This window comes from Citrobacter meridianamericanus (assembly GCF_041320245.1).
Taxonomy (GTDB): Bacteria; Pseudomonadota; Gammaproteobacteria; order Enterobacterales; family Enterobacteriaceae; genus Citrobacter; species Citrobacter meridianamericanus.
This window is the reverse complement of record NZ_CP101039.1, coordinates 1-55,923: the sequence shown is the minus strand read 5'-3', so window position 1 is coordinate 55,923 and position 55,923 is coordinate 1. Positions and strand designations below refer to the sequence as shown.

Here is a 55,923-nt window from a genome sequence, read left to right as displayed (position 1 = left end):
TTATTCTTTAAATCTCTATGATGTTTAAAGACCTTCCGGAGGTTTTGCGTGCAATATGCCTACATCAGGGTAAGCTCGGCCGATCAGAATACGGCCCGTCAGGAAGAGGCATTGTCAAAGGCGGGTTTTCAGCCTGATAAAATTTGTGTTGAGCATGCCAGCGCGAAGGACACAAACCGCCCGGGGTTACAGGAACTCCTGGGGCAATTACGCCCTGGTGATACGCTTCTGGTTCATTCCATCGATCGCCTTTGCCGGAATATGTCGGATATGTGCGCTGTCACCACCCGGCTTCGTGACCAGGGCGTTACCCTTATTTTTCTGAAAGAGCAGCTGACGTTCAGCGCCGGCACAAACAATCCGATGCAGGAACTGCAGCTGCACATGATGTCGGCATTCAGCCAGTTTGAACGAGCCTTACTGAAGGAAAGGCAGGCCGACGGCATCGCCGCGAAAAAAGCACGGGGTGAAAAAACAGGGCGCCCCGGCGCCGATATCAAAAAGATCCAGGAAATTGACGCACTCAGAAGCAGAGGGGTCAGGCTCAGGATCGCCTGCGACCATGCGGGCCTTGGCGTTTCCACATATTATAAGCTTCGTCACCAGATGAACAACCAGTAGCCGGGAGATAGTCATCCACCACAGCAGGAGGCAATGATGCAACTGACGCTCCAGATAGTCATCACCGATGAATCAGGCTCCAGTCGAACGGAGGAACTGATGACAATCCAGAAATCAGGGGAGACCCGGAACGACATCGGATTATCGGTGTCAGAATCCAAGCTGTTGCTGAATACGGTCCAGCAGTCGGTGGTCCAGCTGCAGGCAGACGAATATACTCAACACCATATCCGGTGCCCTCACTGCCTTGCTGCGCGCAGAATCAAAGGCAAACAGAAAATACGGTACCGGACGCTGTTTGGCGTTATTCCGGTATCCGGGCTTCGGGTGTACCGGTGCCGTTGTGAAGAGAGTGATACAAAGACAGTCAGTTTGCTCAGCGACTGGGCCGGCGATTATTCTCACCCGGCACTGAAATATATTGAAACCCGCTGGGCCTCGATGATCTCCTATGAAATGACGACTCGTCTGCTGAAAGATATTCTGCCGGTGGGCCACAGCCTGAATGCCTCAACGGTGAGGAATCATTTATGCCAGGTGGCGCAGCGTCTTGACGCTGAGGCTGAAGCTCATTCAGGTTTTCTTTCCGGCTGCCCCCGCGACTGGGGGAACCTGCCCAGGCCAGGAAAACCGCTTGTGGTGGGTATAGATGGTGGTTATGTTCGCGATCGGGATGACAAAAAGCGTAATTTTGAAATTATTGCCGGGAAGTCTTTTTCCGTTGGTGCGCCTGCTGACACCCGCCGCTTCGGTTTTGTTCAGAAGGATGACTGTCATCCGGAACGCAGGCTCATGACCCACCTTTCAGCGCAGGGAATGCAGGCCAACCAGCAGATATTTTTTCTGTCCGACGGCGCGGATAATCTCAGGGACCTCCAGTTCGGTATGTACCCTGAGTCAACGCATGTGCTGGACTGGTTTCATATCACCATGAGGCTGACGGTGCTCATGCAATATGCCCGGGGACTGCTGGTATCAGATCCAGAGGCGGGGAGTAAAGTTCTGGCACTGCTGGAAAGCATTAAACGATATCTCTGGCATGGCAATGTTGTCGCTGCGCTGGAACATATTGATAATTGCGTTATGTATTGCGATGACCCTGAACTCAGCTATCCTAGCCTGAAATCCCTGCAAAAACATCTGGATGAAATGTATACCTACATCCGGAATAATAAGATGATGATCCCAAACTACGGCGAAATGCGTCGGTACGGAGAGCCGGTATCAACCGCGTTTGTGGAATCCACGATCAATGAAGTGATCGCCAGACGAATGGCCAAAAAGCAGCAGATGCAGTGGAGCAGAAAAGGGGCTCATTATTTGTTACAGACCCGGACCGCCGTTTTGAATAACGAACTGCAGGATAAATTTGTCTGCTGGTATCCGGGTTTTCAAAGTGACGGGAAGGGACCAGCGATGGCAGCATAGCTCACGCTGCCCCAATATTTTTTATGCTCTCCTTAACAAACCAGGCAAGCTCACCGATGCCGAGTTCGCCATCATGAAGCGCCACCCTGTGGAGGGCGCAAAGATGCTGCGCGCAGGCGGGGCCGAGCCCGGGGTGGTGGACATTGCCCTGCACCATCACGAGAAGATCGACGGAACCGGCTACCCGGATCGCTTGGCCGGTGACGCCATTTCACTCCTGGCCCGCATGGGCGCAATCTGCGACGTCTATGATGCCGTGACGTCGGAGCGAGCCTACAAAAAGCCGTGGGACCCGTCCGCGGCGATGCGGCAGATGGCCAAGTGGGAGGGCCATTTCGACAAACGCATCTTCCACGCCTTCGTCAAGGCCGTGGGCATCTACCCCGTCGGCTCCTTGGTTCGCCTGTCCTCTCAGCGTCTGGCCGTTGTCGTTGAGCCGGGAATGGAATCACTGCTGACTCCCAAGGTTCGCGTGTTCTTCTCGCTACGCTCGAGAGAGCCGATCCCGATGCAGACCATCGACCTGGCGGCCACGAGTTGCAAGGACAGTATCACTGGCCCCGAAGACCCGACGCTCTGGAACTTCAAGAACCTCGACGACTTGTGGATGGAATAGCCCCCACAAAACGACGGCCCCGTGAGGGAGCCGTTGAACATCGTCGAGCGATGCCCGTCCAGGGAGGGATGGCCGAGCTCGATTCTCCAGAAGGTAGCTGGTGACACGAGTGTTGAGCCCACCCAACTAAATAACTGATCCCAATAGTGCTACACCTTCGCTGTGCCATAGCCATTCCCCGGGAAAGGAGACACGGTATCCATGAAGTGTTTCACTCGGGCCAGCAGGTTTGCCATCCCTCTGCATTGATGATTGCGCGTGATGGTTTCATGTAACTTGTGCCATAGCCGTTCTATGTGATTAACCCAAGGGCTGTAAACTGGCTGGAACACCAGGCAGAACTTGGGATTCTTCTTCAACCATCGCTCGGTCTGTTTGCTTTTGTGAATGATGTAGTTATCGAGGATCAACGTGATGGTTTTGGCTCGTCGGTAGTGGTGGCGCAGCTTTTCCAGCATGGCAATAAACAGCGATGAGTTTTTCTTGATCCCGCTGACGTAAAGTACCCTTCCGTTGCCTGCGTGGAGAACGCCTGCCAGATAATGCTTGGCATTCTGCCCCGGTGTGACAACCCGCTTTTGCTGCGCTCTGAACATCCAGTCGGCTCCTAATTTGGGATTGAGGTCTATATCGACTTCATCCTCATAAAACACCGGATTATCGGCATCACAGCGGGCCAGCGCGGCGTCGATATTCGCCATTTTTTCCTGATAGGCTGGGTCTTTTATCCGCAAGGTCGGCACGGGCCTGCGCCAGACAATGCCCATACGAGGTAACCATCGGCGGAGCGTGGAGGCTGCCACATTGAGCCCTGTTAACCGATTGATTTTTATAGCCAATAGTTCAGTACACCAACGGCTGCGCTGATAACCAAAATCTTGCGGAGAAAACTGCATGAGCAGCACCAGTAAGGTGACAATCTTGGCGATAGGTAAGACTGGGGCACGGCCAGCCGGTAAGGCTTCTAGCGCATCTATGCCTTCATCTCGATACCACCGAAGCCAACGACCGATGGTCGAGCGCGCAGCGCCGGTAAGGTGATGAACATCGGTGATCGTGCGTCCTTCATGTAACAGCAAGATGGCCATCAAGCGACGAGCATGTCCTTTATCACGGGTGGCATGGATGATTTTGTGAATGCGGCGCCGTTGTGGTCGTGGCAGAGGTGGTAGGATAGGCATCAACTCAGTCCTTTGGGTGTGGCTTGTTTTGTTTAGCGACTAATCAGATCGCACAAACTGGACTGAGTTCCCTTCCTCCGGTGATCTACTATTCGGAACAGCTATTTAGGGTGACGGAAATTTCTGGGGTTCCGGCTTACATCCCCAGCGAGCGGGTCAAGTCAGGCCTTGCTGTTGCGAAGGCACGTGGTAAGAGGCTTGGTCGTCAGGCCGGAGTGCGACCAAAATCAGACCGACTTTTGCCTAAGGTGGTTGCGATGAGGGCCGAGGGACGCAGCTATCGCTGGATCGCACGCGAGCTCGGTATCAGCAAGAATACCGTCGCTGACATCGTGCAACGACACAGAGCTAACGCTTAGGGTGTCATTTCGCCCTCAGCCGGAACCGACCCCATATACCTTCACCTTGTGTTGCGGCTTTGGTGATTAATGATTGATTACAAATGTATTACATATGTAATCAGGATAACCTATCCGGCATCCCGGCAGGCTACCAACATAAACTGGTGTGGCATGGAGGTATCCTGTGCTGACTCTGCCTGCCAGCCACACCGGTTAAACAGCTTTACCACGCCCCCGACATTACCGGTCAGGCGCGTCAGCAGCGGATTTATCTGTCGCCCATCGTCGTCAAACGCCGCGTCGAGGTTAGTCCGCGAGAGATAAATGCCGTTCACGCCGGCGTTCAGCGCAACGGCATACCGACCTGACCATTCCCGATCGCTCAACAGGCGGTAATTCCAGCTCATGTCTTTCGCGGTTTCCAGGGCATACGTCAGCCGGAACAGGTCGTTTTGCTCAGACAGTTCGCCGGTGCAGGAGCGCCAGAGATAATTCAGCTTGCTGGCCAGCTTCGCGCTGACGCCCAGCTGGCGTCCCTGTTTCAGAAGCCACTCGATATCGGGCGCCACATCACGCGAAAAACGTCGTTGCTTCAGCGCGGTCGCCAGCCAGCGGGTAAGAAAGAGATTTTCCTGTGCCGGTGACAGCACATCTCCGTTCTGTCTGGCCAGCGCAAGCGCCACCAGGGCGCACCATGCCAGATGACCCGATTTTATAGTTAATGTCACAAAGATACTCTCAGCCTGATTAAGACTTCAGCCGCACATAGGGCAGATTATGAGACATGCCTATATTATTGCCTCTGACCAATTCGAATGTATCTTGTTTGCTTTGTAACATCGCTGACAAGTTACGATATCCATAATTCCTGGCATCAAAATCAGGATTTCGTTTATTCATGATATCTCCGAGTTGTCCGAGATGAACCCATTCTTGTTCAGCAAAACTTTCAATAATTTCAGTCAGCATGCTGTAACTTTCTTCTTCTGTTCGAATCCCGGCCTGTTCAGGTTGAGCAGCACTATCTCTTTCTTCACGATAAACTTCAGTGGTAATAAATTTATTACATGCGCTCCTGAATGCCTGAGGTGTTTTCTTTTCACCAAAACCGATAACCTCAAGACCTGCTTCTCTGATTCGAATGGCCAAACCAGTAAAGTCACTGTCACTGGAAACGAGACAAAAGCCATCAAATGCCTGAGTATACAACAGATCCATTGCATCAATAATAAGCATACTGTCAGTGGCATTTTTACCAGTTGTATATGCGAACTGCTGTATCGGTTTTATAGCATTTTTCTGAAGAAGATGTTTCCAGCATGAGCTCTGTGGGTTGGTAAAATCGCCGTAAATCCTTTTGACGGTTGCATCTCCCATGAGGGAAATTTCATTAAGGATGGACTCAAGGACTGATGCCTGAGCATTATCCGCATCAATCAGTACGGCAAATTGTTTACTTTCCTTTTCCATGGGCTACGAACCTTTTGCATTGTACAAAGAGATAAACTAAGCAATTTATAAAATCCATATATTATTCAGTATGTTTGATTATTTCTACTGAATATTGTTCGTTTAATCCTCACATGGTGTACATCAACGTCACGAGTCATCGTCCTCCCCTATAGCAGGTGTTGGATTCAGAATAGAGAATGCCGAGCAGCGCGCAGGCATTCCTGGATGCGCCAGCGGCGCATGAAGGCGCCAGCTGGAGCTGAATGTGGCTCTTCTGGTTAGTGGCGCCGTAGCCCGGCGCAGCCGGCTGATTTATAGAGGATCGCTATCAACCCCCCCTTCCCTGCAAAGCCTTAATCCGCTAATCGCGATGTAGAAGCATCTGTGCGCCGTCGGAGTGGTCACGACAAGGCGTAGCCGCAGTCGGGGCGTATCTCCGCGTTAGCGGGCCGTCAGGGCCGCTTACGGGCGTGTTACTCAAAACTTTCAGCGACACTACTCACAGCAACTCAAAAGCTAGTTACAACATCCATCATTAAAAGCGATGTTGTTCCGGGCCTTTGGCCCGGGCGGCTTCGCTTTTCAGTGGTGGGGAGGGGCTGCGAGGATTCAGGCAGGCACTGCTCCTGTTTTTGAGTGAGTATTTTGAATGTTGTAACTATATGCGCTGTGCCGGGGCCCGTCGCGTAGCGACGGGAGCTACTTAAGGTAGTTGCCGAACCGGCGCGGACATAGTCCGCTGCAAGGGCGGGCATTCTCAGGAGCCTGTCCACAGGTCAGGCGACGAACAGGTTATATATTTATCTGAATGAAATAAAAGATATTTAAAAGAAGTACAGAGCAGGTTTTTAAAGGAAACCACGCACTTTGAAATCAGGTCGGCTGGCGCTCTGTAAGCATGACGGTTGTAACCTTATGGAAAGGTCCCTTGCAGTTATTTGTGGGTAACTGAATTCAGTGACCGGAAATGATGCTGGCGAGGCAATTTCTGGCCATTCTGATGGCGGAATGGGGTGAATGTCAGGAAGGACGGGCGTCATTTCGTGCAGAAAACCGTCAGTCTGGAGCTGCAGACGTGCGAAACCCTCCGGCGCCAGCCGGATTTTTCAGTCAGGTAGGTTATATGGGGACGGTGGCCAGCCGCGTGTAGTTGTTGCCACGCGACATCAGCATGCGCTCTTTCACGCGGCGCTCCAGCTCCCGCTTCATGGCATCAAGACCGCCGGTGAATCGCCCGCTGGCGTATTCCCGCGTCAGCTGTTGCTTCACCAGGGTCACAATGTCCTTACGGGTTCTGTCCGAGTCACGACGTGCACGGGCACGTTTCAGGCCGTGCTGTTTACGTTCGGACTGGTAGCTGCGAAAGCGTTCGCGCACAAACCGCCAGGACTTCGCTATAAGTTCGTCCATATCCAGCGGCTTCAGACTCTGCTTTTTACGCTGCTGATTTTCCCATTCAACGCGGCTGCGGCGTGCAGCCACAACAGCCACGTCAGAGACATCGAGCGCCGAGAACAGTGCCGGCGTGAAGGTGATATCTGTCGGTATATTGCAGCCTATCTGCGGGTCATACTCGGTCTGGTAGGTAATCAGCCCCAGCTCCGCCATAAACTTCAGTGCCCGTGTGGCACGGGTGATGGACAGATTGCCACTTTTTGACTCGGTGGCCAGACCGCACTCAATGGCCAGGTTAGTAATGGAGCGCTGTACACGGTTGGCCAGCGGGTCGTAGTGGAAGCACAACCCCTGGAGCAGCGCATCGATGGCACGACGGCGCAGCAGAGGCGGCATCCGGTGACGTTTACCCAGCGAGCGGACAAACGCCACATGGACGGAAAAATCAAAACGGGACGTGAAGCCTTCGGCTTTCGCCATCAGCTTACGACAGAACGGCAGGGTCTTTTTCCCTTCTCGCGGCGTGAATACCGGATTCGGGTTTTTGACCTGACGGTAATGAGAGAACAGGGCCTGAGCGTCAGCCACACCTTCCTGCGCTTATGTTGCACGGAAGGAGCACTGAGCACAGAAGGTATTGCAGTTTTCTGAGCATGCACATATACTCCCCGTACAGAGCAACAGCTTCTGTACGGTTTTAGTGGGCCCCGGTAATCTTCTTCGAGTCGCCAAACATGAAGGAAGGTTATCGGGGTTTTGTTCTTTCTGGTTCCGGGTAGACACCTCAGCAGAACCAGTTATCTGCCACCTTACGGCGTGGCTCACCAAAAATTCTTCAGACGATCAGCAATCTATCACCAGAAACACATATACTCAAGAATGTTAGTCCGTGACTTTGTTTCGACACTCTGAAACCGCATCATGAATCAGCTTCTCAATCATTTCTGACTGTGTCACACCTTTAGTCGCACACAACAATTCAAGCTCTGCTTTAAGAGACTTTTCCACATAAACACGCATTTCTTTATGGGTCTCTTTCAGCTTCGCGACATGCGCTTTCTGCCTTTGAACAGGAGACATCGGATTACCTTTACGGTACTGACGTTTCTCTTTCGATGAGGAAGTTTCTGCATTTCCAGTCTGCGACATCTCTGCCTCCTCAGCTTTCAGGCGGTGATCGTTTCGCAGAGGATACTACAGATTCGTGAAATCAGCGACTTAACTTTACGCGAAAGTGTGAGCCATGTTGGCGCATGACTCACCTGAATGGATGTAGATTGCAGATCACATTACGATGCTGATTAGTATGAAGAATGCCACTCCGTTCCCCCATCCCAGCGCGACTGCCAGTGCTGAAGGTAGGCTTGCGCCACTTCCGGCACGTCCTTAATCACCAGCACATTCTCGCTATTCCTCGATGCAGCAGAGCGAGTGTAGTTAAAGCTACCAGCCTCAACTGTATGATTATCAACAATAATGACTTTGTCATGCATGATGGCGTAGCGACCGTTGGTGCGCAGCGGAATTCCCGCGTTCACCACGACGTTCATCGCCGCCTGGCTGGCTTTGCTCCGGTTGCCCTTTTCATCGAGCACTATCTTCACATCCACACCACGGCGTTTTGCCCTGACAAGCGCACTAACCACCTCCGGAGACGTAAATGAGTAGCCCATCAGCCGAATTTCCTGCTGTGCTGACTCAATCGTCTTAAGGACCAGCGGCAACGCGCTGCCTTCAGGTGAAAAGCCGACCTGAACGGAGGGTGCCGCTGCTGCGGGCTGAATACAGCTCAGCGAAAGACATACCAGACCGGACACGGCCAGCTGGCGAAAGGTGAACTTACGCATTAAATAACCTCAGAAATACTGTTCGGATGTGTTAACCAGAAACGCCGGAGACGGGGAAAACTTGCTTTTACCCTTCTCCGGGGTTGGACAACTGAGCACGGCGAAGGCGTCAGTCTCTTTTAGCGGTATCAGGTGGCGGATGCCTGATTATTTTTTGGTATCGCCGGTAGCATGACTGATGGCCTGCTGCAGGGCCTCCGCGCTGGTGTATCCAGGGATAACCGTCACGTTATCAGCGCTGGCGCCGGCTGACGGGAGAACCACCAGGGCTGGAGTACCGCTGAAGCCCAGCTGCTGCGCAAGTGTGTTTATGCCATCCAGGGTTCCCTGAACATCTGGGGCTGTTTTCGCATCGAACTTCACGGCTTTTGCGGCCGCGCTGATATCAGCATCGGTCAGCTTGCCCTCGTTGTGGCCAGTGGCGTAAATCGCGTTGTGATAGTTGAGGTAAGCATCGGCACCCTTCTGCTTCCAGACCTGGAGCCCGGTTTTCGCCGCGCTGAGCGACGCCGGCCAGCGCTGGCCAAATATCGGGAATTCCTTGAACACAAAGCGCACGTCCGGGTTCGCTTTTATCACCTTCTCCAGCTCCGGCGCCAGGCGGGCACAGTAGATGCACTGGTAATCGAAAAACTCGACGACAGTGACTTTTGCGTCGGCCGGCCCATATGACGGCGTGCCTTTATCGTTCAGCAGCGCTGCCTGATTCTGAACCACGGCGGCCGTCATCGCCTGCTGCTGCTTCTCCTGCTGTTGAGCCTGCAGCTTCTGGCTGACCTCAACCAGCACTTCCGGATGAGCCAGCAGGTAGTCTTTCGCGATTTCACCAATGCGGGCTTCCTGCTCCGGGGTAAAGGCAGCGGCAGGTTTCTCTGCTGCCCCCGCCACGCCGGAGACCAGAAGGCCTGCGGCAAGCATGACTGAAAGGGTTTTATTCATGTTCATCCTGTGTTTTTCTCTTCTCGGTTGTTATCAGTTCGTTCCGTGCACGGGTGGCGACGCTTCTGACCGCCCTGCGCTGTCGTTTAGCATGCTCCTGAGCCCTGCGCTCCACGGCATACGCCGCCTCCTCCGCACTCACCGCTGCGACCGGTTCACCGGCAAGGTTTTTACGCCACGCGCCCACCGTCATGGCGCCCAGATACGCATCCGAGCGGGTGACGGCGGCAAGGCAGCGTTTCAGCGTCTTCACGGAAACCTCCAGCCCGCGCCGGCGAATGTCATTCACCATCGCCTCCCGGATGTTGACCGCCAGGAGCTGCGGCTGGCCGTCCGTCACCAGGGCCGGCCAGCAACACTCCAGGAGCGCGAGCGCGTCCGCAAGCGGCATGACCTTCCGGTACACCGGTTCCGGGGCAGGTTTGCGCCTGGCCGCCTGCATGGCCTCCCGCTCCTGCGCCTGACGTTCTTCCCACAGCCGGGCTTTCTCTGCTTTTCTGGCGGCCTTCTCGTCCGCCTGCGCCTTTTTCGCGCTCTCATCCACCGCCTGTTTCCTGACCTTCCAGGCTGGGGTCGTGTTCACCACCACGGTCTTTTTACGCGTGACCCGGCCCGGTCCCACACCGTCCGGTTCACTGTTGTTTACGGCACGCTGACCTTCTGGCTCCGCTTTGCGGCGCAGCGTCAGCGTGGGACGCCCCTGCTCTTTCATCCTGCCTCCGGATAAATCTGTTTCACGTGTATTCCTCAGACTGACCTTATTCTGACACGGCAGATATCACATCACCATCAGTCCGATGACGGCCAGGTGCACCGCGTAGAACAGCGGGAAAAATTCGCGCGACCAGAACCTCGGCACGCGGCAACAGGTCCGGCTCAGCACCGTCAGGGTTATGCCGGGTATTACCAGACCCGCGATGGCAAAGGTGGGGCTGTCCGCAGCATTCAGCGCGAGTATCGCCAGCGCCAGGCAGCACGCAAGCCCCGTGCGCGTGGTGCGCCGGGCCGTCATACAGACGCCGCAGGCCAGCATCAGCATGACTACCCCCGCCAGCCCGTAGCTTCCCGCCGAAAACGGCAGCCAGGCCAGAACCAGCATCAGGGACAGCGGCCACGCGCGCGGCCCGTGCTGCTGCATCAGCGCCAGCGCCTGTCCGCTGACCACAAAGGCAAACAGGATATTGCCCAGGTCCGGGCGAAGCCCGGCCAGTATCCAGCCACCCTGCGCCACACCCGCCCATATCCAGAGCCGGTTCAGGGCGCGCTGCTGAATCAGCGGATGGCGGGCGAGGTTCATGGCCCAGACCAGGCCAAAGAGCGGAAACGCTCCCCGACCGGCAAGACGCAGCAAGTCATTATCCAGTCCGCACAGCATGCTGATGTGGTCGGCCACCATCAGCAGCAGCGCCACGGTCTTGATAAGGTCGGTCTGCCCCGGCGTCCACACGAGCAGACGCTGCAACCAGCAGTCGGCCACCACCACAAGAGGGAACAGCGGATGGTTATCAGCGCGCATATCAGTCGCCTCCCAGGGTCTTTTCACGCTCAAGGTCGCGCACCGTTTCGCGCTCCATCTGCTGCAGGCGGTCCCGCTGCACGTTCTCGCGCACCACCTGAGACACCGCCTCATCCCGGCGGCGTTCTTCCGGCGCATCCGGCAGCGTGAGGGGAGCTGCCGGCGTTTCTTTTATCCGCTCCATATCCCGCACCACATCCCGGACGGCGACGTCAGCCCCTCCGGCCGGCCTGTCGCCGCTGCGGGCCATCTCGCGGACCGCCTCTTCGGCACGCTTATCCAGCTCCCGCTGCACCTCAGCCTCCCGGGCCTGCTGTGCCAGCACCTCCGGCGGCACCGTTTCTGCGGGCTGCGTACCGGTGCCATCGGGCAGGCCGTCGGCCCAGACCCGACCGCCGGTAATGGCGCCGGGGTTCCACGGTCGCACCTCGCCTTCGAGCCGCACCACCACGCCGCTCTGCGGATTCTCCCGCGCGAGCCGCACGCCCTCTTCCATATCCCGCGCCAGCAGCGACGCGCCGTTGCGGCTGACCTGCAGGCCCGCAAACGCCGCGTCCCCGCTGCCCATCACCCGACCTTCACTGCCGAGCCCCTTAAGCTGCCCCTCTCCGGACGTCAGGGCGCTCAGCCAGACGCCTGCCTGCCTGCCGTTGCGGTCGAAGGCCGGGAGCGCCACGTGCGGCTGCGGGTATTTACGCCCCGGCGAGATAAATTTCGCCATTGAGCCCTCAGGCTGCAGCCCGGCCTGGCGCAGCGCGGCGCGACCGGCAGGCACCTCACCCAGCGCTTTTGCCGTCGCCGTCAGGCGGGCGGCATTCGCGACGGCGCGGTCGCCGCGCGGCGCCAGAATGTCATGCGCCGTACTTTTCGCCTGCGATTTTTCCATCGCGGCCACCCACTTGTCCCGGTTGTCGGTATAGACCTGCGCGTGCTGCTTCATGCGGCTCAGCGCCACGTAGGCTGACTCGAAGCTCACCATCCGCTTACGTCCGCCGTCCGTGCCCTGCAGGGAGATGGAGAAGGGTTCGCTCGCACCCTGTGAGCCTTCAACGGTGACGGCATAGGCCAGGTCGATGTGCTGCTCTGCCTGCTCGGCTGACGGCGTGAGCGTACGGGTCTGTTTCCCGTCCGACAGCGTGACGCTGTCACCTTTTATCTCACTGACCGACCAGACGCTGTTGGCCACGAAGCCCCGCTCGTTGTCGCTTTTCGAAAAGCGCATCCGGTCGCCTTCCGACACGGTGATGGTGTCCTGACGGTAGAGCGTGACGCCCTCTGTCGCCGCCTGCGCGGGCGACAGGCTGCGGGTGTTGCCCTGCGCATCCTTCAGCGTCACCAGGTGCGCCTCCCCGTCCAGCGCCTCAATGCTGTAATAGGTGCTGTCCAGCAGAACCAGGCTGTCGCGGGATGCCTCCCACGTTGCCATGCGCCTCAGCTCCCCGTCGCGGATATTGGCAGGCGTAAGCACCGGCAGCGTGACCTCTTTTTCGCCCACCTCGCCGGCATCCTGACGGGCGTCATGAATCATGGCGTTCACCTGGCGGCGGTCGGCGTTCAGGGCGGTGATAACGATGGTCTGCGCCTGCGCCTCCGGCGTGCGCCCCGTGTAGTCCTTCACGATGGCCTCCAGCAGCGTCGCGGGCTCCCCGCCGGGCAGCAGGTCACTGGCCGCCATGGCTTTCGCGATGGCCTCCTCCCGTTCGCGGCTGAACTCCATGACCGAGCTGTCCGGCTGCCAGGCATCCGCCCTGCGCGGCACCTGTGCCGGCGCCACGCGCTCAATGGTCGTCAGGGCGCTGCCGATATCGCGGCTAATCAGGCTGTAGACGGCAGGTTTAAGCTCCGGCGTCTGGCGGACAATCTCCTGCATCACCGCCACGTCAATGGCGCTGCGCTTCTGCAGCAGGCGGAAGGGCTGGCCCGGGGCAATGGACTGCAGCTGGTCGGTATCACCGCTGGAGACCGCGCGTCCCCCGCCCCCGGCAATCAGGCTGTACGCCTTCGCCATGTCGGCGTTGCCGACCATCGAGCTTTCATCCACGAGAAACAGGACGTTGCTGAAGTCCGGTCGTTCGCCGCCGCGCAGCTGCTGCTGCGTGTCGTGAATAAAGGCCGCCAGCGTCTGCGTTTCGGGCACGCCCGCATCGCGCATCTCGCTCACCGCCCGGTGGGTGGGGGCCACGCCGATAACGCGCGGCTGCTCCCGCTCCGGCAGCGTGCCGATGGCCGACATGACGGCCCTAAACTGGGTGGTCTTACCCACGCCCGCGTAGCCCTGCACCAGGGTAAAGCGGTCGGGGGATTCAAGTATCATGCGCGTGGCGTTTTGCTGCCCGTCGGTCAGGCCCGCCAGCTGCGCGTCCGGAACCTTATCCATCAGCGGGGTGACGGCCTCCTTTCCCTCAAGGACGTGGCGGATAATGCTTTTTTCAGCGTTGTACGACTGGCGTGAGACCAGCAGCTGCAGGCCGTTTCCCGGCGATACCGGCACCGACAGCAGGGCGCCGCTGCGTATCTGCCGGTCCGCCTCCTTTTCGATGGCCTGCAGGCTGAGGCTGTCCTGCTCAAATTCTTTCGCGGCGGCCATCAGCTGCGGCTTCGTGAACGCCAGGCCGTTCCCCTCCAGCACCGGAATGGCCAGATGGATAGCCTGCTGCTCCGGCGTGTGCAGCCCGGCCTTCTGGTGCGCCAGGGCATCATCGAGCCTGTCATGCCCCGCCGCATCCTTAATCTGTTCGGACACGACGCTCCAGGCAGACTGACGCGACAGCTTCTCCGTCGTTTTCTGCGCCGTCTGCGCGGAATAGAGCTGCACCGCCCGGCCGCTGAGCGCCAGTTTGTTCAGCGTGGTGTTATCCAGCTCGCGCTGCGACAGCGAGGCAAAGACCGTGGCGCTGTCGCTCACCGAGCGGCCCGGCGACTCCACCCAGCCCTGACCCACCTTCGCGGCGGTAAACGGGCTGTCGCCGGCGGGCAGGACCACGTCCGCCTTACGCCCCGGCAGGCTGACGACGAGCCCCGCCTCCCCGAGCGCCTTAACGGTCACCGTATCGCCTCCCTTGAGCCGCGTCCCCTGCGCCTGACCCAGCACTGCCAGACGGTCGCCTTCGGCCACCTGCAGCGTGCCGGTGCGGTACAGCGACCAGCTGCTGTTGAGTTCAGACAGGCGGGTCACCCGCGTCTCACCCTGGGCGTTACGCAGCGTCAGGCTGTTGTTGCGGCCCGTCACGCGGTCAATGACAAAGCGTTCCCGGCTGCGTGCTTCGGCATTCCAGCGCTCCATGACCATCCCCTCCCGGTAGTGGTCGCGCACCTGCTGATGGCGGCTGTCGAGCCAGACCGGCTCCAGCGTGGTGATACTGACCTCCCGCTCGCCCAGCACCTTTTCCGCCTTAAGCGCCTCGCGGACAGCGCCTGCGAGCACCGCCTGCTCGCGCGGACCGGTGACCTGCGCCACGCTGTGTTCACCTGCGCGGACGCTTCGGGCAAAGTCAGCGGCCAGGCGGTCATACCGCTGCCGCCGGTCAGGCTCGCTGATAACCGAGACCTGCGTCTTCTCACCGCCCTGCCACGCGAGCGTGCTCACTCCCGCCTCCTTCATGACGGTCAGGGCGCTGCCGGTCCCGGTGCGCTGGCCGCTGTCGGCAATCAGCAGCTGGACGTTATGGCGCAGCGCGCCGTCGAGCAGCGTGAGCGTTTCTTTCAGGGTCAGCTTCTCCCCCTGGTCCACAATCAGCGTGCTGCCGGGCGTAAAGGTCATGCCCTCCGTCAGCCCCCGCCTGTCGGTGATATGCTCGCCGCTGAGGCGCTCATCCTGCATAAGGGCGCTGCGCGAACGCCTGTCGGCGGCGATAATCTTCACGTCACGCCCCTGTTCGCGCGCCATCATCGTCAGCTCCGCCACGCGCTCACGCTGACCGGCCGCCCCGCCCTGACCCGAAATGATCGCCACGGGCGGACGGTCCTGGGCCAGAACGCTCACGGCATCACTGTATGACCGGCTGCGGGGCACGCTTTTATCCGGAAAAATGTCAGCCTGCCCCGTCCGCTGTAAATCGCGGGTCATCGCCGACACCGACAGCTCGTCCAGCACGTGGATGTTCGAGGTAAACAGCCCCTTCTCTTTATCCAGCGGGATGAGCTGCTCATTGTTTATCGCCGCATCGATGCCGTCACGCGCCATCTCCACCATGCCCGACCGCGCGGGCAGCTGCCCGAGGGTGGTGGCCAGCAGTTCGGAATACGTGAACCGCGCCCGCCGGTCGCTCAGCATCGCGATGGCCTGCCCGACGCTGCTGTTAATATCAATTGCTTCAGGCGTCGTTGCGGGAATATTCCCCTGTACAACCCGCTGGTCTGCCGCCTCGCGGTAGGCTTTAATGTCAAACCCCGTCTCTTTCAGGGTCTGCATCCACTCGGCCATGCGCTGTTCGGGGTCAACCTTCTGCTTCGACTGGCGGGTATCGAGCGCCGCCACGTCGCGGGACTTCAGGGACGCGTCATCCCCGACCGCCTCGCTGATGGTCCTGCTGCGGCTGGAATACGGCTCCGTCGGTACGCCCTTCAGCTCCCACATGCCGTGTTTGCCGACCGTCTCAGTCTCATAGCCCATCGCCGCGACGTCATCCTTCAGCGCGGCACGATACAGGCGGCCAAAGGCAATCTGGTTGGCGTAGATATTCTCAATAAACCCGGTTTTACCCACTTTGTCGCTGCTGAGCGTTCGCCACTCATCGCCATGCTGAGTGGCATTGGCCACCACCGCGTGGGTGTGCAGCTGCGGCTCCTGGTCGCGGCTGGTATCGTGGTTAAACAGCGCCATCACCAGGTTGCCGGTCAGCTGCGTCTCGCTCCTGCCCTCCGTCATAACCCGCGTGGAGGCCATTGCCTCTATCTGCTTAATGGCGGTCTCCACCGCGCGGTTGTGTGCCTCAATAAGACGCTTGTCGCCTCCCAGCATGGCCATCACGGAGACACTTTTGGGCGCAGAGAAGGTGAAGTCGTAGCCCGGACGGTGTTTGTTCGCCCCGTCCTGAGTCCGGCTGAGGTCGCTGCCGTCCGGCAGGCGTCCCTCCAGAACCTTCGTAAAGACCTTCTGGTCCACCCCGCCGCTGAGCCCCAGCGCTTCAGCCCCTTTTCCGGCCCAGCGCTCGCCCATACTGCCGATAACGTAGTAGTTGTCCTTGTCGGTGTAATAATTGCCCGCACTGCCGGCGGATTTTACCGATCCGATGCTCATCATCAGATGTATCCTCCCGGCTCAAGATCCTTTTCAGGCGCCCGGTGAACGTTGATGTTCACTTCTTCACGACGCTGCCTCTCCTGAGGAGACAGTTCGTCCTGCTCCGCCTGCCACGCCTCCCATGCCGCCATATCCACTACTTCACCGCTTTCATCGATGCCGGGCGGCAGCTGCTCTGCCTCTTCCGCCTTTGTCTTCAGCTCAGGCTCCACACCGCCGGCGCCTGCCGCACCTGCTACGGATGCCGCGTCTGCAGCGCGGGGCGCGGGCGTCAGTTGCTGTGGCTGCTGTGGCTGCTGTGGCTGCTGTGGCTGCTGTGGCTGCTGTGGCTGCTGTGGCTGCTGTGGCTGCTGTGGCTGACCAGCATTCTCCGCACCGCCCTCTGGCGCGACAACATCGGCATCCGGTTCAAAGAGCATGGCGATGCTGCGGGATTCATGTTCACGTGCAGCCAGCGCGGCATTCAGGCGTTCCTCCGCTTTCCCGTCGATGGTGCGCGGAATGAATTCCGGTGCCACCTTTGGACGCTGCTGATACTTCAGCGCCATTTTCACGGCAGGATAAGGTCCGGGAAGCGTGACGTAGCAGGAGAGATCCGGCAACGTCTGGACGTCGGAGTAACTCACCAGGGTGACGCGCTCCATGTCCTTGCCGACCGAGGTACCGTCGCGTACCGGGTCCACGCCGTAGGAGTACTGCTCGGATGCCTTAAGGATTTCTTTTTCACCGATTTCGCCGGCGGCGAACTCGGCGATATTGCGCGACGGCGAGCGGAAGAAGGCACGGGTGTTCAGCACGTCGAACAGCGTTTCCGCCGGCTTCTGCCCGTAAATATCTTCCAGCTGGGCGTAGGACTGAATGCCAATGACGTAGCAGCCGCCAAACTTACGCGCCTCCGGCAGGATCTCAACCAGATCCGGCAGCTTGTGCAGGGTAGGCAGCTCGTCGGCGAAGATCCACACGCGGCGGTTACGGTTTTCCCCCATCGCCAGCAGCCCGCGAATGGCGATGGACAACCACATGGAGATAACCGGCTTGAGGGAAGCGTGGGTGTCAGCATTGGAGGAGATAAACAGCCAGCCGTTTTTACCATCCTCACGAACGCCGCGCATCCAGTCGCGTATGGTGAATGACTCGCCGTTATTTTCGATGCCCTGCAGGTAGCGGATAGCCTTGACGTAGTTGGTCAGCACGGCGCGGATGGAGATGGCCGTTTTCTCGATTTTCTCTTCCACCAGGTTCGCCGCCGGGGAGTTTTTCAGGTACGAGCGCAGCTTCTCAATCTTGATGGAAAGCAGCGTGTCTACCAGCTTGCTGTAGCTGCGGTCCTTGTCGTTGCGCATCAGATAAGCGGCTTCGGCAAAGATGGTACGTCCCGACCCCTGCCAGAAGGGGTCTTCCTTCGTGCCCATAGGAATAAGCGTGTTGGACACGTTGTCGAAGTCAGGCTGCGTCAGGCACTCCCGCCACAGGTCCCATGCAGCGCAGCGCGCATCCAGCGGGTTAAGGATTTTATCTGTAGCCGGATCATAGTAGCTTTTGACGAACTCACAGGAGCGGTCATACACGATGACCATATCGCCACGCTGGCGGGCGTAGTTCATCAGACGGCGGATAACTTCTGATTTACCGGCCCCGACGGTACCGTGCAGACAGAAGTTCTGGATCTCCGAGTCCTTAATAAGCGGCAGCTCACCGATTTTGATGTCGGATGCGAGACCGTCGCGCCTGAGCATTTTCGCCACCGCTTTCGGGTCGTCAGTCAGCTGGCGCCCTCCCGTTATCTCGTCCTCACTCTGCTGTTTACCCTGATGGCCCAGAATCCAGGTGGTGACAAAGAAGGTAATAACGCACACCACGACCGCGATGATGGCGGCAAGAATAAAGGCCGTCCAGACCTGGTCTGCGCACCACTGGATATATTTGTCCTGCAGTATTTGCTGCGCGTTGTACTTCAGCTCATGGCCGTAATAACGGATGGTATAGACAGGCTGGGATTTAAAAATATCGCGCATGGGGGCCAGCGTCTGACACCAGTAATAAACCATGCCGTTCACGAACGTCTGCCAGGTCAGTTTAACCGACAGCGTAATCGCGACAATGATGCCGAAGAGAATGACGAGGCAGTACACGATGATATTGGCGATCTGACTGAACATACGGATGCGCATGCTCGCGATCTGACCGCCCTGGGTCATATCCTTTGCATTAAAACTCATGATGTATGGGTCCGGTATAAATGGGTTTTAGACGGTTATGATAAGGCTACATTCAGGAACGGCTACTTACTGGCCTGGCAAATAAGAGGTCACTTACGAAAAAAGAATATCCACAGGAGTATTAACAGAACTGAAAATGGAACAGCAAATAAAGCATTCGGATAATCACTTTCGATATTCACTACTAATGCAAATACCGACATATTAATTCCTTTATTCACCGGCCCTGCCGGCAACCCTTCCCGGCAGCACAAAGGATTTGCGCCACCGCTCAGCGTTTTTCTTATATCAACAGAGAATGAGGAGAACAGATGCTATTCGGACTGAGTGATCCAGAGAAAAGGGCGGAAGAAACCGTCCCTGGTATTAATTAAAAAATGTTCGCGATAGATTTAGCCAGCTGATCTTCAAGCACAGGCTGGGCTTCGGGGAATTTCAGATTAACTTTGTTCGCATTTGATACCACACGGGTCTGATATTTATGCTGGTTCCCCTGCTCGGTGCTGGTCTGAATTTTGGCGCCAGAGGTTCCCTGGCGAAGGGCGGCGACGTTGTCCGTGGTCACGGTCGCTTTGGTACGCTCGGCAATCTGGACATCCGTGATCATGGTGTAGTTGATGTCTTCGACCATCGCATCAGCGGCCATGCCAACAAGGCCGGCAGCAAGTCCTACGCCCAGAGTGGCTCCGGCAGAGCTGGAATTATAGGCGGTAATACCGGCACCGAGCGCGGCCCCTGCCGCTGCACCTTCGTAGCCACGGCTGAGCCAGCTTTGTGACTCACGAAGGTCCATTTTGTCGGCCTTAAGTACGTTCGCCTGAATCCAGTAGTAGGCTTTATCCGGCGAGGTCACGACCTGGTAGCCTTTGGCTTTAACAGCTTCGGTAATTTTAGACTGGAGACCGCTCATGTCTTTATCAGACGTGTTTTTGATCTGCAGGAAAACGGTACGCTCGCTTGATGGTTCAAGCCAGACCGTTTCGCTCATCTGCGTTTTGACCTCGAGGTTACGTTTCTTAATTGCTGTGCTCATCGCACCACACCCTGAAAGGGCCAGCGTGGAACTGACCAGAGCCACCATCATCATCTTTTTCATTAACGTTATTTCCTTTGTTTATTATAGAAACCTCTATAGACACTAACTATCAAGGGTAATTAGACATCCCGTACAAATTCCCTGCTATATCTGTTGCTCCGCACATTTCTAATCCTGACGCAGGATTTATCTCTTCAAAGCCTTCATTTTCTATGAAAGATGGAGTACTAGCAGCACCTTTAGCTATAAATTGTTTCTTTAACGGTTCATCTCCAACTGTTACACCACCTATTACACAGACCCTGTAGACCGAGAGCCCGAAAAATATAAATAAGGCCAACACAGGGAAGCAGAGCGCGGGGACAGAAAGAACCATGTACATTACTGGTGATACATCTTTCTGACTATACAAATACTTCTGCTTGCGAACTCGATAATTAATCCATGCAAATATACCCTGCCACATAATCAACAACGCAAGTATCAGAAGCATGACGGATGTTGCCCACCCTGCAAGCGAGCAGGCGATATATTGTATAAGCAGAACCCACATAATTCGCATCAGCTCTTTCATATCCGATAATCTCCCTAATCATTTCTTGTGATTATTCTCCAGTTTCTTTGCTTTTTCCAGAAGTTCTTCAGGACTGTCAGCTCCCGGAATAGCGTTTTGTGATGCTTTCTCGTTATTGTACTTAGCACCCTGATTATTCGCTTCTGACTGGTGATGGCGCTCCAGTGCTGAATACTGATTATCGACGGACGCTGAAGCTCCCTTTATTTCACTTTGTGTTCCTGAGATATTATTTCGCGTCTCAGTCATCATACCGTCTACCGAGCCTTTCACATTCCCTTTAATACCTGCGTCTGACGTTGCACTCTCAATGGAAGCCTTATGCGCCGCATGGTCAGATAACACCTCCTGACGCCCGCCCCCCGCAGACACATTGTCCATACTTTGACCCAGCCCATCTTTCGCATCCGAATACGCATTATCCACCGAAGGCTGAATCTGACTTTGTACAAATGACCAGGCCAGTTCTCTTCGTTTCGCTGCAACCTCTGGTGAACCGGTATCCGTCAGCAAAGAATCGGCATCATGCGGTGCCTGCTTGCGAACGTATTGGGCAAACTGCTGGTTGAGATCTTCGTTAACCTGCCCGCTCATGGTTTCGGTTCGGGATGCCATTTCAGCATATTCCTTGCTGCGTGCCTGGCTGGTCGAGTACTGTTCAAGGCTTTGTTTTGCAGAACTCAGTGATGCAGACAACTGGTCCGCACGTGATGCGGCGTTGTTATCAGTATGACTGCCTGATTCATTTATCTTGCGGCTGGTAAAGTAATCGCTGGCCTCCTTGAAGTCTTTGGTGGATTTTGCATCAATATCATGACGCGCATCCTGGCTCGCTCGCGTGCTGCTGCTTGCCTGATGTAAGTCATTATCAGACCAATCAATCCCTGTTTTTCCTCCAGCCCTGAAACTAACACCACCACCTGTACCGAAAGCCTTAATCCCTATACCACCATGTGCACTTGCATCGCCATAAAGACCAGCGGAAGCACGAGAACTACGTGAAGCCAGTTCCTGAGTCGCCTGATCATTACTGATGTTATGCGCTTTCGCATAACTCTCGACCGCAGTGCGCATCTTGCTGGCCATCATGGAGTCCTGAGCGCTCATCGTGCTGTCAGCGCCTTGCGTCATCGAGTCGCTGCTACCCCGGTTGGTGCCAAACTGGCTGAGGGTCTGCCATGTGCTTGACATGCTGTTACTAAAGCTCTGCATCGCGCTCTGGGACTGCGTCTGGGCCTCGCGTGCCATCTCCTGCTGCGCTGAGGCCAGTTGACGGGCAAAATTAATACTCACGGGCAGCTTACTCGCGGCCTGGGTGGAGTCAGTCACGGTACTGCCATCACGCATCTGTGTGGACGTTGCTCCGTTGGCAAGTTGGTGACTCATCTGGCCGAACATGGTCGAACTGTTGGTATTCCAGCTGTTGCCGCTCACGTTCTCGGTCTGCATGTTGGCGTAGGAATAGTTCCCGTCGATTGACCCTGCCGCCGCCGTTGCCGCCGGACTGATGGCCGAGGACGCCAGGTGGCTGTAGAGATTCGAGAAGCTGGAGCCCAGACCTTTCAGCATCCCCCATGCCAGTGGCGGGATAAGCATCGACAGATAGCCCGCCGTGGTGGCCAGATCCGAGTATTTAAGTTGCACCTGCGACAGCTCAGAGAGCACCACCGGCGAGCCGTTGGCTTTCGCATAGAAGGTCATGCAGCTGTTGAGGATGGCGTAAAGCAGCGGCCAGCTCTGCACCCACATGATAGCCAGCACGTACCCCTTCAGCACATTAAGGGTGACGGCGTTAAACATCCCGCCCAGCACCATCAGGGGGAATATCCCGATAATCAGACCGACTATCAGCGTCTGGGACATGGGCAACGAGCGCAGGGCCACCTGCCCGACCGTTGCGTGAGCGAGCCGCTGCTTCTCCATTGAGGACGTGGTGGCGATGTTGAGCAGGCTTGAGGTATCGCCGTTGCGGGCCGCATAGCCCATGATACCGTCGCGCAGGGCATTCATCGTCACGTTCTGGCGGATAATTTGCGAGGCGCTCTGCCCGGAGTTATAAAAATAGTTATAGCTTTCGCCGAGCATCTGGCTCAGGAGCAGGTCGGGATTCGGACGTCCGCCAAACAGCCAGCGTGCGTAGTAGCTCCAGCTTTTCCCTCCTGTCTGGGTATCAAGGCCCAGCTTCTGTTTGAGGATCACTGCGGCTTCTTCGCAGGATAAAAACGCCTTTATCTCCGTTTGTCCGTTATCACCGCTGGTCGTAAACTTCTTATAATTCTGCACCTGACGCAGCGGACTGGGTTTAGAGAAGATAATGGTGTAGGGGTCGGTGCTGTTCATCAGTTCGTCCAGGGTGTACTTCCCGTTGAGGAAGATGTCACCCATCACGCAGTTCTGCACATAGTCCGCAAAAAGCGTGGTGATTTCAGGATTTTTTGACAAAAAGTCGGTGCTGCGCGAGACCAGATTCGCGCCGAACAGCATCCCGGTCTTGCTGTAGGTCACGCTGTCCGGCTGAGAAAAGACCATCTCATAGCCCTGCACCAGCGCGTGCCCGATGGTGGTCGTCAGCGACGCCGGCAACGCCAGCCCGACGGGCACGTTGTCCACCTGATACACCTTCGTCAGATCGCTGTTGTCAATAATCTGTACCGGCGTGCGCACGCTCACCAGAAGGGACATCAGGACGATGGTACCTATCCAGCCCAGCATATCCATCACGTTGTGACGGCGTATCCAGGTGATGGCCACGACGAGCACAGACAGGGCGGTCACGATCCGGCGGATAATGACCCAGTTGTCCGTGTTCATAAAGGCCACAATGGCGTTCAGCGTCTGGCTCAGCCAGTCGCCGCCCGCGATAACGTAAATCGCCTGCATCAGCGCGCTCCCCCGAAGTGATAGTTGTTCTGATAGCGCTGCAACATCCGCGCCGAAACCTGCTGGCGCATGTAGCTCATCTGGCGGTCAACAACCAGCAGCGCATCCTGCTGTACCTGCACCTGGGCCTGGAAGGAGGCTATCTGTCGCGTGGCCTCGTTGAGGTTGTTATTGATGCTGTCGATAACGGCCTGGTCATAGTTGCCCGTTGCCATCAGGGCGCGCGCCTGCTGCACCATCTCCTGGATGTACTGGAGCAGAATGTCGTAGCCGATGTAGTCCGTCAGCTGGTAGACGAGGCTGTCCGAGACGCCCAGCATCATCGGGTCCACCAGGTACTTGAACACCGGGATGGTGGTGCCGGAGATAAAGCCCTTCTCCTTCTCGGTCAGCTTTGTGTCGGTTGCAGCCTTGTTCTGGATGCTGGAGAGAATGTCCTTGATCTGATTTTTCAGCGCGTTCTTTTCGGTTATGGTGACGGTCGCGTCGGCCACCACCTTCAGGCACTTCTCGCTGTCGTTGCAGTGGTAAATTTTCGCCGTGCCGCCCTCCATCACGGCCTTAATAATGTCACGATCCGTGGTGCGGGCAGGCAGCGGCGTGATGTTACCCTTCTCGTCAAAAATCAGGGTGCCGGTGAGCGTCATGATGAACTCCCTGAGTTCTTTATTCCCGCTGAACATGCCGTTCTTGCCGAGCGCATTCCAGATGATATTGATGTTTTTAGTGATGCGCTCTTTATCAGCGGTACCGGCCTTGTCGCGTACCTTGTCGAGGCTACCGCCCACGGTGCAGCCCTGCCGGGATGCCGCCCAGTCTGCAAACATGTTGCTCTCGCCGGCAATGTCCTGGCAGACCTTCTGCTGGGAGACCTGGGTGCGCGGAAACAGACCGCCGACAATCCCCTGCGCCGCCTGGCAGGAGCTGAGGTTCATGCTGTTAATGTCGCTGGCCATCTTCTGCAGGAAGTCTTTAGCAGTCTTGATTTCTGGTACCGTGGTCTGCAGCGCCAGATCGAAGAAGTATCCGGCCGCATTGGACATAATCTGCTTGGCGAAACGCTGCAGCTGATCGCTGTTAATAAAGCTGAAGGAGCCCAGATAGGCATCGATGCCGCCGCAGCCGGCGTTGATGTCGGGCAGCGTCATGGAGATAAGCTGGACGGTTTTCACCTGCGTGCGCGCGTAGAGTGAGCCGCCCGTGGCATAGCCCGCGGCCTGCCCCTGCCAGACCTGTGGCTGGCTGGTGTTGGACGCAAAGCCCAGCTTATTAAAGAAGGTGTTCATGTCACTGTTCACGTCGGCACTCACGCTCGCTGAACACGCAAGAAGGAGGCCACACAGTATGGAGAGAGGTTTACGGACGAACATCGGCACCCTCCCGGCTCGCCTGCAGGGCGAGTTTTCCCATTTTTCGTTTTAGTATGAACATTTGCCCTTTCGTATAAAGCGAGTTCAGGATTGCATAAACGCCACCTGCAACGGCAAGCCCGCCGCTCAGCGCGATAAATATCAGTGGAATGACGTACATCAACACGTTCCACAAATCTTTCAGCTGCAGGTGACCGTCCCTGAGCCAGTCGCCGACGCAGGCATTGAAAATGTATGTCATAAAGACGCGCGACAGCACGCCGGCAATGAGCAATATGCCCGCCCACTCAGCATAAACGCCGAACCGTGCGTCATCTTTCCGTGCCCTGAGCGCGATTAACTCTGGCGTCGTAGCTCTCTGAAGCATTCTGGAAGTCATCATGTCGTGTTCCTCTGCATTGTTCTGATCAGCCATTGTTACCCACTCCGCGCATCTGAAGGACCGTATCCATGCGGGCCATAAAGCCCTGTTCGTCGGTCGCGCCCTGCAGCAGGGGCAGGGCTTCAAGGGTGTTTACGTTGACGAGAAAGGTGGTTGGCGTGGCCACGGGCAGGTTGGGGAAAAAGGTTTTCATTACCTCCGGCGGCGCGGGCAGCGCATCGGGAAAGGACGCATCCCCCTGACCGTCGATGGTGTAGGCCATCACCCCAAACCCCACCCGTGCCGACAGCGACTTCAGGACCGGATCAAACTGGTGGCAGTACGGGCAGTGTCCCTGCATAAACAGCACGACCTTCCAGTCGGCCAGATTGACCTGGCGCCCGTTGCTTAGGCGGTACCAGACCGGCTGCTTCGCCGGAAGTGGCTTAGCTTCAGGGTCTTCCGGTGATGTTGGCAGAGATCCCGACGCTCGCGCCCCCTGTGGATGCCATAACGATTTGATCTCGTCCATTGTGGAAGCCTGTGTGGCCAGACTGAGGGTCATGAGCGCCACGGTAAACACGGTATGTCTAAGGTTCATGTCGGCATCCTCCGGCATCACGGGCCTTTTCGGCCTCACGGGCGGCATCTATCCAGCGGTTGATGATGCGGTATCCCCCCCAGAGCGCCATCGAGACGCCGATTATCTGCGCCAGAAGAATGGCCATCTCCGGCTCGCGCCGGACCAGGCGGGAAACAATGTGAAACCATATCCCGAGGCTCAGCACCCATAATCCGGGCACGTCGAACTCAGGCAGGCGAAAACGGAATTTGCGCATGCGAACTCTCCCTGTATTAAAAGTTGGGGGCAAAATCTGTGGAAACGTTGAGGAACTGCTTCGCCAGGTCATCCTGGCTGATAAAGCCATACGAGACGGGTTTGACCGTCCCGCTTTTAGGGTCGGCCAGCATCAGCGCCGGGAAGTAACGAATACCCAGCCGGCTGGCCTGTCCACCGTCCATTCGGGTATCCGGCAGGAGTGGATTCACGATACCGTCCACGGAGACCGGAATGACGCTGAGGTGATACGTCTCGCGGAAGTTTTTAATGACCTGAACCAGCTGGCCGTCGATCGGGTCCTGTCCGCGGTAGAAGAACATCACGCCATAGTGCTGAGCCAGCGTTTCAATGGCGCGGCGCTGGTCGGCAAAGTCCGCCGCCAGCTGGTTGCGCACGGTACCGTTGTAGTGGCTGTGCTGCAGGTTGTAGTCCAGTTCGGGGTGCTCGAGCATGGCTTTTTTGGCGCTCATCGAGAACAGCCCGGCCTGCTGCGTCCAGTAGTTCTGCAGGCGGAAGTAGCGGGTAAAGTTCTCCACGCCCGGATACAGAATGGCCTCGTACATGGCCCGCTTCGTGGCCTGCTGGAGCGTGGCAAGCTTCTCCATGATGTCCGGCGAGGCCTGCTGAGGCTGTGTTGAAGAGGATTTGTCGTCCTCCGGCGTTCTGTGCGATTCGTTGTACCACTGCCAGCCGGCATCTTTTCCTGTGGCGGAAAAAACGCTGCCAAGAAGCAGCAGCGCTAACGCTGTCATTCTCATTTTCACTGGAACCTTCCTTATCCCGAAGCAGGTCGGTTATCGCTTGAAAAGCGGGTTTAACAGCCACGCCAGCAGAACTCCCGCCACGAAAAGCGCAACCATCAGCGCCATAAAAAACACATCGATGCGCGATGTTTCATCAACGATATTCCCGCACCAGTAAAGCACCGGTGAGGCGACAATCAGGCTGATGATAAGGCGTCCAGTAAATCCTTTAATTTTCATGATGGAGAGTCCTGAGTGAGTGATGAGTGGCTTACTGTTTGTTCTTCAGCTGCGCGGCGATTTCCTCTCGGACGCGCTTCGTCAGGGTGTCGTTATCCGGGATTTTCTTGTTCTTTTGCAGATCGTCGAAAAAGTTCGAGAAGTCGAGCGCTTCAAAATTAATTTGCTGCAGCTCGGTCTGGGTGATGCCGCGACAGTCCGGGCTGCTGGCCTTGCCAAAGCCGATGTGAAGCTGACCGTTACGTCCCTGCTGCTGCACAATCTGAGCCAGCTTAGAGTCAAACTGACAGTAGCTGCGCTTCTTCTCGAGACAGACGCCGAGCACTTTTTTTGAACAGAACTCACCGATACTGACCGTGAGCTTATTCTCTTTAGCCTTGCCCAGCGCTTTCTCCTCGCTGCTGCACCTGGCAAGCCCGACGTCCTGGCCCCAGCCGCCGTCTTTACAGCAGTTGCTGAATCCTGCCGCAAACTTCTTGCAGAACTTCGCGCTGCCGGTAAAGGCGCGTACGTTAACGCTGTTAATGGCGGCCACGTCCTTACCTGCAGCGGCCAGCGCGGCGAGTGCCGAAACGACAGGTGCAAAATCGTTATTTTTACCGTTCTGCGCCCGCTCACAGTCACCATCAAGACAGAAGGTGTCGCCGCCGCATATCATCACCTGACCGGAAGTACGTGTTTCACAGGAGTACGTCGCGTATTCATGCAGGCAGCCGCTGCCGTCTTCTGCCGTGAAGGCGCAGGTGCGTGAGGCAAGCGTACAGGCCGGATTGTTCATGTAGGTTTTGCAGGTGCCATTGTCAGCAGCCTGGGTCATATACGTGTCTTTGTACTTCCAGCAAGCCTGCGTGACCGGGTATGACACGCCGTCAACCACCACCGTTTTTGTGCTCCCCGGCTCAATACATTCCGTCTTTTTGAGCGTACCTTCGCTCTTGCTGAACGGGCAGGATTCGTTCCAGACCACGTCTGGTACCCATTTTTTGGCGGGAATTTCAATCTGGAGCGTAACGGTGAAGCTGTAGCGCATATTGCTGTGCTTCCAGATTGAATCTGTAGTGGGATTGTTTCTCCTGGTACGAATGGAAAACACCATCCCTGCGCCTTTCTTCAGCTGCATGCCGCTACTCAGCGCCAGGCTACCGGTATCGTTATCCATGGAAATCAACCCGAAAGGCGTGGTTACTCGCATAAACCAGTTAGGATTACTGAACGCCAGACGTTTATTCCAGGAATAGGTAGCTGTTGCAGCAACAACCTTCCCTGTCACCGGCGCAGTCCATATTCCTGTGTATCCTGCTTCGGAGGAAGCAAACGAAATATTCTGAGACTGGATAACAATCTGTTTTGTTTCAGATGTATCTTCATAGTGGCCGGTAATGCTGGCCGTGCGCGTACAGGCCTGCTCAACCAGCAGGTCGCGCTCACAGGTATAGTTGGTGAACTCACTGCGGCTGATATTCTGCGCTTCGCACTGCGTCTGCCCCGTTTTGCCGATGATGGTATCAGCGCGGGACTGGACATCCTGGCTGGCCTTAATAAACGGCGCGTCGGGCGAAATGGGCTCCTTCGGGTTGTTAACAAACGAGTCGGTGACGGCTTTTGTAGCCTCATTAGTAGTCCAGCCCGTGGTACCGTCCGCTTTCAGCGCACCATCACCGGTCGCCGTCACACCGCCATAGTACTTTTTCTCACCGGGTGAGGCGGTATAGTTGGGGATAGACGCTGAGGGGTTAAAGTTTTTCAGGCTGCTCTCACCCTGCCCCTGTACCTGACGGGCAAAATCAGCCCCCGCCCTGTACTGCGCGTCAGCATCGGCAAATGCATTCACGCTTGCCATCGTGGTGGCAATGGCCAGCACCGGCATCAGTATTGCTCTTTTCATCGGGCCTCTCCTTTATTAAGCAGCTGTTGCGCCTCATCCCTGCACTCGCCCTTCTCCACCACCTTTTCCAGCGCCAGCTTCAGATGAAGATTGCCGCGAATCACGTCGTGGCCCGCCTCGCAGTACACCACCAGGGACGGCACGCTGGTGATCCCGTACTCACGAAAGCGGGTCGGGTCGATGGCGACGCCGCTGGCTGAGCCGTCCTGAACAAGCGCCATCACGGCGGTTGCCGTCCTTTTCATGTCGTTGTTGACCATACCCCGCAGGGTGGCGGGAATATCGTAGCGGCGGGCCTCGGTCAGCATGCGCTTAAGCCCCGCCTGCGGGATGGCAAAGGAGACGAAATACAGGGCACCGTGCGTGGGTTTATCCTGCTGGTCCTCGCGCTGGCGCTGTTTCAGCTCCCCGATAAAGCGGGCGTCGTCTGCTGAAAGAGGGTTCTGGCGCACCTGCTGCTCCAGCATCTGGCGCAGCGGCGCGTTGTCCTGCCCCCTCAGCTGCTGGCTGAAAGACTCCTGCTGACGAATAAACTCGCTGTTCGCCTCATCAGCGCCTGACGCCAGCGCAGTGCAACAGTATGCTGACAGCAGCAGCGCTGCCGTCAGACCGGACAGAGTTTTCATGGAAGTTTCCTTTTTCTCAGAGGAAGACGCAGTTGCGCTTGCGCCAGAGCAGATAGCCGTAGTTTTTCTTCGTGTTCGGCGGGTTACGCCCCGTTTCCCAGCGCATGACCGTTCGGCCGAAGGGATGGCACTGCGCCGCATCCGGGAACATGTTCACCATCTGATAGCGCCAGCGCTCTTTCGGGATAATGGGAGACGGGTATTCGAAGCAGACCGCGCGGTCCGCCCCCACGCTCTCCAGTATCTGGCCCTGTCGGTGAAGCTTGAACGCCATGCGCTCACTGACCAGAACGGAAGACTGCAAGGGGCTGGACTCATTGCTCACCCAGCCGTTAAAGGGATACATCGAGCCCTGCGAGCCAGCGCACCAGAACAGCGGGTCGAGAGGCTTATTTACCGCACTGGCTATCGCGTCGGCCGCACATGCGCCCTGCGCGATGGGGTTGGCAAAAATGACCGCCTCCGGATTCAGAATGGAGGTCAGGGCGCTGTCCCCCCATGTTGGGTCGATTTCAGACAGGTATCCGATATCCAGGTCCCCGCCCTGCAGGCACCCGAGAGAGGTGATGATATTGAGCCAGTACGTCAGCGGATATTTGTACCAGTGTACATGGTAGAACGCGCCATTGACCTGTTTGTCATCTTTTTTGGCGGTGCCCATCCCCATTTTCCCGAGATTAACGGTAAATCCGCCGAGGTTCACCATGCAGCCTGGAGAACGCGCCACATCGGTCATGGCCATCGGCTCCCAGTACCCTATTGCCAGGCCGACGCGCTGAAATACCGGGGGTGGCATGGGACAAAACTGTATCGGGCTACCGGGATTGGACGTGTCCGGTAAATCCCCGCCCGTGACTTTTGTGCTGCCGAGCGACAGGGGAAACATGCAGCGCCAGCAGATATCGGTGATCGGATTGACGAAGCGCCCTTCGCAGGCGGCGTCCGCCGCCGCCATGTGGCTGTTACCCCACAGAAGCAGTCCGAACAGAGAGACGGTCAGCATTTTCACCGGACACCTCCTGCGTCATGCTGCGCCATATCGGGCGGAATGATTTCCACCTGCAGGCGCTTTCCGCTGGGTGCCGCCGTTACCCGTGCCGGTACCTGGCTTATGCCGAACCGGGTGGTCAGCACCCCGTTCTGGTCGAAGAAAATGCGGCTGTCGAGCTTCTCCGACGTCTGCGGAATATTGCCCTGCACCAGAATGATGCGGGTGATCAGGGTGTCAGGCTTCTGTCGCTGTACCCACGCGAGCTGATCCGCATCGTCGCCGTTGATAAACAGCAGCGTTTCGTTAAACGGCACCACATCAAGCGGATTAAAGACCTGCCCCGCCTGAGCAAACACGTTGCCCCTGTCGTCGGCAAGCGCCTTGTCCACCCGCACGCTCGGGTCAAACCAGCGCCGCTCGTAGCGCACCGCGCGGGTTATTCCCTCAACGGCAGGCGGGCGCTGGCTGTTGCGCACCACGCGCGCCTTAAACTCCGCCATCTTTTTGTCCATCTCGCCGGACTGCGCCAGCGTCTGCAGCCGGCTTTCGATAACGGTCAGCATATCCGGCTCCGCCACCGGCCAGAGATCGCCCCACGTCCCGAGGTCAGCGGCCGTCACGCTGCCGGTCAGCAGCGTCAGGCCCAGGGCAAGGGCGCGCATCACGCCCCCTCCTTCATCCGGCGGGCCACGTCAGTCTGGATTTCACGCGTGATATCCGGCGCCCCCTGCACCACGGCAGGTGCGACAAGGATGAGGGCACGATGGCGGATCTGCCAGTCCCGGAGGCTGGCCTCCAGTGACGCGTTAAAGCGGTCTGAGAGTGCTTTTGTCTGCGCCTCGTCCAGCGAACGGCGACCGGCGCTGTCAAAGAAGGCATCCACCGTGGATTTCATGTTGAAGGCCACAACCACAGGACGGTTAAGCTGGCAGACCAGCCAGCTGACGCCTGCGCTCGCAGCCAGCGTGCCGGCAATCAGCGCGGCGTTAATGAGTACGTGTTTTTTCATAAGATGGTCTTCCCTTCATGCTCGTGAAGCCAGCGCTCCAGCGCGGCCATTTCCGGCCCGGATTTTTTCCACGCCAGCTCCCAGACGGCTTCGTGAATACTCAGCCCCTCCCGGCGTCGCTGCTGCAGAAACTCAAAGTCCGGACCGTCCGAGGAGTACATTGCCCGGCTGAGCGGATCGACGAACAGGCGGTGCCAGGACGTCAGGTGCTCAACCGACAGCATAAAGCTGCTGAACCAGTTGTCCTTCGCGCTGCCAAAACCCTTAATCATGTCGCGCTGCAGCTGCGAATACTGGTCCGGGTACAGCTGGTTGTACTTGGCGAACTCTTTAGCCGACTGCTTGAGGATAATTTTGTAGGACGAGTTACCCCATGCCGCGCGGGCGGCGCTGGAAGCCGTTTCCGAGTCAAAGTCGACGATGTTCTGCGTAATGGTGATGTACGAACCGGTATGGCGACGGGCGGTACGGTAGCCCTTCTCGATAAACGCCCCGACCTTGTTATTTTTGAAGTCCAGCAGGCGCCAGCCTTCGTCTATCACGTTGAGCTTCTTCAGGCAGCGCGGCGTGCGGTACATGCGGTTCTCAATGTAGAGAATGAGCGAGAACATCACCGCCACCAGAAGGGACGGCCTGTCCTCCAGTCCGCCGAGCTCAAGCACCACCATCCGGGCTTCGTCCTTCAGGGACGGTTCGTCGGAGTTAAAGTAACTGCCGTACACCCCGTCGCGGGTGTACTGGGTCAGCAACACCACCATCTCATCGAGGCGGCTGCGGATGGTTGGCGATCCGCTGTACTCCTCGCTGTCGCGGGCCATCATCAGGTAGTCCACCACGTCGTCAATGCGCGCCTGGTTTTTCTTCGTAAGCCAGGTGGCCTTCACCGCCTTGAGCAGCAGACCTTCGTGCACCTCGTCCAGGTTGCCGTTGGGGCTGGCCATCACGGACAGCTGGTCCCTCAGGCGTTCGGCCATCTCATCGATGGTATCGTCGGTGACGTTAGCGAACGGGTTAAACTTCAGCGTCTCGCCGTCGAGGTAGACCCCGCCCATGTTCTCGCAAAGTGACTTGTAGCCGTCGCCCATGTCGAACACCACGGCGAAGCCGCCGGAGTCGATGACACTGCGTATCAGGGGCTGGATAAGCCCGGTTTTCCCCGCGCCGGAGGTGCCGCACACCGCCATATTGAAGTTGGTGTTACCCATGCCGCGGCTGAACAGGTCGATAAACGCCAGCTGGTTGCGGTAGGTCGGTGCCAGCAGGCCGGAAGTGGCCAGCGGGCTGTCCGCCACCACCGGCATCAGATTGGCGACATTAAAGCTTTCGGCGCGCTGCAGCACGCCGGACTCGCGCAGCTGCTTAAAGAGGCCGCCGCCCGCCATAAACGGCAGATTCACGAGAAAATTGCGCATATGGTTAAAGCGTGGGGAAATCAGCTCGAAGCCATTTTTACGGAAGCTGTTCAGCACGTCCTGCTCGACCTTCAGCGCAGTTTCCTGGTCATCGCGGCAGAAGAGGGTCACGTTCAGAAAATAGCTCACCAGCGAGGACTGCCCGGACGACAGGCGCTGGCGCAGATCGCCCCACTCTTTTGCCTCCTGCGCCACGCCCGGGAAGAACTTGGCGTAGCTGGTCTTGGACTTCTTCTCAAGATCCATGAACTTCAGGTTGGCCTCGTTCTGCGCCTTCACCTGGTCTTCCACGCTAAGGACCAGCGTCAGGATAAACGGACACGAAACGGACAGTTCCGGGTTGAGAAGGTTGCTGTAGTTGTCGGCCATATTCCAGAGGAAGGCCAGCTCCGGATTTTTGGTCAGCTGAAAATTCATGATGCGCGCGGTGCTGTTGCGACCGTTACCGCGCAGCCCCAGCGTCATGTAGTCGGCCTTCACCTTCAGGTCAAAGGTATCGTCCACGCACTGGTAGTTCAGATCCTTGAGCGGGTCCAGTTCCCGTTCGGTGGGATACAACGCATCCGGGTTGTGGTTAATCATTTCGCCCGCAATGCGGATGAAGGCATCCGCGTCCACGCTGCGGGTGGCTATCTGCGCCCCCTGCAGCGAGGCGCGGATGATTTTGACCTGGTTTTCCATCTCCATCACGCTGGCCTTACTTCCGCGCTTACGGGGGACGCAGCAGGAGATGTACACCCGGTAGTTACGCAGGGTCAGCGGCAGGTTGAGGTGATCGGGCAGCGGGAACCCTTCTTCTGCGGCCCTGAGATAGTAGGCGCGGGTGATGGCGTTGAACGTATCGGCCTTTTCCCCCGTCCATGAGAGCTCGCGCAGGCCATACTCGATATCCTGACCCACCAGATGGCTGGACACCAGGTGAACGGCCACCGGCACCTCGCGGGGCAGCTTGGTGCGCATCAGATTTTCCAGCGACGACACGATAGTTTCGTTGGCGCCGTTGATGGGCTGCGCCTCCAGCATAAAGCCCATCGTCTTCTCGTTCATGAAGAGGCCGGTTTCCGCATCGTAGTCGCGGTACGGCAGCACACGGCTGAACTGCGGGAAGCGCATCTGCCCGAGGACATCGTTCGCCTCAGAAGACGCATCGGGCATCTTCAGCGCCGTCAGCAGCGAGTTGACCGTGCGGGTGACGGTATCCAGTGGATTACTCACGGTTATCCTCCTTTTTATTGTCGGCCGTTTTTACCGTTTCCGTCGCAGGGGCCGGGCGGCTGGCAGGGATACCGTAGCGAAAACGCGCTGAGCGCATCTGACCGTACAGGCAGAAATACGGACGGCATCCCATAAGCAGCGCCGCCCCTGAAAACACAATGGCCATCACAATCCACAGCAACTTAAACGCACTCAGCGCTCCGTCAACATGACCGGCATATCCTTTAGCATCGGTGACGACGCTGCCCCGGTTATGGCAGACAGCTGAAGGAGCATCATGCAGCGTGAGGCCGGAGGACTTGCCCTGCGGGGCTGGAGGTATAAAGGGGTCTAAAGGTTCATCGCGGCAGGCCGCAATACGAAACTCGCCACTGCTGACGTTATGCGTGACGGCTATAATTTCCTGCGCCATCGCCTCTCCGGGCGTGGTGTTCTCCATCCACAAAAGCATGGCAACCAGCAGCATCAGCGTGGCGGCAGGCCAGATAATCAGATAGTGAAAAGCCCAGGCAAGCCATCTAAGGCAATACAGCAGGACGGACAGAAGCTTAAGCATCATTCCCGTTACCTCCGGGATTCAGCGGAAACCAGACGCTGCAGTTGTGTCTGATAGCCTCCGCCAGCCTCTCCCCGTCCTCTCCGCTGTACAGCGCTTTAATCCGGCTGACGTCAGACTTCGCCAGGAAAACCCGGGTCATCTGCTGTTTTGTTACGCTCATACCTGAGCCTGCTTTACCCAGGAACAGACAGTGCCCACGCTGGCGTTGCATTATGTGTTGAGAAATCCCAGCCTTCCCGTCTAGGGCGGGAGCGCTCTGCTGAGACGCTGAAAGCCAGAAGTCGCGCTCTGCGGCATTAACACAGATGACACGCATCCCCTGCGCCTCGCAGCAGGCCGTAATATCGTTAAGGTGACGGGTTTTCCCCGGACCAGCGTTATCCCTGGTTGTCATGATGTTCGTCTCCTGGTTTTTTGCCATCGTTCTGAATGTCTTTGCGCAATTCACGCCAGTCGCGGAGTTGTCGTTCTGATAAAAAGGTCCGCATAACATCAACGCTGATGGCTGTCTTACCGCTACCGGTTTTCCCCACGACCATCACATTGGTTTTTCTTCTTCCCATCGGTCACCTCAGATACTGTTTTTGTCGTATTTCAAAAGCCCGCTGGCATTCCGTACAGGTACGTACGCCCGGGATGGCCTGCTGCCGCCTGAGGGGGATGCGATTGCCACAGCATTCGCACCGTTTACGGCTTTTGCCCTCCAGGCAGGACCGCTGCCTCGCGGCCTGTATATGAAGCTGGTTCAGCAATTCGTCCTGCTCCTGCAGGAGATCGAGTTCGTCTGCCATCAACGCTCCCTGCTCACACTGTCCGGACACGCTACCGCCCATCCCTTTTCACGTTTCAGGGCACGCGTGATAACGACAGATTGTTAAAATGGGCGCCACACGCGGTGGCGGTTCAGGATTCAGTTAACGCGCGGGGTTCCCCACGCTGAGGGTTTCACAACAAAAAACACCCGCGTCGGCTGGTGATAAACGTCCTGCGTATCGATATAGGGCGCGATCCACAGCCCGGCCGTCTTTTCACCGACGCGAAGCGGCCTCGGGTCCACGATGGACTCGCGCCCTGGCGGCGGCGCAATAACCGGCGTGACCGTGGAGAGCGGCGCCCGTGAGGCTGAGTGCGGCTGCGGGCGGGGGAGAGTTGGCGCGCCCGTCAGCGGTGTATTTCTGGATGCGACGGCATGCACCGGTTCAGCCGCCAGCGTGAGGGGCTGCACGGACCGGGTCCGGAAATTACCCTCAGCCAGGCGTGGCAGCGATGTCGCACCCGGCTTTACCGTGCTGGCCTCCTCCAGTCGCTTGGCTTTCTCATTGGCCTGCTCGATGGTCATGCAGGTGTCGGATGTCGTCGCGTTACACTCAAAATCGCTCGTTGTACCGGCACATCCCGACAGCGTCAGGAGACTGGCCAGCGTGAGCGCAACAGGCACTGTCTTGTTCATTTGCGGTTCCTTTACGTGGGGTTATTGTGAGTCGGCCTTCGGCATAAACTGGCTCTGGTTAAGCCTGCCCAGCTGGTTGAGCATCTGGTCGGTACTGAACCCGTTCATGCCGCCCTGCGGGACTGACGGCGGCGGAACCGGACTGCGGTCGCTGCCCTCCGCTTTGCTTCTGTCATTCTCGTGCGCCAGCTCTTCAATGGTTTTCAGCTGAAAACCGTCCTGAAAGACAACGGTCACTTCGTTACCCGCCCCAATAGGAATGACGGGGTGGTACTGCTCTGCGCGCTTGATGTAGTAGTCGCTGAGGGTCTGGGCGGCTTTGGAGGCGCCTCCGCCAATCCCCATCTTCATCACGTCACCCGCGCCGAGGGATGCCGTGGCGCCGAGTCCGACCGAAGGCTGGGACGCGGTCTGCACCCCCTGACCGATGCCGTCAACAAAACCCGCACCCCATGCCCAGCCGAGGATTTTGCCGTTTCGCATCACCACTTCGCCCTTGATGCCGTTTTTACCCCGGAAGCTCACGTGTCCGGCAATGGGCTGGTCGATGGTGACGCCGTGCTTCAGGCAGCTGATGTTGCGGGTGCGTACGATGGCGCGTTCGCTGGACACGTCGCCCCAGGCCTCAAGCCCAATGAAGCAGCCGGTCAGGTCGTAGCTTTTGCTGTTGGGCATTTCCACCCTGCCCGTAATGCGCAGCTGCATCGGCACCGTGGACTCGTTACCGGTTACGGAGGCGTTGGCATCAGCCCCCTCAATCAGCATCGATTTGGCGAAGCTGCCCGACGGGATGTACGGCAGGGACGGACCTTTGCTCTCGTCGCTGCGGGCAAAAGACTGCCGGCGCAGCTGGTTGGGTACGGGAATGGGCTGGTACTGTACCTGCGCCGGCGGCGTGACGCCGTTACCCGGATAGAACGCGGTCGGCGGCGGGACGGCCCCCGTCTGCGGCGGGAAACCGGTCGGCTGCGGCTCACCTTCAGGCCCCGGCGCAGGCACTGGCGGCTGCGGGGCCGGCTCGCCCGATGCGGTGACGGGTTTCGCCCCCAGCGCGCTGACCTGAGCGGAAAGCGCCGCATTGTCCTGGTTAAGCTTGTCAATCTGGTGCTGGTAGCCTGCCTGCCCCTTGCTGAGCAGCTCAAGCTCGCGGCGCATTTCGGCATACTGCTTCTGCATTTCGGAGGCGGTAGCCTGCATCTCGGTCGTGGCATGCTGCTGCACCTTCTGGTCAAAGGTGCTGTCCACCACGCCGGTCATATCGGGCGCAGGCTCGTCGGCGGCTGCCGCATCGCTGCTGCCCTCGTAGCGTGCATCCGCCAGATACCAGCCGCCGCCGCCCACCACGCCCACGGTCGCCAGCACGATACCCAGCCAGATAAACTGCTTGCGCTTCACCACTGAATTAATGCTGGCCATCAGCCGCACCTCCGCTGCTGATAATGAAGACCTGCAGGGCGCCACCCGCCATCAGCTGACGCGAGGCTTCCCCGAATAGCACTCCGCGAATGCCGCTCTGCCAGAAGTCGCTTTCCGCAATGTTGCGAGCCATTCCGGTATTGTTGGTGACGCGATAGCGCACCACCTTAAGGTGATTGCCCACCCAGACGCGCTCCGGGACTGCTGATAGTCCGGCGGGAGCGTTGAGGGATTCATGTGTGACGGGAATGGCCTGCCAGCCGGACGGAAGCTGCCCGCCCAGCAGATGCTGGCTCAGGGAAACCAGCGTGGCCTCGTAGGGGGAGGACTCTTCCCAGGTGCGCGCCGCTTCGCCCGTACCGGATAGCTCGCTGACCAGCCGGATGGTTCGCCCCGCGCCCGCACGCGGCACAGCCTGTACCGAGAAGTTGAGGCCGCGTTCGGTTTCCAGAATAAACGTGAAAGGCTTCTTGTTGAGGGTGCTGACAATCACACCGCCGCTTGCCGTTTGTTCCTGGCGCGTCAGCTCACCGTCGAGGCTGGTCAGGGCCGTCACGCGGTCACCTGCGACCGTGAAAAGGTTCGGGTCGGTGTTGCTGACCGCGATGCTGGCCTGTCCGCCGTTCGTCAGTGGAACAATCGTGGCAGAGAGCGCAGCGGGTGCGGCGACCGTCTGACCGGAAGCGAGCATCAGCAACGCCAGCAGCGCACGGCGACTATTTTTGTTCATCGGTGATTTCTCCGAAGTGACTGAGCCAGCTGATGCCGTCCTCACGCTCGAACTTGAGAACGTACTGTTTCAGCTCGGGATACGGTTTCGAGTCGCCTATCCAGGTCTTCAGCTGGCCCCGCACGTCCACGCGGCTGCTTGCCGGATAAACCTTCACGCTGGTCATATAGAAAGACGAGTTAACGTTGTTGTCCTTAATGCGCTTCGCATCCTCAGCAAGCCGGATTTTCAGCTCGTTCTGCGCTGCGGGTTTGACATAGGCCAGCAGCTGCTCATGAGAGGCATCAACGGTTTCCGGGGTAACATTCAGGCGAAGGGCGATAAGCGACAGGGCCATCTGCTGCAGGTAGGAGGCATCCGCCTGGTTCTGCGACACGGCAAACGGCGCGTTGAAAAGCATTGGCGTGACGATAGACTTCTGCTCATTCTGAAGACGGTAGTTGTTGACGGCCTGAATAACATTGGTGGTGATACTTCCCAGAATAACCACCCCCATGGCAATAAAGCCGATGGCAATAACCCGCTGTGTACTTAATCGTGCTCCGTGTTCCATCTGATTATTCCTGTCTATTTAATCCACTGGCGGTAGCATGAGTCGGGTACATCATGAAAAATCCCCCTCAGCAGTGAGGTCGGCATATACCAGTAGACCAGGTCCCGCAGCCATGAACTGCCCCGCCCTTTCTTGAGCTTTTTAATTCCGAGATAGGCCAGTACGGCAGCGATAATTCCGGGAATATAATGCTGGGTCCAGAATCCCCACCCCAGGCAGATAATGGCCGGAATAAGTTCATCCACAGGAAGGCCAAACCAGCGGCTCTGATTCGTCAGGGTTTCGGGAAAGCGATATTTTTTGAGAGATTCATCTGCCATATATGTTCCGTCTCCGGTACAGCTGGCAGTAGGAAATACCTGCCAGCCGGATTACAGGCAAAGCCCTCCCGTGAATGCTCGTGAAGGGCATTCAGAATTAAACCGGAATTTAATAGTCGGAAGTGGCTCTGAACGGCTGTTGCTGGAAATCAGTATCCTGCGACAGACATACCTACCGTGACGAATACGGACAGGATCGCAAAGCCCGCCAGGAACTTGAGGTTCTTGGTCGTCATATACATCACGGCGCCCACCAGAACTTCGGCAAGAATAACCCACTTAACCACGCTGGAATCTTTACCAAATGTTCCTTTAACGGTTGCATCGCCGCTGGACATCAGATCTTTACCCGCAGTCGAGGCAAGAACCGTTTCAGGGAAAAACGCAGCAAGGGCTGCGACAGGCAGGGCAAACTTCAGCGCTTTGAGTAACGCGACTTTGCTGAATTTTTTCTTTGCAGAGGTCGCGGGTACAGCGTTAATAACAGACACATCAGTCATATTCATTAATCCTTTAATTACACCGGATAGATTTGTTGAAATAAAAATCCTAAAAAACTAGTTTTGTGACTTGGGTTCAAGATTGTTTGGGATCACCTCCGCCATTTCAGAGTTATAGAAATCAGGGAATTTTTCCAGGTGGTCACGTAACCGAATCAGCGCTTCAGCTGATTTAGAACGACCACTTCTGTCCTTCGCCTTCAAAATAAGAAGATCGGTTTGTGGGTCAAGGTAGATCGACATAGTTACCGTTGGGCCACGAAGCCTGTGACGTCTAATCATGTTTTCCCTCTCAACATATTCCTGCGTCAGGATAGTGACACATTGAATACAATTTATTCAATACGCGAAAAATTCCACTATATTTTTTACATAAATTTAACATTCAAAACTTTAAGGACAACCATTCTCACCTTTCTGTATACGTCCATTCTCATGCAGTAGAATCTGAAGTCATCATAATCAGTAAAATATTTTGCAAGTTCATTCTTCACACTAGAAAGTCTGCTTGAAATTGCTTTTTCAGAAACACCTAAATATTGCGCCATTGTATGAAGTTGAAAGCCAAGAATTGAAAAACACAACGTAATCATTTTCTTATTTGTCAACCCCGAAAGGAAAATATCAAAATCAAAGTCATCATTTTTTATCCTATTCGAAGCATTGAATAAAGCTTGATAATCCGGGAAGTAATTAATAAACCAGAAAGCATATAATTCTTTATTTAGAATGCGAATTTCAACACGTAACTGGTAAAACTCACCATTCAAATTAAAAGTTCTACAAATAGCTGTGTCCGGCCCCATAACAAAGGCCTCTAACTCAATTGTCGACAAATCAAGCTCAACTTCATCAGGATCAAAACTGACACCTGAAAAACACTTAGATAATGGGTGGAAGAAATCTAAATATGCATCGTTTTTATATATGGTGTTTCTGGATTGATCTCGAATGCAAAAAGGCAAAGGCGAGCACTTATAAAGCGCATCAAAACGCTTCACAATATCATCTAATGATTGACTTGGTTCGGAGAGATCTCTAGGATCGCGCGGGTGCATTGAAGCCTCCTCTGAAGGTTTCTGTGTATAGTCGGTACACCCGGGGGTCTAGCCCGGTGTACCGGCGACCCACCAAATTGAATGGCGGGCATCAAATTTTACTTATGTCTGCATAAAATATATCAATTACTGACGACAAAGTCACTCAAAAACAGCAGATCTAAATCCTATTTATCAAACATTTTCAGCTAATTATCTTGAGACTCTTCCTCCTGTGGGAAGAATTTTTCAACAATCTGTTGCACATCTTCACGTATACACGTAACCATATCCCTGAAATCAAATTTTTCATTTCCTGCGAGATGTGGACTCAGCGACTCCATCGCCAGCAGCTTGCTGACAATAAATTGAGTTTTCATTACATTTTCAAGGATAGTTTTATTATAGAGCGCCTGATTAAAGGAAGACTCTTTTCTTTCCATTTGCGCTTCATAGACCCGAAGACCAAGTTCGACCAGCATTGATGCAATGCTTGAAAAACTTACATCTTTATCTCTCGCTCCTTCAGCGCGACGTTTTTCAGCGATTACTCTTATTTTCTCTGAAACTTCATCGCTTACATAGACCTGGACTCTGGCCATAATTTTCTCCTCATTTATATTTCCAAAACTTCTGTACAACAGAATATTTTGAAAAGCTAAAAATGCACGACTCGGCACAGACTCTCTGCCAGGAAACAGACGACTTGCATGCCGACACACACTGTAAAAATTTACGACTCGAATATAGACTCGCCGTAGTCATAACTCAATGGATTTATTAAAAATAGTCACAAATGACTCTGAGTAGAGTTTTTAACGAGTCGAATAAAACTCACTACCGAGTTGTTTACACACATTAAAATAAATTATTTCACATTACTTTTTCTCTAACTGCATGATTTAAAGAGCCAATCAGCAAAATTTTAATTTTGCGTGGGGTGTGGTGCTTTTGGTGGTGAGGAGTGCATATTAGTTGAGTCTGGGTATGGGATGGGTTAACGTATTTCCGGCATGGTGCCCGGAGGGAAGAAATGAAACGGATTGCTCTTACGTTTTTAACGCTGGCTTTTTCTGGAATGTTGAACGCTGCTGATTGTTTTGATCTGGCAGGAAGGGATTATCATATAGATCCGGATCTGCTTCGGGCAATCTCCTGGAATGAATCGAACTTCCGCACAGACGTAAAAGGCTACAATCCTGTTTCGGGTTTTGGCTCCGGACTTATGCAGGTGGACTCCCAGCACTTTAACGAACTGGCTCGTTATGGAATAAAACCGGAGCACCTTATTTCCGATCCGTGTATGAATATCTACACCGGGGCTTACTATCTTGCAATTGCATTCAAAAAGTGGGGAGTCAGCTGGCAGGCCGTGGGCGCTTATAATGCAGGTTTCAGGAAAACAGAAGAACAGGCGCAGAGAAGATATGTCTATGCCAGAAAAATTGAGGCAACATATCGGGCGATAAAGAATAATAAAAATGCAGCGCAGACTCTTGCAAAACAGTAAAAAGACCTCAACAGGAGGTCTTTTTATTCATCCAGTATTTATGTCTTCAATCAATAGCCCGATAAATTAAACCTGCTTCAGGGTGTTTTATGATACTGATGTAGTCTTTCAGTGCATCCTGACGAGCGACGAGGTGTTTACAGACTTTCGAATATTCAGGCCACATATCTGCAACCTGCCAGGACAACCAGTTCATGATCATCAGTGTAGCAATAATTCCGGCAGCATCGGCACTGACCTCTGCTTTAAAGTAATTACCGGGAATAACCATGTTATAGCGCTGTTCTCCTTCCGGTGCGATATATCCTGTTTGCGCGGTTGTGAATCTGACACAGTTCGGAGCCACGTTTCCTCCGGTGCCCTGCGGAATAATCCAGTAACGCCAGAAACCACCATCATAATCTGAATGCTGACGTAACCAGCTGGCAATCATGTTATCAGCAGAAGGCGTAAAAAAGAGCGCAGGAATAAAATCCAGACGTTCATCACCATCTGTAACAGAGTAGCGCTGGCGTTTATCAACTTTAAATTGTTCGGCTGATTCACGAGTGGCGGTTTTGACGTTTAATGTGTGCATTCTGGTTTTCTCCTCATTGGGTTATTACATCGTTCGACTTCATCACTGAGCGGCGAAGGGCAATGAGCAGCTGACAGTAAGGAAATAAAGGGGCGCGCAGCGTTTATATACCCCTTTATTTCCTTACTGGCTGATGCTAAAAGCAGCCCTCCGCGAACTGATGAAATCGGGCGACAGTCACACCAGGAGAATGCACACATCCCGTAACGGAAAATCGGCGTAAGACGAATTACCGTTACGGGCTTCAGAGTGGAGGTAATTTATTACCGCCACGGTGAAAGCGGCGCATCCATTCTGGATGCAGCAAGCGTGAATTTGAATTTGCGTCAGGATGGATGCCCGAAGGGGGAGACGGTTTACCGGCTCCGTTCACGACAGCCGTGTCCCTTCAGGGACGACGCCCGGAAAAGAAAGGATAATATCCATATCAGCGGCAGAATAATAAAGACCATCGCCAGCAGGAGAATGAGGAATATTAACCACCTGACCAAAAGACAGGAACTTCAGACTACCACGCGCCGGAATAATGCAGGCAGCGCGTCAGCGCAGCCTGCTTATTCTGCGCCGCAGGCGCGCGGCCCTTGATGCCACGAAAGGCAGGGTATTCCCCTGCCCTTCAGGCTGGCTATGCGGCTTTATTCAGCCCGCGCAAAAATTCGCGCATGGCACTCACCCGGCGCTGGTCTTCCAGGCGTTTTTCAAAGTTGTTGATATAGTACACGGGCGTGTAGCGAACCCTGTTAAGCTGCATTGTGAGCGTGTTGCCCGTCACCACCTCGGCAGGAATACCCAGCAGGGAAAGCTGAATAAACGCCATATCGGCCGCAACAGGATCAATATCGATGCAGCTTCCGAACATATGTTCAGACGGGTTATAGCCCGCCTCCAGCAGATATTCCGCATACGCCACAATCATTCCCGCCGCACCGCTTGCCGGATCGCTTACGGTAACGAATCCCTCACGGCGTATCGTTTCGTCGACGTCCGGCATCAGCAGCCTCGCCAGCAGTGACTGGACGTGATACGGCGTGAAATACTGCCCGTTCCGGTCGTCGCCCAGCTCAAGCTCCATGAAGATCGCGCCGAGAAAGTCGTGAAATTTCGCCTCCAGCGCGCAGACCATCAGGCAGAAAAGCGTATGCAGGTTGCTGATATCGCTCTCGCTGTACTTCGCGCAGATTTTGCGGCTCTGCTCAATATTCTCCGGCGTTCTTATCCGCGCCATATCCAGCTCGCTGGCGGCCAGCGTGATAAAGTCGCTGAACACCTCCCAGCGGCGCAGGCTGCGGGCGGTATCCCTGAACATGCTGATAAACTGGCGGCGGGCCTGGTCGATTGTCATCATCCGGTGCGGTATCGGCTGCGCATTCACGGTGGGCAATACGGGTTTAGCGGGTGTTAAGGGTGCGGCTTCTCTCGCCTGATCAAAGAAGCTGGCAAAACTGAGTTGAGACATATTTCCTCCTTAAATGCCGCCCCGTAAGGAGCGGCTCAGTTATCAGTTAAATGCCCGCTTCAGTTCGAGCGTGCGTAACACCTGCCCCCACTCACTCCCGCGCATGGCAGGAATACGAACGGCGCGCCCCTTCTTCCGGCAGTGCGCTATGTGACGGCCCAGCGCCCGCATTTCGGCGCTGATGTCGTCACGGTCGATATCACTGCGTTTAATACGCACCTGTTTTTTTACGGGTGCGTTTTCCGCCTCAAGCATCTGGACATACAGGGCGGTCGGTGTAACAATCGAAACTTCACTGAATTGCATTGGTTTGTTCCTTTTGGTGAAGGCCGGATTAATCGTTGCAAGCGGGTAAATCCGGCGGGATATGGCAGACGAAAGTCTGCCTTTTTCATTTCTGGCGCTGCACTCCCTCCTTAACGCGTGCCAGAATCTCCGCGTGGTCAAGGTTGCTGTAGTCGCGCATCCGGTAATAACGGATACCGATCCGCGCGTAGATTTCGGTCACATTGCCGCAGACCATTTCCGCCAGCATGAAGGTTTCACACTCGCCGTTCTGACTGCTGCGCCAGTTCATCGGGTACATCAGCCCCAGCGCATCATGGAAGGCGTGTACGTCGATTTCGACGGACGCGGTCAGATATGACTTTTCGCGGCTCAGCCAGTACGCGCGTTCGGCCTCACTGGTCGCATAAATACCCGCTTCAGCGCAGGATTCGGTCAGATTTAAGTGCATGGTTTATCTCCTTCTGGTTAATGGCGTTGATATTTCGCCGTGGTGGTTATTCGTCGAACGTGATGCCGGAAAAATGCGCCATCAGGTGCAGCATGTCGGCAATCCCGTCGACTTTCTGCTGAATAGCTGGCGTGGCTTTCAGGATGCGCGTGACAGCGGTTCTGAGTTCGCCCATATAGCGGTTTGCAGACTCGCCCAGCGCCGTTTTGTCCGTATTGCTCTGGTACTTCATCAGGGCTTTACTGACGTGGTTTTGCAGGGTATCAAGTTCGCTGAGCGCGCTTTTCTCCCATGCGTCAAAGCTGAACGTACTGTTCGTGTTGCTGTTGCTCATAATGTTTCTCCGGTGTGACTGGCGGCATCCCCTGCCGCCAGCCGGTTAAGTAATCAGTAATCCGCCGCCAGCTCGATCATCAGGTCAGCACATTCACCATCGGCACGTTCTTCTTCCGCAGTCGTCAGCATGTAACCCCGTTTCGCTGCCGCCCCCATAAACGCCGGACGGTCTTTCAGTGGCAGTTCTGCCAGGTAATGCATAGCCATACCCAGCAGACGGGACTCATAAATCTCGTAGTGCAGGCCACATCCCCGGTTAGCCTGTATTTCCATACGGGCCAGCACCACGTCCGCGCGAATAACATCGAACGGGTTACGGGAATGGATATTGCGCACAAAGCCATCAGTACGCAGGGACGAGGTTTTCACCCATCTTTCGGAAGATTCTTTGGTGGCGGTTTTGACGTTGACGTTCTGTGTGTTCATCCTGCTTTTCCTCCTGTCTGGTGGTTTATCCATCTCTCGGTGAGTTCCCTGGCGGCAAAGGGCAAAGGAGCAACGGCGGGGCGGCAGGAGAAGGGCGGAGACTAAAGTTTTTGCGGTCCCTCGCAAAAAGTTTTGGCGGAGTGCATTTCACCCTTCGGATGACGACACGACGGTGCTACGACAAGCCCTCCGCCCGGGGACTTAACGGGAGAGGGCTCGCCAGAGGTACGGGGAGAGGATGAACACACCCGACACGGCGGAACGACGGGGCGTCAGAGGACTGTCGGCAGTTTTACCGCCGACAGGGTGAAGCGGCGCGTCCGTTTACGGACGCAGCAAGCGCAGGGGTTGACGTTGCGTCAGGATGGACGCCCGCAGGGCAGAGACAGCTTGCTGGCTCTGTTCACGACAGCCGTGTCCCGTCAGGGACGACGCCCGTGTGTTGCCGTTTCGGTGAAAACAGCCAGTTCATTAGCCAGACCCGCCAGCGTATACCGCTTTTTATCCAGCACATCAGCCCGCAGCAGCAGGCTGTTTATCAGAAAGGTATCCAGTACCGGCATTCTGAGCAGACATTTAATCCGCTGTCCGCTGGCTGACTGAAGCAACAGCATCCAGTGGTCACAGACTTCGCCGGGGCTGGTCAGCATGAACCAGTGTCTGCCATGCGGTGGAACATACCGCAGGCTAACGGGCCATACGCCACCGTATTCAGTGTGATTCTCGGGTGAAACCACCCAGCCCTCCGGCAAAAGCAACTCACGCAGCACGGCCTGCGTCAGCACCTTACGAGAAGACCAGCCATCAGAGCGAAACTGCTCATAATCCTCCGGCGTCATGGCAATCAGCGCCGATAATGTCAGTCCTTTATTCAGAACCAGCCTCCTTTTATGGCTGCAGACCACGACTGCTCTCCGGCCCCTGCAGACCCGAAGATTTGAAGGGGATAATAACAAAAATCACCGGTGAGACTTTCCGCGATAATAGTCCGGTCGCGCCGCCAGTTCCCGCCCGATGAGTTCATCAGCAAACAGCGGCGCAATCCTGTTAACACGGCGCTCCAGATTCCGCCGACGGGTTGCCGCCTTGCGCTCGTCGGTCCAGCGTCTGATCTGTCTGTCACACAGAAAATCAACGCAGACAGCATATCCGGCTCCGGCCACCCACAGTGACATCACGGACTCAGGGGCGGGCTTCCCTGCCTCCACCACTTCTGACGCCAGCTCAGGTTCACCGGGACAGGGACCGGGACGCTTCCAGCGCAGCGAGTAACGCCACTTCATACCTGACTCCACGCGGTCAGCTTGTTGGGTACCATCCAGCGCTCCAGCTGCCTGACAGACTCAGTGCTTTCCCGCGCCAGCGCATCCGTTTCAGCCATCACCGTCCAGAAAGGCTGGCTCTCCGTCATCCAGCGCTCCACTGGCGCCAGTGACGGGAAACGCTCGCTCCAGCGCCAGAACATCTCCTCCAGGTCGTACTGGCGCAGTTCAGTCCCCGACCAGCGAGCGCTCCAGCTGCTGACCGTTTCCGGCGTATGGAATGCCAGCTCAATCTCCGCCTGCCCCGCCAGCGCCTGGTACGCCCGCTCACGCTGACACCGTTCTTTGTGCCGCTGGCGGGTGTATTTTTCATCCCGCAGGGCGTCCTGACAGCGAACCCGCTCGGTCTGCTGAAAGGCCACCGCCGGAAAGAGGCGCTGGCCCGCACCAACGGGAAGCGGCAGCCAGCAACGCGTCCCGCGACTTTCAATCAGGGCATCGATGGCACTGAGCCAGCTGTCCCTGCAGCCCCGCAGCTCCCGCGCCGTCAGCACCGGCGCAAAATAATGGATTTCCCTGATGGTGATGCGCGTGCTGCCCGTGAGCCGGCGAAAAAAGGCGCTGGCATATGGGTACGCCGCAGACAGCGAGCCGCGAGACCGCCTGCGCTCAACCTCGGCGATGGCTTCCATCGCGGCGCGTCGCTCATGACTGAAGGGAACCAGAGAGAGATGTGAAGGGATCATACCGCGCCCTCCGCTGCCAGAATGCTGATGATGCTGGCCTGACTGTATCCGTCCGCATCGAGACGCGCCGTCAGGCTGATGGTGTGGCTGACAAGCTCCGGCTGGTAGCCGCTCAGGGTACGAATGACGGAGAACGGGCGACCGCTGGCGGGCACGAACACCACCATCCACGCCGGACTGATGGCACCTGGACTGCACACGGCAATATGGTAGTTGCCGTGCGGGGGCGTAAAGCGCACCTGCACGGGGAAGAAGCCACCGAACTCGCTGCGGTACTCGCCGTTTACATCCCAGTTCTCAGGGCAGGACAGGTCACGCATAACGGCGTGGGTCAGTTCGCGGCGAAAGTCTTCGCCGCTGTCCCGCCAGTCCTCAAACTCATCACAGGACATCGTTTTCAGTACATCGGGGGTAAGAATAGTGCGCATGGATATCTCCTTATTGCCGCCCTGTTCACACAAGGGCGGCTCTCCGTTATCAGGCGGCGTGTGCCGTGTTGGTGGTGTCGTTGTCAGTGCTGTCGGTATCGGAAACCGCGTCGTCAGCACCGGATTCAGCCGCTGGCTCTGGTCCTTTCAGCCATGCCGGAACCCAGCGGGTGTGCTGCATAAAGTGCTCCGCATGCGCTGCTGCATCGCCCTTCTTCATCTTCTCCGCATCACCCGCCGCGCCCGTCAGCCCCGCCTCTTTCAGGGAGGCCACAATCTGCGGATGTTTCAGGCTGCCGAAGTAGTTGTCCTTCGTCGGCTGCCACCAGTCGCGCAGATGGAACCCGATTGCCGCCTCGACCGCATCGAGTGGACTTCGGGAGGTATGCCCCATATCGCGGGTCTGTACCCCGTCAACGGAACAGGCCGTGCAGAAGGCCATCAGCGACATCAACACCCCGCCGTCAAGGGCAAAGAAGGTGGTGAAGTCCTTCTCCCACCCTTCCGGCAGCAGGGCTTTCAGCCTTGCCTGTTCGGTCATGAGCATCTCAAACGCTGCGCCATCCTTACCGGACGGGGCGTTCTCCGTCAGGCTGCCGTGAGACACGGTGAGGCTGATACGGAACGGGTGCGCCGTGGTCAGACAGCCCGAGAAGACGCAGGTACACATGCGCCAGACCATCAGCGCCACCGCCTTTTCGGGCTGCTGCATCAGCGCCGCCTGGACTGCCAGCGTACGCTCGGAGGTCATTTTCGTGAGCAGCGGAACACTGATCCCCTCTGCGGCGTCGGGCTGGCGTGAGGTGAACGGCACCGTTACGCTGCTGGTTTCGGTTTCTTCCGGCATATCTGCTTTCAGGCGAACTCCGCGCTGCACGTACACCTGTCCTTCGTACAGGCTGACCATCACCCCCGCGCCTGACTTCATGTCGTCAGTCCACGCGCTGACTTCTGCCGCCACCTGAATGGCGAGGATGTCCGCTTCGATCGCATCCGACTCGTCGCAAACGCTGTCATATGTGTCGTACTGCTCCCGCAGCGCATCAAGACGCTGCTGTTGTTCAGGGGTATACACCGGATCGGGTTCAACAGGCTGAACGAACTCCTTACCGTCTTCGCCGTGGTACCAGATGCGGGCTGCGCGTCCGCGACTCCATGCCCAGCCCTCACGCTGCTGAATGTCCAGGGCGATACGCTCCAGCTTCTCCTGCACCAGACGCTCAACCAGCACGCTGTCTGCCGTGCCGTCGCCCTCGTCCTGGCTGAACAGATCTTCACGAACGTAACCCCCTGCCGCCTCATACGCTTCGCGCCCGATAAACCGGAATTTGGTGTTGTCGGTGCGCATCTCGGTTTCGGTAATGGCGCGTTTAATCAGGTGTGCGGGCGCGTTCGACCAGCTGGCCTTCACGCTTTCAAATACCTCAACCTGACGGGCAGGATCGTCCTCGAGACAGAGCGCCTGACACTGCTCAACGGTCAGTTCGTCCTGCGCGAGCTTATCCATCAGGGACGGGGCGAGGTTTGCCAGCTTCAGCATGCGCTGCACGTGGCGGGAGCCGAAGCCGAGGGCGTCGCCAATCTGTGCGGGAGTTTTGCCCTGCCCTGCCAGCGTACGGAAACCTGCGATTTGCTCGGCGGGATGCATGGCGGCGCGCTGCTCGTTCTCGGCAACCGAGGCGAGGGCGGCAATGTCGTCTGAGACGCGCTTCACCATGACGGTATGATCGGCCGCAAGACGATCTTCCTGCGCCAGCAGATTCAGGGCAGTCAGTCGGCGGCCACCTGCGGCCACGCCGGATTGTCCGTCCGCGAGGGTGTGAACAATAAGGTTCTGCAGCAGTCCGAGCGCCTCGATGGAGTCAGCCAGACCGCGAACGCTGTCCACGGAATACGGGATGGTGCGCACGTTCAGCGGGGATTTAGCGAGACTGGACAGCGGAACATACTCGATGACAGCGGCCTCAAGGGCGGCTTTCAGGGCTTCTTCCTGCGCCTTCGTGATTTTTTTGCTGCTCGCTTTTTTGGGTGCTTTTGCTTTAACATCGGTTACTGACATAGTTGATACCTCACTGGATATTGATGATTGTCTGGCCCTGCGGAGTTCGCGCTCCGGCAGGGCACCTCTTTCTTACTGCGGCTTGCGGATACCGTAGTCCGCGATATAACGGTTGAGCCAGTACGTGCCGCCCGGCTCAAAGTTCCACGTGCGCCAGACCATTTCACCGTCCTTACGGACAACCAGGCGAAAATGCGCCCCCTGATCGTCCTCTATCGCCACGTTGGTGTACTGTGACGCAACGGCCTCAGCCTGTTCGCGGGTAAAGGTGTCGTCGGGTAAAACCGCCAGCGCCTCGCTCATGTTGCTCCTCCTTCTGAACCTGTTTTGCTTTTAAAAAACCATCACCCGTTGAGTTGCCGGGGCCGCGGTTTTGACGTTTTGCGGGGACCTGCTGAACGCCCCGATGGTTGTTACCTTCACCCGTTTGAGAGCCGTTCGCCGCAGGGGCGTAAACCAGCGCGGGCGATGGCGGATGTCCGGGGCGCGGTTTACCGCGTGCCATTTACCCTGGACAGCTGACAGCGGCTGTGCTTGTCTCAGCCCCGGCGAAAGGACTCAAAAGGGTGAAAAAACCAGGCAAGGAATGAGCAGGAACCCGCCGCAACGACGGAACGCGCGGGCGCGAAACGGCGTTGCCCCGAAGAGGCCCGGCAGCATTACCGCCGGGCTGGTGAGAGCGGCGCATCCGTAGACGGATGCCGCAAGCGTGATGTTAAACCTGCGACAGTGCGATGGAAGCCCGACAGGGCGGAGACGGTTTACCGGCTCCGTTTACGACAGCGCCGGTTCCCGTCAGGGAAGTCGCCCACAGGCAGACACAACAGGAAGAAAAACCGACAGGACAGAGATATCAGCCAGTACGCCATCGGTATGGCCACTATTGCTAACGGCAACGGCAACGGCAACGGCAACGGCAACGGCAACGCAGGCATTATCGCCAGAACAGAAATATCGCCGTCCAGCTGCAGCACACCAATATTCATCCCCTGACACCACAGGAGCATCAGGCACTGGCGGAGATGCGCGGCGCCGCAGGCGCGGCGAACTTCGCCGGCAGGCAGAGCCTGCCTGGTTTTCCGCGCGGGCTGACAGGCGGCTGAACCGCCTGCCGGGGAAAATCAGTTGCTGAAGACGTAGCCGTCATGGAATACATAACCGCTGCTGAACAGGTCACGCGCCCAGGCTTCAAAATCGAAATAGCTGCGCAGCGGCTCCGGCACCTCATTCAGCAGGCCGTTGTCTTCAGCCATTTCACGCGCATAGTCCTCCTCGCTCTCCGCCTCGCCGCGATACGCATCGTCAAACGCGTCATAGTCACACTCGCCCGTATACTCTGCCCAGGCGATAAACGCGGTCTCCCTGCCCTCTTCTTCGGCACGTTTGTAAGCGGCGATAAAATCCCAGTCAATGGAGCTTTCAGAGACGAACTGCGAAGGGATGCCCTCGCAGTCCTGGAACATAAATTCGGCATCCCATTCATCGGCATGCAGCGCCTTACAGGCCTCGTAAAAATCCTCCCTGCCGTCAAACTCCGTCAGATCAAACCATTTGCCGAAAATGCTGCCGCAGTTGTATTTATGGTAGGTGCCAACGTAAACCGCAGGTGTGGTGATCGTAGTGCTCATAAAAAATCCTCCATAGTCGATGTTGTCTGAGTTCCGGCTTACGCCGTGCCGACACGACAGCCGGGCGAAAAGCGGAGGATGCAAGGGCGTCACCGAGGCCGCAGCGCAGTAAAAAAGCAGGAGCAGGCTGGACGGTTTGACGGCGAAAAATGAGCCGGAAAACGACGGGAAGACGGCGGATAATGCCGTTGAAATACACTGCGACCGGGTGAAGGTGACGGCGTTTACGCTTCCCTTGCATCAGCCGCGGCCCGGCTACAGTAGAGGCACGGCGTAAGCCGCAGTCCGCACGGGGCGTTACTCACCGCGAAGCCGGAACAACGTGGAGGAAGAGCCATAAAAGTGGAGCCGGCGACATCCTTATCCTTCGATGTTGATTCAGGGTGCCGCCGCCCCCTGCTGTTCGCTATACTGGCCGGATTGCTGACAGGGCATTGCGGACAAGACTGATTTCTGCACGCGCTTCTGCCATGACCTCATGTAACAGGGTTAAATCCATCCACCGGCGCGGGGGCTCGCCAGGAATACGCAGCACATCGCACATCTGGCCACATGCCAGGATTTGATCAACTTTGTCGCTGATAACAAAGAACTCGACGCTGCTGTAGCGTGCCTCTTTGTTCAGGATGGCATCGAGCACCACCGGTAAATTGTCATCATCGTCGTCCAGCCAGCAGGGCATATCGTTTTCCTTCACAACCAGACGGAAGTTTCGGGTCTGGCGATAAAACAGCGTTTCCCCGCGCGTGGTCAGCGCCGCTTTTATCCGGCGCGCATCCTCCCATACCTGCCGGGAGACATCCCGCACGGCGCGGGACAGGCAATCCGTTACAGCCTGAATCTCCGGCTCCGTCAGCCATTCCCCGGCCCAGGGGAACGCTATCTGTGTTCCGTTCTCCGGAAGCTGCGGCGCGTCGGCATAACGGCTGCCGGATAAAATAATCTGCGCTGGCGTCCCGGCTATTTTTGTCATGGCACTTTGCAGCTCTGCGGGTACGTCACCGGTACAAAGCAAAGGAAGCAGATGAGCAATATTTGCCGCATCCAGACGGACATAAATACTTATCCATCCCGGTTTATTGACCGGATCACGCTGATCAACATCGGTATGGTCAGGCCATCCATAATCAGCAATCAAATCGCGCGCACGGCGCATGATAAGGGCGGTTAACGTGGTGATTTCCTGCATAGTGGGTTCCTCTGAACGGGTTCAGTACACGCCGCCCGGGCGGCGTGCAGATTTCAGTTTTTCATTAAGGCGCGAACTTTCGCCGCATCAGCCAGGCGACGGGTCACGCTTTCCGGCACCGGATGGTTCTCATCCCGGGCGGACCATTCTCTGTGCCACAACGCCTGTTCAGCGGTTATCAGCAGGGTTTCTAGCAGGTCAGCCGGCACCATTACCGCCGGAACGGCCTGTTTCACCTGTTCAATCAGATCCATCACCGCACTGGCAGACACGCCCGACTCAAGCCGTTGTTCTTCCGGTATGGCGTCCATACGCGCCAGTACCGCCCTTGTGTCCTGTTTCGAAACGGCATATTCCATTCCGTCGGCCAGCGCTTCGATATCCGCCGGGGACCAGACAATGAGGTTCAAAGGGGTTTCTGCGGGATACTGCTCACGCAACAAGCGGCAGAGGGTTTTACAGGTTCCGTACATGTTTTTCTCCTTAGTCCTTAAAGCAGGCATCCAGCTCAAGAATTTCGTTGTACGCCGCCATAAACAGGGCATTGATGCGAAAAAGGGTCTGACGGGTCAGGCGTTCGGCCAGCACATCGGAGTCAAAGCGATAGCTGTGCTCCATCCCGTTCAGCGTCGCCCGCAGGTCACACATGTTGTTGGCGACTTCCGCCACTTCTGCGCGGAGTTTTTCGTGTCCTGCATAGTTCATTACGCGGCCTCCGGGAACTCGTCGTTAGCGGCCGGGTACTGCATGGCGCGCCGGACGGCGGCCAGACGCTGCTGCCCGGCCCGGTGGTACTGCTCAAGCAGTTCGATACCGATGTAGCGACGGCCAGACTGGAGCGCCGCTACGCAGGTGGAACCGCTGCCGGCAAACGGGTCCATGACTATCGCGCCGGGATGTGTGAAAGACTCAATCAGCGGTTGCAGGCTGGTCACGGGTTTTTCGGTCGGGTGGTGGCGGTTGCCGGAATACTTCCAGCCCAGCACGTCCGGCAGCGGATTCTGCGGCAGGGGCGGACGGCCTTTCGCCAGGATATAGGCGCATTCGTGGCGGTAGCCGACATACGCGGATTTGGACGAGTAGGTTTTGGTAAACACCAGGTGGCCGACGACGCTGAACCCGGCCTTTTTCCACGCGGCCATAAAGCGATCGACGCGGTTCCAGCCGTAGAAGCTCACCATCAGCGCGTCTTTTTTCAGCACACGATACATCTCATGGCAGGCGGGTTGCAGCCATTCATCGGTTTTATCGCCGGCGATGGTACGCCCCTGACGGTCACGAAAACCGACGAGATATGGCGGGTCAGTCAGTATGAAATCGACAGCATTATCCGGAAAGCCGGACATGATATGGACGCAATTACCCTGGATAAATCGGGACATGGTAGTTCTCCTTTCTCAAATGCGGCGCCAGTTACGCCGTGCCGATACGACAGCCGGGCGAAAAGCGGAGAATGCAGGGGCGGTGCCGCAAGCCGCAGCGCAGTGAAAAAGCCCACGCTGGCTGGACGGTTTGACGGCGAAAATTGAGACGGAAAACGACGGGAAGACAGCGGGTAATGCCTTTGAAATTAACTGCGACCGGGTGAGGACACCGGCGTAGCGAACCCTTGCATTCGAAGCGGCCCGGCTACAGTAGCGGCACGGCGTTCACAGCAGAGCGGTATTAATGAGGAGCGCAGCGACATCGTATTTTCATCGTTGCTGTCCACAATTTCGGTGGGCAATCCTGTGTATAAAGTGAGGGTATTCTGCGCAGGTCGCTACCAGCACGGATGACAGCACGCCTGACAAAACGGTTATCTTTTAACCACACCACGCAGACTTCACTTTTCCTGGTGTGGTATGTTGATGCTGACTGTAAAAAACCGGAGCGGAGAAAGATGGACAGAGAAATGCTGGCAGAGTGGCTGCGGGATATTGCCCAACATATAGAAGAGGAAAGTCCACTGATTCGTGATGTCAGTGTGGATGATGCCCTTTCCGATGAGGGGCTGGCCAGAAAAATCATCACCATCACATTCAATGCACCAGGTCGCGCCTCACCGCCTGAAGAGAACGTCAGCGATATTTCCCGGCATTGAAAACAGCGCTGCTGATACACCCCGTGCTGCCCTCAGTCGTCAAGGATCTGACGCATGAAATGGAATACTTGCGTAATTCAGTAAAAATACTTGTGTATTACATTTGTAATGCTATAGTAATCACACACGGCGATACTCTATTGTCGCAAACGTAATACACCTGTATTTCATTGAGAGAGGAGTTCTCATGTCTGAAATTCCAGTGCAATCTCAGCTGACACCGCTGGTTAACACCGTGGCCCGCATCATTGCCATCATGAATAACAAGGGTGGTGCCGGTAAAACCTCCACGATCACCAACCTCGCCATGAGCCTCGCACATGCCGGGCGTCGGGTATTGCTTATCGACGGAGACCAGCAGGCCAACTCGACTGAGGTGATGGCTAACGGGAAAAAATACTACGCGCAGTATGGCCACACCATCTGCGATTTATATAACAACCCGCGCTTCAGTATTTTTGATGCAATTATCCCGGCCGTCAGTGGTGAAGAGGTGATCGATAACCTTTATATCATTCCGTCAGATCCGTCGTTTGAACGCGTCATGGAAAACTGCCTGACCCGGCACCATCGGGAAAAAATACTGTCCCGCCATCTGCAGTCGGTGATGGATAAATTCGATTATATCCTCATCGACTGTTCTCCAGGTCTGAACCTGTCCACCACGAACGCTGCCTATACCGCGGACCATGTGCTTATTCCCGTTGATGGCGGCAGCTTTGCTCTGACCGGGCTGGATGTTGTACTGGACTATCTCGATGAGATACGTGAAACCCGCTTTACCCGGTTCAGCGTATTCCGCAATGAGTACAATGGTGCCAAGAAGAAGATGAACACCTATCTTCATGAGCAACTGGCTTCCAACGAGCGAACCCGTGATAACTACGGAAACCCGTATCCGGGCTGATGAGAACATCTCCCAGGCACAGGTTGCCTGCGTCC

General features: G+C 56.5%; 63 protein-coding genes and 2 pseudogenes. 8 read left to right on the top strand and 57 right to left on the bottom strand.

Annotation, left to right across the window (positions count from 1 at the left end):
• The first annotated feature begins 48 nt into the window (after positions 1–48).
• The 3 genes and pseudogenes from NMD08_RS28245 to NMD08_RS28235 form a co-directional block, all read left to right on the top strand.
• On the top strand, positions 49–621 hold the full coding sequence (locus tag NMD08_RS28245) for a recombinase family protein (protein WP_001493762.1): 573 nt from the start codon (positions 49–51) through the stop codon (positions 619–621).
• A gap of 36 nt (positions 622–657) precedes the next feature.
• Positions 658–2,049, top strand: a complete 1,392-nt coding sequence (locus tag NMD08_RS28240; protein ID WP_014839878.1) for an ISKra4-like element ISKpn19 family transposase — start codon at positions 658–660, stop codon at positions 2,047–2,049.
• Positions 2,050–2,077: 28 nt separating this feature from the next.
• Positions 2,078–2,665: pseudogene (locus NMD08_RS28235) on the top strand (HD-GYP domain-containing protein); the annotation flags it as partial.
• Positions 2,666–2,814: 149 nt separating this feature from the next.
• Here NMD08_RS28235 and NMD08_RS28230 read toward each other — a convergent pair.
• Positions 2,815–3,846 carry an IS630-like element ISAhy2 family transposase gene (locus tag NMD08_RS28230; RefSeq protein ID WP_001809438.1) on the bottom strand — a complete coding sequence of 344 codons (1,032 nt, stop codon included), beginning with the start codon at positions 3,844–3,846 and terminating at the stop codon, positions 2,815–2,817.
• Between the two features lie 143 nt (positions 3,847–3,989).
• Between NMD08_RS28230 and NMD08_RS28225 the strand changes: the two are divergent.
• A pseudogene (locus NMD08_RS28225) lies at positions 3,990–4,205 on the top strand (helix-turn-helix domain-containing protein); the annotation flags it as partial.
• A 110-nt stretch (positions 4,206–4,315) separates the two neighbouring features.
• Here the strand turns inward: NMD08_RS28225 and NMD08_RS28220 are convergent.
• From NMD08_RS28220 to traM, 39 genes are all read right to left on the bottom strand, one after another.
• Positions 4,316–4,915: a DUF2913 family protein gene (locus tag NMD08_RS28220; protein WP_025760201.1), complete on the bottom strand. Its 600-nt coding sequence runs from the start codon at positions 4,913–4,915 to the stop codon at positions 4,316–4,318.
• 19 nt (positions 4,916–4,934) lie between these two features.
• Positions 4,935–5,657: an NYN domain-containing protein gene (locus NMD08_RS28215; RefSeq protein WP_025760202.1), complete on the bottom strand. Its 723-nt coding sequence runs from the start codon at positions 5,655–5,657 to the stop codon at positions 4,935–4,937.
• Positions 5,658–6,758: 1,101 nt separating this feature from the next.
• Positions 6,759–7,622 carry an incFII family plasmid replication initiator RepA gene (gene repA / locus NMD08_RS28210; protein ID WP_045911924.1) on the bottom strand — a complete coding sequence of 288 codons (864 nt, stop codon included), beginning with the start codon at positions 7,620–7,622 and terminating at the stop codon, positions 6,759–6,761.
• Positions 7,615–7,689, bottom strand: a complete 75-nt coding sequence (tap, locus tag NMD08_RS28205) for a RepA leader peptide Tap (protein ID WP_111966011.1) — start codon at positions 7,687–7,689, stop codon at positions 7,615–7,617. Before tap ends, repA (NMD08_RS28210) begins: the two co-directional genes overlap by 8 nt.
• A gap of 227 nt (positions 7,690–7,916) precedes the next feature.
• Positions 7,917–8,183 (bottom strand): replication regulatory protein RepA, encoded by a 267-nt coding sequence (gene repA, locus NMD08_RS28200; protein ID WP_025760204.1) that lies wholly within the window; start codon positions 8,181–8,183, stop codon positions 7,917–7,919.
• 152 nt (positions 8,184–8,335) lie between these two features.
• Entirely contained in the window at positions 8,336–8,881 is a 546-nt protein-coding gene (locus NMD08_RS28195; RefSeq protein WP_025760205.1) for a phospholipase D family protein, read from the bottom strand.
• Positions 8,882–9,028: 147 nt separating this feature from the next.
• Entirely contained in the window at positions 9,029–9,820 is a 792-nt protein-coding gene (locus NMD08_RS28190; RefSeq protein ID WP_032672729.1) for a DsbA family protein, read from the bottom strand.
• On the bottom strand, positions 9,813–10,532 hold the full coding sequence (gene finO, locus NMD08_RS28185; protein WP_025760207.1) for a fertility inhibition protein FinO: 720 nt from the start codon (positions 10,530–10,532) through the stop codon (positions 9,813–9,815). Before finO ends, NMD08_RS28190 begins: the two co-directional genes overlap by 8 nt.
• A gap of 66 nt (positions 10,533–10,598) precedes the next feature.
• Positions 10,599–11,336: a type-F conjugative transfer system pilin acetylase TraX gene (gene traX, locus NMD08_RS28180; protein ID WP_129741453.1), complete on the bottom strand. Its 738-nt coding sequence runs from the start codon at positions 11,334–11,336 to the stop codon at positions 10,599–10,601.
• A 1-nt stretch (position 11,337) separates the two neighbouring features.
• Positions 11,338–16,578, bottom strand: coding sequence for a conjugative transfer relaxase/helicase TraI (gene traI / locus NMD08_RS28175; RefSeq protein ID WP_045911925.1), 5,241 nt, complete (start codon positions 16,576–16,578; stop codon positions 11,338–11,340).
• Complete coding sequence (gene traD / locus NMD08_RS28170; protein ID WP_317575206.1) at positions 16,578–18,797, bottom strand: type IV conjugative transfer system coupling protein TraD; 2,220 nt, start codon at positions 18,795–18,797, stop codon at positions 16,578–16,580. Before traD ends, traI begins: the two co-directional genes overlap by 1 nt.
• Before the next feature lie 370 nt (positions 18,798–19,167).
• Complete coding sequence (traT, locus tag NMD08_RS28165; protein ID WP_045911927.1) at positions 19,168–19,893, bottom strand: conjugal transfer complement resistance protein TraT; 726 nt, start codon at positions 19,891–19,893, stop codon at positions 19,168–19,170.
• 49 nt (positions 19,894–19,942) lie between these two features.
• Entirely contained in the window at positions 19,943–20,407 is a 465-nt protein-coding gene (locus NMD08_RS28160) for a hypothetical protein (protein WP_025759802.1), read from the bottom strand.
• An 18-nt stretch (positions 20,408–20,425) separates the two neighbouring features.
• Positions 20,426–23,287 carry a conjugal transfer mating-pair stabilization protein TraG gene (gene traG, locus NMD08_RS28155; RefSeq protein WP_025759803.1) on the bottom strand — a complete coding sequence of 954 codons (2,862 nt, stop codon included), beginning with the start codon at positions 23,285–23,287 and terminating at the stop codon, positions 20,426–20,428.
• The gene (gene traH / locus NMD08_RS28150; RefSeq protein WP_032672666.1) at positions 23,287–24,657 is read right to left on the bottom strand and encodes a conjugal transfer pilus assembly protein TraH; all 1,371 of its coding nucleotides are present in this window, start codon (positions 24,655–24,657) and stop codon (positions 23,287–23,289) included. The genes traG and traH overlap by 1 nt, the downstream gene beginning before the upstream one ends.
• Positions 24,644–25,072, bottom strand: coding sequence for a hypothetical protein (locus NMD08_RS28145; protein ID WP_025759805.1), 429 nt, complete (start codon positions 25,070–25,072; stop codon positions 24,644–24,646). Before NMD08_RS28145 ends, traH begins: the two co-directional genes overlap by 14 nt.
• Positions 25,065–25,619, bottom strand: a complete 555-nt coding sequence (trbB, locus tag NMD08_RS28140; protein WP_025759806.1) for a type-F conjugative transfer system pilin assembly thiol-disulfide isomerase TrbB — start codon at positions 25,617–25,619, stop codon at positions 25,065–25,067. The genes NMD08_RS28145 and trbB overlap by 8 nt, the downstream gene beginning before the upstream one ends.
• On the bottom strand, positions 25,609–25,857 hold the full coding sequence (traQ, locus tag NMD08_RS28135) for a type-F conjugative transfer system pilin chaperone TraQ (RefSeq protein WP_008324126.1): 249 nt from the start codon (positions 25,855–25,857) through the stop codon (positions 25,609–25,611). Before traQ ends, trbB begins: the two co-directional genes overlap by 11 nt.
• Positions 25,858–25,873: 16 nt before the next feature.
• Entirely contained in the window at positions 25,874–26,617 is a 744-nt protein-coding gene (gene traF / locus NMD08_RS28130) for a type-F conjugative transfer system pilin assembly protein TraF (RefSeq protein ID WP_025759808.1), read from the bottom strand.
• 36 nt (positions 26,618–26,653) lie between these two features.
• Positions 26,654–26,842 (bottom strand): conjugal transfer protein TrbE, encoded by a 189-nt coding sequence (trbE, locus tag NMD08_RS28125; protein ID WP_025759809.1) that lies wholly within the window; start codon positions 26,840–26,842, stop codon positions 26,654–26,656.
• Positions 26,843–26,873: 31 nt separating this feature from the next.
• Positions 26,874–28,727, bottom strand: coding sequence for a type-F conjugative transfer system mating-pair stabilization protein TraN (gene traN / locus NMD08_RS28120; protein WP_025759811.1), 1,854 nt, complete (start codon positions 28,725–28,727; stop codon positions 26,874–26,876).
• Entirely contained in the window at positions 28,724–29,353 is a 630-nt protein-coding gene (gene trbC / locus NMD08_RS28115; RefSeq protein WP_025759812.1) for a type-F conjugative transfer system pilin assembly protein TrbC, read from the bottom strand. The genes traN and trbC overlap by 4 nt, the downstream gene beginning before the upstream one ends.
• 16 nt (positions 29,354–29,369) lie before the next feature.
• A complete protein-coding gene (gene traU / locus NMD08_RS28110) occupies positions 29,370–30,356 on the bottom strand; it encodes a conjugal transfer pilus assembly protein TraU (RefSeq protein ID WP_032637387.1) in 987 nt (328 codons plus the stop codon).
• A 2-nt stretch (positions 30,357–30,358) separates the two neighbouring features.
• Positions 30,359–31,006, bottom strand: a complete 648-nt coding sequence (gene traW / locus NMD08_RS28105) for a type-F conjugative transfer system protein TraW (protein WP_025759814.1) — start codon at positions 31,004–31,006, stop codon at positions 30,359–30,361.
• Entirely contained in the window at positions 31,006–31,353 is a 348-nt protein-coding gene (gene trbI, locus NMD08_RS28100) for a type-F conjugative transfer system protein TrbI (protein WP_011201813.1), read from the bottom strand. The genes traW and trbI overlap by 1 nt, the downstream gene beginning before the upstream one ends.
• The gene (gene traC, locus NMD08_RS28095; RefSeq protein ID WP_370597271.1) at positions 31,350–33,980 is read right to left on the bottom strand and encodes a type IV secretion system protein TraC; all 2,631 of its coding nucleotides are present in this window, start codon (positions 33,978–33,980) and stop codon (positions 31,350–31,352) included. Before traC ends, trbI begins: the two co-directional genes overlap by 4 nt.
• The gene (gene traP, locus NMD08_RS28090; RefSeq protein ID WP_011201812.1) at positions 33,973–34,539 is read right to left on the bottom strand and encodes a conjugal transfer pilus-stabilizing protein TraP; all 567 of its coding nucleotides are present in this window, start codon (positions 34,537–34,539) and stop codon (positions 33,973–33,975) included. The genes traC and traP overlap by 8 nt, the downstream gene beginning before the upstream one ends.
• Positions 34,529–34,933 carry a hypothetical protein gene (locus NMD08_RS28085; protein ID WP_025759818.1) on the bottom strand — a complete coding sequence of 135 codons (405 nt, stop codon included), beginning with the start codon at positions 34,931–34,933 and terminating at the stop codon, positions 34,529–34,531. Before NMD08_RS28085 ends, traP begins: the two co-directional genes overlap by 11 nt.
• Positions 34,917–35,102 carry a hypothetical protein gene (locus NMD08_RS28080; protein ID WP_016674194.1) on the bottom strand — a complete coding sequence of 62 codons (186 nt, stop codon included), beginning with the start codon at positions 35,100–35,102 and terminating at the stop codon, positions 34,917–34,919. The genes NMD08_RS28085 and NMD08_RS28080 overlap by 17 nt, the downstream gene beginning before the upstream one ends.
• Positions 35,103–35,105: 3 nt before the next feature.
• Entirely contained in the window at positions 35,106–35,330 is a 225-nt protein-coding gene (locus NMD08_RS28075; protein WP_025759820.1) for a TraR/DksA C4-type zinc finger protein, read from the bottom strand.
• 119 nt (positions 35,331–35,449) lie between these two features.
• Entirely contained in the window at positions 35,450–35,989 is a 540-nt protein-coding gene (traV, locus tag NMD08_RS28070) for a type IV conjugative transfer system lipoprotein TraV (RefSeq protein ID WP_025759821.1), read from the bottom strand.
• 21 nt (positions 35,990–36,010) lie between these two features.
• On the bottom strand, positions 36,011–37,405 hold the full coding sequence (gene traB, locus NMD08_RS28065) for an F-type conjugal transfer pilus assembly protein TraB (RefSeq protein ID WP_045911929.1): 1,395 nt from the start codon (positions 37,403–37,405) through the stop codon (positions 36,011–36,013).
• Positions 37,392–38,135 (bottom strand): type-F conjugative transfer system secretin TraK, encoded by a 744-nt coding sequence (gene traK / locus NMD08_RS28060; RefSeq protein ID WP_045911930.1) that lies wholly within the window; start codon positions 38,133–38,135, stop codon positions 37,392–37,394. Before traK ends, traB begins: the two co-directional genes overlap by 14 nt.
• Positions 38,122–38,688: a type IV conjugative transfer system protein TraE gene (gene traE, locus NMD08_RS28055; RefSeq protein ID WP_025759824.1), complete on the bottom strand. Its 567-nt coding sequence runs from the start codon at positions 38,686–38,688 to the stop codon at positions 38,122–38,124. Before traE ends, traK begins: the two co-directional genes overlap by 14 nt.
• Positions 38,689–38,702: 14 nt before the next feature.
• Positions 38,703–39,008: a type IV conjugative transfer system protein TraL gene (traL, locus tag NMD08_RS28050; protein WP_045911931.1), complete on the bottom strand. Its 306-nt coding sequence runs from the start codon at positions 39,006–39,008 to the stop codon at positions 38,703–38,705.
• 149 nt (positions 39,009–39,157) lie between these two features.
• Positions 39,158–39,508, bottom strand: coding sequence for a type IV conjugative transfer system pilin TraA (gene traA / locus NMD08_RS28045; RefSeq protein ID WP_045379450.1), 351 nt, complete (start codon positions 39,506–39,508; stop codon positions 39,158–39,160).
• Positions 39,509–39,565: 57 nt separating this feature from the next.
• Entirely contained in the window at positions 39,566–39,790 is a 225-nt protein-coding gene (locus NMD08_RS28040) for a TraY domain-containing protein (protein WP_008324165.1), read from the bottom strand.
• Positions 39,791–39,876: 86 nt separating this feature from the next.
• Positions 39,877–40,566 (bottom strand): hypothetical protein, encoded by a 690-nt coding sequence (locus tag NMD08_RS28035; RefSeq protein WP_045911932.1) that lies wholly within the window; start codon positions 40,564–40,566, stop codon positions 39,877–39,879.
• 188 nt (positions 40,567–40,754) lie between these two features.
• Positions 40,755–41,147: a conjugal transfer relaxosome DNA-binding protein TraM gene (gene traM, locus NMD08_RS28030; protein WP_008324167.1), complete on the bottom strand. Its 393-nt coding sequence runs from the start codon at positions 41,145–41,147 to the stop codon at positions 40,755–40,757.
• A 431-nt stretch (positions 41,148–41,578) separates the two neighbouring features.
• On the opposite strand from traM, the gene NMD08_RS28025 reads away from it, so the two are divergent.
• The gene (locus NMD08_RS28025) at positions 41,579–42,055 is read left to right on the top strand and encodes a transglycosylase SLT domain-containing protein (RefSeq protein ID WP_045911933.1); all 477 of its coding nucleotides are present in this window, start codon (positions 41,579–41,581) and stop codon (positions 42,053–42,055) included.
• 46 nt (positions 42,056–42,101) lie between these two features.
• Here NMD08_RS28025 and NMD08_RS28020 read toward each other — a convergent pair whose 3' ends face one another.
• From NMD08_RS28020 to NMD08_RS27965, 12 genes are all read right to left on the bottom strand, one after another.
• Entirely contained in the window at positions 42,102–42,632 is a 531-nt protein-coding gene (locus tag NMD08_RS28020) for an antirestriction protein (protein ID WP_025760339.1), read from the bottom strand.
• A gap of 625 nt (positions 42,633–43,257) precedes the next feature.
• The gene (locus tag NMD08_RS28015; protein WP_370459825.1) at positions 43,258–43,974 is read right to left on the bottom strand and encodes an N-6 DNA methylase; all 717 of its coding nucleotides are present in this window, start codon (positions 43,972–43,974) and stop codon (positions 43,258–43,260) included.
• A 156-nt stretch (positions 43,975–44,130) separates the two neighbouring features.
• On the bottom strand, positions 44,131–44,394 hold the full coding sequence (locus NMD08_RS28010) for a hypothetical protein (protein ID WP_008324174.1): 264 nt from the start codon (positions 44,392–44,394) through the stop codon (positions 44,131–44,133).
• A gap of 85 nt (positions 44,395–44,479) precedes the next feature.
• Positions 44,480–44,824, bottom strand: coding sequence for a hypothetical protein (locus NMD08_RS28005; RefSeq protein WP_008324177.1), 345 nt, complete (start codon positions 44,822–44,824; stop codon positions 44,480–44,482).
• Positions 44,825–44,870: 46 nt separating this feature from the next.
• Complete coding sequence (locus tag NMD08_RS28000; protein ID WP_032672744.1) at positions 44,871–45,158, bottom strand: hypothetical protein; 288 nt, start codon at positions 45,156–45,158, stop codon at positions 44,871–44,873.
• Positions 45,159–45,211: 53 nt separating this feature from the next.
• A complete protein-coding gene (locus tag NMD08_RS27995) occupies positions 45,212–45,586 on the bottom strand; it encodes a hypothetical protein (protein ID WP_008324180.1) in 375 nt (124 codons plus the stop codon).
• Positions 45,587–46,008: 422 nt separating this feature from the next.
• On the bottom strand, positions 46,009–46,491 hold the full coding sequence (gene psiB / locus NMD08_RS27990; RefSeq protein WP_181715034.1) for a conjugation system SOS inhibitor PsiB: 483 nt from the start codon (positions 46,489–46,491) through the stop codon (positions 46,009–46,011).
• 54 nt (positions 46,492–46,545) lie between these two features.
• Positions 46,546–46,869, bottom strand: a complete 324-nt coding sequence (locus NMD08_RS27985; RefSeq protein ID WP_025760337.1) for a hypothetical protein — start codon at positions 46,867–46,869, stop codon at positions 46,546–46,548.
• Positions 46,866–47,594, bottom strand: a complete 729-nt coding sequence (locus NMD08_RS27980; protein ID WP_059498665.1) for a plasmid SOS inhibition protein A — start codon at positions 47,592–47,594, stop codon at positions 46,866–46,868. Before NMD08_RS27980 ends, NMD08_RS27985 begins: the two co-directional genes overlap by 4 nt.
• A complete protein-coding gene (psiB, locus tag NMD08_RS27975; RefSeq protein WP_045911935.1) occupies positions 47,591–48,022 on the bottom strand; it encodes a conjugation system SOS inhibitor PsiB in 432 nt (143 codons plus the stop codon). Before psiB (NMD08_RS27975) ends, NMD08_RS27980 begins: the two co-directional genes overlap by 4 nt.
• Positions 48,023–48,071: 49 nt before the next feature.
• Positions 48,072–50,081, bottom strand: a complete 2,010-nt coding sequence (locus NMD08_RS27970; RefSeq protein ID WP_045911936.1) for a ParB/RepB/Spo0J family partition protein — start codon at positions 50,079–50,081, stop codon at positions 48,072–48,074.
• Positions 50,082–50,153: 72 nt separating this feature from the next.
• Positions 50,154–50,384, bottom strand: coding sequence for a DUF905 domain-containing protein (locus NMD08_RS27965; RefSeq protein WP_025760392.1), 231 nt, complete (start codon positions 50,382–50,384; stop codon positions 50,154–50,156).
• Positions 50,385–50,790: 406 nt separating this feature from the next.
• On the opposite strand from NMD08_RS27965, the gene NMD08_RS27960 reads away from it, so the two are divergent.
• Positions 50,791–51,213, top strand: coding sequence for a hypothetical protein (locus NMD08_RS27960; RefSeq protein ID WP_170919872.1), 423 nt, complete (start codon positions 50,791–50,793; stop codon positions 51,211–51,213).
• Here NMD08_RS27960 and NMD08_RS27955 read toward each other — a convergent pair.
• From NMD08_RS27955 to NMD08_RS27935, 5 genes are all read right to left on the bottom strand, one after another.
• Entirely contained in the window at positions 51,203–51,709 is a 507-nt protein-coding gene (locus tag NMD08_RS27955) for an antirestriction protein ArdA (RefSeq protein ID WP_025760319.1), read from the bottom strand. The genes NMD08_RS27960 and NMD08_RS27955 overlap by 11 nt on opposite strands.
• A gap of 406 nt (positions 51,710–52,115) precedes the next feature.
• A complete protein-coding gene (locus tag NMD08_RS27950; RefSeq protein ID WP_025760320.1) occupies positions 52,116–52,898 on the bottom strand; it encodes a hypothetical protein in 783 nt (260 codons plus the stop codon).
• Positions 52,899–52,951: 53 nt separating this feature from the next.
• A complete protein-coding gene (locus tag NMD08_RS27945) occupies positions 52,952–53,371 on the bottom strand; it encodes a DUF1380 family protein (protein ID WP_025760321.1) in 420 nt (139 codons plus the stop codon).
• A 10-nt stretch (positions 53,372–53,381) separates the two neighbouring features.
• The gene (locus tag NMD08_RS27940; protein WP_025760322.1) at positions 53,382–53,603 is read right to left on the bottom strand and encodes a hypothetical protein; all 222 of its coding nucleotides are present in this window, start codon (positions 53,601–53,603) and stop codon (positions 53,382–53,384) included.
• Positions 53,603–54,280: a DNA methylase gene (locus NMD08_RS27935; RefSeq protein ID WP_045911951.1), complete on the bottom strand. Its 678-nt coding sequence runs from the start codon at positions 54,278–54,280 to the stop codon at positions 53,603–53,605. The genes NMD08_RS27940 and NMD08_RS27935 overlap by 1 nt, the downstream gene beginning before the upstream one ends.
• Before the next feature lie 500 nt (positions 54,281–54,780).
• Here NMD08_RS27935 and NMD08_RS27930 point away from each other — a divergent pair, with 500 nt between their 5' ends.
• Positions 54,781–54,981: a hypothetical protein gene (locus NMD08_RS27930; RefSeq protein WP_025760324.1), complete on the top strand. Its 201-nt coding sequence runs from the start codon at positions 54,781–54,783 to the stop codon at positions 54,979–54,981.
• 187 nt (positions 54,982–55,168) lie between these two features.
• Positions 55,169–55,888, top strand: coding sequence for a ParA family protein (locus NMD08_RS27925; protein WP_370620261.1), 720 nt, complete (start codon positions 55,169–55,171; stop codon positions 55,886–55,888).
• The last annotated feature ends 35 nt before the right edge of the window (positions 55,889–55,923 follow it).

Bases quoted from the DNA above. Each gene is read 5' to 3' on its own strand.
- traM (WP_008324167.1), bottom strand. From the start codon at position 41,147: ATGGCCAGAGTCCAGGTCTATGTAAGCGATGAAGTTTCAGAGAAAATA.
- NMD08_RS28035 (WP_045911932.1), bottom strand. From the start codon at position 40,566: ATGCACCCGCGCGATCCTAGAGATCTCTCCGAACCAAGTCAATCATTA.
- NMD08_RS27950 (WP_025760320.1), bottom strand. From the start codon at position 52,898: ATGCAGGAAATCACCACGTTAACCGCCCTTATCATGCGCCGTGCGCGC.
- psiB (WP_045911935.1), bottom strand. From the start codon at position 48,022: ATGCGCACTATTCTTACCCCCGATGTACTGAAAACGATGTCCTGTGAT.
- NMD08_RS27930 (WP_025760324.1), top strand. From the start codon at position 54,781: ATGGACAGAGAAATGCTGGCAGAGTGGCTGCGGGATATTGCCCAACAT.
- traN (WP_025759811.1), bottom strand. From the start codon at position 28,727: ATGAAAAGAGCAATACTGATGCCGGTGCTGGCCATTGCCACCACGATG.
- NMD08_RS28000 (WP_032672744.1), bottom strand. From the start codon at position 45,158: ATGAGCAACAGCAACACGAACAGTACGTTCAGCTTTGACGCATGGGAG.
- NMD08_RS28020 (WP_025760339.1), bottom strand. From the start codon at position 42,632: ATGCACACATTAAACGTCAAAACCGCCACTCGTGAATCAGCCGAACAA.
- NMD08_RS27965 (WP_025760392.1), bottom strand. From the start codon at position 50,384: ATGAGCGAGGCGCTGGCGGTTTTACCCGACGACACCTTTACCCGCGAA.
- NMD08_RS28075 (WP_025759820.1), bottom strand. From the start codon at position 35,330: ATGGCAGACGAACTCGATCTCCTGCAGGAGCAGGACGAATTGCTGAAC.
- finO (WP_025760207.1), bottom strand. From the start codon at position 10,532: ATGAAAGAGCAGGGGCGTCCCACGCTGACGCTGCGCCGCAAAGCGGAG.
- NMD08_RS28240 (WP_014839878.1), top strand. From the start codon at position 658: ATGCAACTGACGCTCCAGATAGTCATCACCGATGAATCAGGCTCCAGT.
- NMD08_RS28195 (WP_025760205.1), bottom strand. From the start codon at position 8,881: ATGCGTAAGTTCACCTTTCGCCAGCTGGCCGTGTCCGGTCTGGTATGT.
- traI (WP_045911925.1), bottom strand. From the start codon at position 16,578: ATGATGAGCATCGGATCGGTAAAATCCGCCGGCAGTGCGGGCAATTAT.
- traT (WP_045911927.1), bottom strand. From the start codon at position 19,893: ATGAAAAAGATGATGATGGTGGCTCTGGTCAGTTCCACGCTGGCCCTT.
- NMD08_RS28005 (WP_008324177.1), bottom strand. From the start codon at position 44,824: ATGCACTTAAATCTGACCGAATCCTGCGCTGAAGCGGGTATTTATGCG.
- traW (WP_025759814.1), bottom strand. From the start codon at position 31,006: ATGCGCGCCCTTGCCCTGGGCCTGACGCTGCTGACCGGCAGCGTGACG.
- NMD08_RS28215 (WP_025760202.1), bottom strand. From the start codon at position 5,657: ATGGAAAAGGAAAGTAAACAATTTGCCGTACTGATTGATGCGGATAAT.
- NMD08_RS27955 (WP_025760319.1), bottom strand. From the start codon at position 51,709: ATGAGCACTACGATCACCACACCTGCGGTTTACGTTGGCACCTACCAT.
- traP (WP_011201812.1), bottom strand. From the start codon at position 34,539: ATGATGCTTAAGCTTCTGTCCGTCCTGCTGTATTGCCTTAGATGGCTT.
- NMD08_RS28160 (WP_025759802.1), bottom strand. From the start codon at position 20,407: ATGAAAGAGCTGATGCGAATTATGTGGGTTCTGCTTATACAATATATC.
- NMD08_RS27925 (WP_370620261.1), top strand. From the start codon at position 55,169: ATGTCTGAAATTCCAGTGCAATCTCAGCTGACACCGCTGGTTAACACC.
- traD (WP_317575206.1), bottom strand. From the start codon at position 18,797: ATGAGTTTTAATGCAAAGGATATGACCCAGGGCGGTCAGATCGCGAGC.
- NMD08_RS27995 (WP_008324180.1), bottom strand. From the start codon at position 45,586: ATGAACACACAGAACGTCAACGTCAAAACCGCCACCAAAGAATCTTCC.
- NMD08_RS28040 (WP_008324165.1), bottom strand. From the start codon at position 39,790: ATGATTAGACGTCACAGGCTTCGTGGCCCAACGGTAACTATGTCGATC.
- repA (WP_025760204.1), bottom strand. From the start codon at position 8,183: ATGTCGCAGACTGGAAATGCAGAAACTTCCTCATCGAAAGAGAAACGT.
- trbI (WP_011201813.1), bottom strand. From the start codon at position 31,353: ATGAAAAAACACGTACTCATTAACGCCGCGCTGATTGCCGGCACGCTG.
- traU (WP_032637387.1), bottom strand. From the start codon at position 30,356: ATGCTGACCGTCTCTCTGTTCGGACTGCTTCTGTGGGGTAACAGCCAC.
- NMD08_RS28085 (WP_025759818.1), bottom strand. From the start codon at position 34,933: ATGACAACCAGGGATAACGCTGGTCCGGGGAAAACCCGTCACCTTAAC.
- NMD08_RS27935 (WP_045911951.1), bottom strand. From the start codon at position 54,280: ATGTCCCGATTTATCCAGGGTAATTGCGTCCATATCATGTCCGGCTTT.
- NMD08_RS27970 (WP_045911936.1), bottom strand. From the start codon at position 50,081: ATGTCAGTAACCGATGTTAAAGCAAAAGCACCCAAAAAAGCGAGCAGC.
- NMD08_RS28190 (WP_032672729.1), bottom strand. From the start codon at position 9,820: ATGAATAAAACCCTTTCAGTCATGCTTGCCGCAGGCCTTCTGGTCTCC.
- traB (WP_045911929.1), bottom strand. From the start codon at position 37,405: ATGGCCAGCATTAATTCAGTGGTGAAGCGCAAGCAGTTTATCTGGCTG.
- traF (WP_025759808.1), bottom strand. From the start codon at position 26,617: ATGAGAATGACAGCGTTAGCGCTGCTGCTTCTTGGCAGCGTTTTTTCC.
- NMD08_RS28080 (WP_016674194.1), bottom strand. From the start codon at position 35,102: ATGGGAAGAAGAAAAACCAATGTGATGGTCGTGGGGAAAACCGGTAGC.
- traA (WP_045379450.1), bottom strand. From the start codon at position 39,508: ATGACTGATGTGTCTGTTATTAACGCTGTACCCGCGACCTCTGCAAAG.
- NMD08_RS27940 (WP_025760322.1), bottom strand. From the start codon at position 53,603: ATGAACTATGCAGGACACGAAAAACTCCGCGCAGAAGTGGCGGAAGTC.
- NMD08_RS27945 (WP_025760321.1), bottom strand. From the start codon at position 53,371: ATGTACGGAACCTGTAAAACCCTCTGCCGCTTGTTGCGTGAGCAGTAT.
- trbC (WP_025759812.1), bottom strand. From the start codon at position 29,353: ATGAAAACTCTGTCCGGTCTGACGGCAGCGCTGCTGCTGTCAGCATAC.
- NMD08_RS28145 (WP_025759805.1), bottom strand. From the start codon at position 25,072: ATGGCTGATCAGAACAATGCAGAGGAACACGACATGATGACTTCCAGA.
- traG (WP_025759803.1), bottom strand. From the start codon at position 23,287: ATGCAGGCGATTTACGTTATCGCGGGCGGCGACTGGCTGAGCCAGACG.
- traX (WP_129741453.1), bottom strand. From the start codon at position 11,336: ATGCGCGCTGATAACCATCCGCTGTTCCCTCTTGTGGTGGTGGCCGAC.
- trbE (WP_025759809.1), bottom strand. From the start codon at position 26,842: ATGAAAATTAAAGGATTTACTGGACGCCTTATCATCAGCCTGATTGTC.
- traV (WP_025759821.1), bottom strand. From the start codon at position 35,989: ATGAACAAGACAGTGCCTGTTGCGCTCACGCTGGCCAGTCTCCTGACG.
- traQ (WP_008324126.1), bottom strand. From the start codon at position 25,857: ATGCGCAAATTCCGTTTTCGCCTGCCTGAGTTCGACGTGCCCGGATTA.
- traE (WP_025759824.1), bottom strand. From the start codon at position 38,688: ATGGAACACGGAGCACGATTAAGTACACAGCGGGTTATTGCCATCGGC.
- NMD08_RS28015 (WP_370459825.1), bottom strand. From the start codon at position 43,974: ATGACAATCGACCAGGCCCGCCGCCAGTTTATCAGCATGTTCAGGGAT.
- traK (WP_045911930.1), bottom strand. From the start codon at position 38,135: ATGAACAAAAATAGTCGCCGTGCGCTGCTGGCGTTGCTGATGCTCGCT.
- trbB (WP_025759806.1), bottom strand. From the start codon at position 25,619: ATGAACCTTAGACATACCGTGTTTACCGTGGCGCTCATGACCCTCAGT.
- NMD08_RS28230 (WP_001809438.1), bottom strand. From the start codon at position 3,846: ATGCCTATCCTACCACCTCTGCCACGACCACAACGGCGCCGCATTCAC.
- traL (WP_045911931.1), bottom strand. From the start codon at position 39,008: ATGGCAGATGAATCTCTCAAAAAATATCGCTTTCCCGAAACCCTGACG.
- traH (WP_032672666.1), bottom strand. From the start codon at position 24,657: ATGTTCGTCCGTAAACCTCTCTCCATACTGTGTGGCCTCCTTCTTGCG.
- NMD08_RS28010 (WP_008324174.1), bottom strand. From the start codon at position 44,394: ATGCAATTCAGTGAAGTTTCGATTGTTACACCGACCGCCCTGTATGTC.
- NMD08_RS27980 (WP_059498665.1), bottom strand. From the start codon at position 47,594: ATGATCCCTTCACATCTCTCTCTGGTTCCCTTCAGTCATGAGCGACGC.
- NMD08_RS27985 (WP_025760337.1), bottom strand. From the start codon at position 46,869: ATGAAGTGGCGTTACTCGCTGCGCTGGAAGCGTCCCGGTCCCTGTCCC.
- NMD08_RS28025 (WP_045911933.1), top strand. From the start codon at position 41,579: ATGAAACGGATTGCTCTTACGTTTTTAACGCTGGCTTTTTCTGGAATG.